The following is a 57,671-nucleotide window of genomic DNA, read 5'->3' as shown; positions in this document are numbered from 1 at the left end:
TTGTAATTAAAAATTGATTACTTGATCTGTCCCAACCTTAGATTTACTTATTACTTCGCCATTGCTGTAACGCACACTTACGTTATCTATTTCGTTGCACTGGCCTAAACCAAAATGAACCACGTTATCAAATGATTGTGTATAAGGTGCGGCATCAGGCGACACGCGTCTTGTAAGGGTTTTACCACAGCCTTTAAGTGTCGCTATAGCGCCTATGGGGCTAGCATTATGCTTAAGTGAATTACTTATACGCAGTAATGCATAGTGATTACTGTTATTGGTTTGGTTACTAAACAAGTGCCACTGACCTCTGTCGTTATTCATAATAATATCGACCTGGCCGTCTAAGTTGTAATCAAGTACATTTGCGCCTGAGCCAATGGTACCTAAGGTGTTTGTTATTAATCCCGAGTGAGTCGCTTGGTTAAATGTGTTATCGCCATTATTTAAATACAGTATTTGCGATGTAGGCGTTACCAAGTTGCCTTGTTTAACAACAAACAAATCTTGGTAGCCGTTGTTGTTGAAATCTCCCACACTTACGCCGGTCGTATTTAAGTTTGTTTTAATGCCAGCTTTAGCACTCACATCTACAAATTTTCCACTTTCATTTTTAAGCAGTAAATCCGATGGTGCCACTGGTTTTTTATTTACCGTATAGTGCTTAACACCGGTTACAACACCCGTTGTAGGTGAAAAAGTATTACCCGCCATACGCCATTTATCATTGCCTATATAACCAACATACAAACCTTTATTAGGTTGGGTATCGGCCCAGCCTAGGCCATTACTGCTAACAATATTGACGTTTTGACCACTGTGCCTTTCACCTTCAAATTTATATTTATAAGTGCCTTCGCCTACAAATACATCTTGGTTTGGATAAGGTGATTGGTAGTTAACTAAATTAAGCGTATCGCCAATAAGTAAGTCATCATATTTAAATGGTCCACGCTTGGTGTAAAAACCAAATGTGTGGCTTTTAGCATCAAAAAACGTATCGCCTGCTTGTAATGGGTTAGCACGACTTATATATAAATCAAAGTCACCATCATTATCAAAATCGATTTCGCTAACACCCGTCGCATCCATTATTTTATTAGGTAAAGCATTGGCGGTTACGTCACTAAAGGTAAAGTCGCCATTGCCTTTTAAAACACGTAAAGCACCGTCGCCGTAAATTACTAAATCGTCAATTTTATCGTTATTAAAATCTGTAATAAGGACTTTTTGACCATCTCGATTAGTTTTTGGTAAATCACTTGCGTGAGTTATATTGCCGCTACCATCGTTTTTATAAATAAAATTACTGGTTTGTTTACCGCTATTAGCCTGCGGGAATCCCATTAGTAATAAATCTAAATGACCGTTGTTATTGGCATCAAAAAACTTACTAGTGCGCCCACGCAACGTTGGTAGTTTGGGTGAAAACTCACCGCCTTCAACAATTTCTCTTTTGTTAAAGTGAAATAACTTAGCATTACGCGCATTATCGCCAGAGCCACCACCACGTGAAAGCAAAATATCCATTTTGCCATCTTTGTCGTAATCGCCTACGCCAATACCGTGCATATCACCCACAATAAGGTCGCGCCCTTTGTCGTAAACGCCTTTATTGTTCCAATACAAACGAATGGTATAACCATGGTCGGTAAGTAATAGATCTGGGTAACCGTCTTGGTCTAAATCGCTTATTAATGCGTTATCCCATTTACGGCGATTTTTGTTTTCTAATTTAATTGCTTGGTGCTGCTCAGTAAATAATGTTTTGCCCGGTGTTAGCTGAGCACCCGCTAGGGCACTCGCTTGTTGACAACCGAGTAAGCTTACGCCCATGCATAACAAAGAAACATGCCATACAATTGTTTTTACTTTCATAAAGCCTCCATGAATTTGATAAAACTTACTTAGTTGTTTTAAACGTTTTATCGAATCGTGGCATGGCATCTAATCGCCAGTTCGCACCTTCAGCCGTTTCGTGAAACCATTTTGGCTGCTGGTTATCCCAGCTCCATTTTTCCATTTCGCGAACCATGTCGGTTAACAGTGCTTTATTAGATTTACTTACATCGTGTTTTTCAGAAATATCGTTTTCGATATTAAATAACTGCCACGGTTGCTGGTTAACTTTCAGAGCTTTCCATTGATTTAAGCGTATCGCTGCATCACTGTAACCTTTACGATGACGAAGAGCATAAATAGGCTCATCTTTATGTGGGTTTTCATTTTTAATAAATGCAGGCCACATATCTGTACCATCTAAATGTTGGTTTTCTTCTACCTTAGCGCCCGCTAAAGCTGCAAATGTTGGGTATAAATCAAGTGCCGATACAGGGTGTGAAAAACGCTTGCCCGCAGGTACATGTTTAGGCCAATGAAACAACATAGGTACTCTAAAGCCGCCTTCTTGTGTACTTCCCTTACCGGCTTTAAGTGGGAAGTTATTAGCGCCTTTACTTAATTTGCCACCGTTATCACTCATAAATACAATAAGCGTATTATCATACTGATTATTTTTTTTCAGGGTTTCTACTAGTTTACCCACGCCACGGTCAACCGCGTAAACCATACCTGCGTATGTTTTACGGTCTTTATTTTTTATATCAGGAAACATTGCCATATCTTCGTCTTTAGCTTGCAATGGCACATGCGGTGCGTTGTAAGCTAAATATAAAAAGAATGGATTTTTTTTATATTTAGCTTTGTCTACAAAATTAACGGCTTCGCGCGAAAGTGCATCAGTAATGTACTGCGTTTCTTTTACTTCTTCGCCGTTGTGCTCAAGCGGAGTAATGTACTCAAAAATATTTTTTAAGCCTTGTGCCTTTTGCTTTTTATACTGAAGTTGATATTGGTCAGGGAAATAGTTATGCCCACCGCCTAAAAATCCATAGTACTCATCAAAACCACGTTTATTTGGATGATACTGCGGCGCATCGCCCATATGCCATTTACCTAATGCACCGGTAAAATAATTATTTTCGTTTAGTAATTTACTAATAAACTTAGCGTCAGTAGGTACGCCTACGTTTGAGCCGCGTGTTGGTAAATTAAATTGTGATCCAATCTTATGTGGGTAACGACCTGTCATTAACGCAGCTCTGCTTGGGCCGCAGAACGGGTGCGCTACGTAAGCGTCTGAAAAGGAAGTACCCGATTTAGCAAGATCATCAATATTTGGGGTAATAATATCCTTAGAGCCATTAAAACCTACATCTGCATAACCTAGGTCATCTGCAACAATAAGAATAATATTAGGTTTTTGTTCACTTGCGTGTATACCCGCAGAGCCAATTAATAAAGCAAGCGATGATAAAGCGCTCAATAATTTTGTGTGTGTTTTCATAGTGCCAATCTCAATTTTGATAATAAAAAATAGCAGGCCAATTAAGGCCCACCAAAGGGCATTACTCGGCTATAAAAAAGCTTTCATGTGGTGATTAAATTTAGTTAATGATGGGTCTTCAATACGCTTAAGCTCTCCCGCCATTTTATGCACTAAATCAGTAAGCTGTTTTTTGTATTTAGGATTATCTATTTGGTTTGTGATTTCGTACGGATCATTTTTTAAGTCGTATAATTCATCGCGGCTGTCGCCTGGATTCCATACAAACTTCATTTCAGGGGTACGTATAGCTCTAATACCAAACCATCCGCCGTTGTACCATTCGTAGGCATAAAGAGCTAAGTCATCCTTGCCAGTATCAGCACTATCGCCTTGCTTCATCAATGGTAAAAGTGAACGCCCATCTTCGTCGCCATCAAGGGGGAGTGTCATCCACTGGCGAAGTGTTGGGGCTATGTCGAGCATAGACACTTGGCGGTTAATTATTTTAGGCTCAAGGCTCGGATCACGAATAATAAGTGGCATACGCATTAATTCGTCATACGCATATGGGCCTTTGTCATAAAGGTTATGCTCGCCTAGCATACTGCCTTGGTCGCCTACTAAAATAATGTGTAGGTCGTCGTATAAACCTTCTTCTTTGGCGGTATTAATAAGCTCACCAACTGCGTGGTCAATCATGGCAATGGCACCATAGTAAAAACTATGCGCTTTGCGCCAATCGGTTTCAGTCATGTGGCTTACATCGTGCCAAGGCCACCAAATATCATCTTGCGCCATTGGTTTATTTTTGCGTTCTATACCAAAGTTTTTAGGAAGTTTTATATCTTTGTAGTCGTACATGCTGGCGTAAGGTTCTGGTACGCGGTACGGCGGATGAGGTTGCTCAAAACTAACAATACCAAAAAATGGTTTGTCTGATTTGGCCGCATTTTTCAGCATTAATTTGCCTTCGTTTACTTCTTTAGCCGTTACTGTATCTGCGTATGTACCCGGAAGTGTTTTATAGTAATCGTGCTTTTCGCCGTTTTCATCGCGCTCACCTGCATCCATACGGGCAACATTTTTTTGTGTACCATAAGGCGTAAAAGGACGGCCATTACGCTCTTCATCTTTGTCGTGCCCCCACATAAAGTTAGCACCGCGCAGTGCTGGCCCTTGTGCGCCTAAGTGCCATTTACCTACATAACTAACATCGTAACCTACACTAGTTGCACGTTTAATTACGCTGCCTTCACTAAGTGATAACTCCGAAAGACGTGAATGATAAAGCCCCACGTTATCGTCAAGCCCCGTTTTATGTCCCCAGCGCCCAGTAAACATAGCTGCGCGCGAAGGAGAACATAAGCCAGTAGATGTCATCGCTTGATCAAAACGTGTACCTTCGTTTGCTAATGCGTCAATGTTTGGCGTTGAAACTGGGCCATTACGATAAGAAAACGTATCAAAGCGCATATCATCAAACAGTAAAATAAGCACATTTGGCTTTTTGGCTTCAGAGTTTTTCAGCTCTGCATCTTTTGCATATAAATTGGAAGCAAATAATGTGCAGCACCCTAACAGCATCACCATTTTTATTTTAAATAAGTTCATGTGTGTCCTTTTAAACAACTAAAAATTGCTACGTCAGTATTTTAGCAATCAGCCTATACTTTATTATAAAAGTGCAAAATTGATTTTAACAATATAAACATATGATGTTTTCATTGGCAACAAGTAAATTTTAATTTGGCTAATATTTACACTTTATTAGAATGGGCTTTAAGCTTTTTATTGCTTTAACCACGTTCTCACGTAATCAATTTCCATTGATGTTGGAAAACCTTGTGCAGACTGATTATCTGAAGGATAAAATTGATTACATTTCCATTGTGTATGCGGTGCGCGTAAGCCCTGCGACAATGTTAAGTTCATCTCGCGGTGCCAGTACAGATTCTTTTTATAGCCAACTTGAACGTTATCTACATACCATGTAATGTCGTTTTTGGTTACATTAACCCCATAAGTATGAAAGTCTTCACTGGGATCAAATGGTAAGTGATAGCCATTATGATTTGTTTCTGGCGAGCTACCAGGTCGCATCCACTTTGGGGCGCCATCTTTTATAACAATATTATGTAGGTCATGGTCCGACTCCTGAACCGTCTGTTTTTGAGTTAACTCAACTACATCTATTTCACTATATTGCACATCGCCTTCATTCGTTAAAGTACGATCTATTTTGCTGTACATCCAAAATGCAGGTGACACTCCCGGAAATTTATCCGCACCCTTTATACGTGCCTCATAATATCCGTAATTCCCTGTTGCCCTAGATTTAGCAACTCCCGAAGTGTAAAACAACCTATATTTAGGCACTTTTGTTTTATTACAGCCATCCCAAAACGTTCTTAAATGCGTTTCTCGTTTAGTGGTTAGTTTTAATATGCCGTCAGAAACACTGGCATTTTCATCTTTCCAAGACCAAACACCATAGTTTTCTGTTTGGAAATTCCATTTTTCAGCATCTTTAATATCAAACTCATCTGAGCGTTCAGTTTGTAAAACCCAATTTTCGCCTGGTTGCGCAATATGAGGCATCGGCTGAGCATTACCCCCTGCACTACCAAGGATTAAGCTCAGCGATATTGCTATTAGTTTAACCTTATTATTTGTTTTCATTTGCTATCCACAACTTAATGTATCGTGTTAATTGAAAAGCGAGCACATAGGTATGTACCCGCTAAAAAACTATTTATTGAGCTGTAACTTCAACAAGCAAGATACCCTCAGAAGGAATGTCAAAGCTGGCGTTCATTTTATTACTCGTCATTAAGTTTTTAACTTGAATAGATTCACCATTTTTAAGCGACAGATCAACGGTTGCTGTTGTGTGGCCTAAATTTAAAATATTAACCAGGTAACTACCATTGTCTTGCTTAACGGTACGCCATGTTGTGGTTTTAAATGACTCACCATTATCTACTTTTACAACAACATCAGGCGTACTACCCGAAACCTCTGCAAGTGCAGTTTGCTTAATAGCTTCAACGTCTGCTCCTTTTGGCATAACAATAAGCTTACCTTTACTGGCAACTAACTTAGCCTTACGCGGATGCCCGTACTCGTCTAAAGACAAGCTTTGCGCTGAGTCTAAAATAACGGTACCGCCTTTGTTTAAATACCCTTGAAGCGCTTTAAACTCTTCATCTGTAACAAAGTTATTGCGATAAACCAGTATGGCATCCCAGTTGTTATTGTCTTGCTTTTCGATTACATCTTTAGTTGCAAAGCCAAGCGGGAAACCTTCAAAAAATAAATTTTCATAAAGCTCGTATCCTTTGGTCATATAATCGTTTGTATTAATTGCTGTTGTTTCAGAGTAAAACAAACGAAGTGGACGACGCTGCTCTCTAAGCTCAACAATTTCCTCAGAAAAACTATTAAGGTCAAACATAACTTGGGTAACTTCGTTAGTTACATGTGGCTGCATATTGTTAGAACCCGCAAATGCACCGCCAAGACCTGGGTCAAAAAAGTCCAGATCGCCTTCTAAACGGTCCTCTGGTGAACCATCTGGATCACGTGCCCAAAACCAGCCCATATTGGCATCCATTCCAAGTAAGGTTGCAAGCCAATAAACACTACGTACATAGCTTGTACGTGTGTCTAAATCTCTCCATTGACCCGATGATAAAAAATGAGACTCTGAATTTACATTAATTTTATTAGGCGCAACTGACTCCATAAAGTCATGAAACATAGTAACTATGCCCCAGTTATATGCGTACTTTTCAATCCACTTAGATGACTTACCTGGGCGAATATTTTCACTACCAAATGATTTAGCATCGTGCCCTACCATGGTTGTTAACTCGGCTAATGCTTCGGTATCAATACCGCCAGAGCGTGAATCGTCCATAAACATGCGTGGCATAATTTTTATATGGGTATCGGCGTCTTCATTTACAGAATGCAGTTCGTTTTGAACGTAAGTAAACCAGTCGGTGCTTCTGTCCATATTATAACGCGTCCAGTCGTACCACTTAGGCTCGCCTTTAATCGCAGGATCAATCGGTATCTCAATAGCTACATCTGCAAACTGGCTAAAATGCGTTCCCCAGTTTTCATTTAGCTCGTTAATATCACCTTGGTACTTTTTATCTAACCAGCTTCTAAACTTGTTTAAAGTGTATGAAGAAATACTGGTCATTTCTTGGAATTTTTGTGTCCAGTGGCCTTTTTCGGCGTACCAGTGTGGTTCATTGGCTAACACAAACCCTACTTCAGTAACTTTTTTGCCTTTAGTAAGCTCACCCGTTTTACGAATTATTTTACCCCAAATATCTCGCGCTAATGGGTTATCAATATCGAATCCTGTAAATAACGAACGGCCTTTTCTAACTTCTGGCTCTTGCTCTTCAACCCACTTTGGAATACCCATTAACCAGTAAACTAAAAAGCCAATGTTGGTATCAGGTATACGCGTTAGCTCTTTCATTAACTCTTCATCAAAAGTGCCATCTTCACGCACTAAAAATGAATTAATGGCACGGTCGTGATCTACCGGGTATAAATCTTCACCGCCATGATAGAGCGCGCCTAAATGGTCGTTATAAACATCTTTATTTGTAAGTGGCTGCCCTACCGTTTTTGAAAAATAGTCATATAAAAATATTGGCTTACCATTGCTTACAAACATATTGTCTTTTGCTTTAGTATTTTGCCAATCAACTTTATTTACAGGGCGGCGTTTAATTTCACCTGCAAGCTCTTTAGATAAATCGTGTATACCTTTATCTAAAATTTGAATTACTTTTTTACGTTCAAAATCAGGAAGATCTTTTGCTAACTGCTCTTTTGTGTCTGCGTAGTAACGTTCATAGCTAAATAACTTAACAACAGCGTCGTAATTATTTTCATCCCAGTTAGCAAATTTTAAAAACTGCTCTGCAAACCAAACTACGCTTTCTTCACGAGTCACATCAATCTGTTTTGCTTGAGCTTGTTCCATCAGCTTTTTAAGTTTACTGATTTTTAAGAGAGCAGATTGCTCGTAACTATTTTGAGAAGCGCTTAGTGTTTCTGTACTATCAAGTTTAGCTACGCTTTCTTGCTGCGAGCATGCTGTTGTAAATAGAAATAAGGGGGCTAGTGTGAAGCCTAATAGATGTTGTCTCATATTTATCTCCCGTTGAGGTCGTTATGTGTTAACAGGTTTTTGCACTGCTGTTATTATTTGATACCGACAACATACATCATATGTTTGCATTTGTAAGCTGTTTTAGCTCTTTGTAACAAATTTATTTGCTGAATAATAAAATTGTGCTGTATCCGTTGAAGCATAACTAGATAAATAGTTAGAAATAAAAAATTTCACTACTACAACTTATCGTAAATAACACAAAGTATCCTATAAATTGGTTTATCTATAAATTTTATGCTGATTTCGCGGCGTAAAGTATCTATATATAATTTATACAAATCAGTAAAAGGATTATGTTTCTTGAAACTTACGCCACCCTAAGTTAATGCCCCCTTTCATTTATTTGCACATTTTATGCAATCAAATATCGCTGTCTGCGCGAGAATCACTGTTATTTAAATAAAATATTCCTCTATACTTTTGGAAACTAACTAATTAGGTTATTTACATGTTTGATCACGTAAAAAGAGATTGGCTCTCTATTATTTTTAGGGGGGGATTACCGATTACCATGTGCTTGCTGGTATTGTTGTAACGTTAGCCACTTTGACATCTAAGTGGATTCAGTTATGCAGCTAAAGTTATTGCTAATTTTAGGTGGGTTTTGCTCTTACATAATGTTGGTTATTTACAATATTGTTCACTCACTCTTTGAATACTTTTATCGTTAGCTTGAGATGATGAACTAATTAGGCCACAAATCATTTTGTCTTTGTTGTAATCCTTAGCAAGTTCTAATTGCTGTCTTAATCGATATTCTTTTAAATAACTGTCATTAATAATTTGAAGATAATTACGCATATCCTCATTACTTAAGTAATCCCAATTATCTAAATAGATTTGGCTTACAGTATACATAACATGCTCTGTAAAATGTCCTGTAGCACGTGCTTTAGCTATGTATTCACGAGTTTCATCAGTTAAGCCATATAAATAAGCATTAAGAGCAGCTAAATCAGTCCATGTTTCAGACCAATTAGGCCTTGAAATCGTCGCCTCTAAGTAAATACTTTTTACATCTTGATAGTTTGAAACTGTTTCTACTCCAGCAATTACTCCCCAATGCATTATCCGTCCGTAGGTATGTACATAATGATTATGATCAGGATGATAATAAAGTGCTTTTTTTATTAGACCATTCGCTTTTTTATAGCTAGTTTGCGTAAGTGAATTACGTTCATAATTCCACTCATCAATAAATGAATTGGCTTGAAAATAGTAAACATTAGCAAGCCCCCACCGAAAAGCTATAACAATTAGGTATAAACATAGGAGTCCAATACTCATCTTTAAAACTGGAAAAACAATATTAGTTTTCATTAAATAGAGTCTGTGTTATTGCTTGAGGGTTATGTTTAAAGAGCTTTATTGCCTTATCTTCTCCATACTCATGAGCAACAAAATTATATGCCTCAGATAAAATTGGCGGTCTTCTTTTTATATTATGTGCATCGCTTGCAACGACTGTTACTTTATTTTGTTTTAATAGTTCAAATGAAAAAGCCTTAACTTCAGGGCCAAAATTACCCGTTATACTTCCTGCAGTAACCTGCGTTAAACATCCTAAGCGGAGAAAAGGAGCCAACAGTGAGGGAGATCTTAACAGATCTCTATTTCTCTCGGGGTGGGCTATTATAGGTCTATATCCGTTATTAAATAGCCACTTAATAAAATTATCAGATCCCGGAGGAATATGGCTATGCGGAAATTCTAATAATACCGTTTTTAACCCTTTTAAAACACCAAGCGCAGGTATGAGACCTGCTTTGAGCTTAATCATGAGCTCCACATCAATTCTGAGCTCGCACGCAGCCGCAACTTGAATCGTTAGGTTATTCTCATTTATAATTTTTTTTAAAAGAGCAAGTCCATCCATAATGCACGCTTGGTCATTATCAAAACGCCCTATATTTATATGTGGTGTGGCTACTATATGCGTAGTACCGTCATCTTGAGCCATACGCAAAAGAGACAAGGTCTCTGCCTCATCTCTTGCCCCATCATCAATGCCAGGAATAATATGGCTATGAATATCTATCATGTTAAGTGTTTTTCTTTCCATAAGAATAATAGTCATAGTAACCATTGTAGCCTTGTGTTTTAGCTACCTTATCAGTATCAACATGGTTTAATACAACTCCTGCTAACTTAGCTTTATCTTGTAGTAATCTACCAATTCCATTTTTTATTATTGATAAATGTGTATCGTCACTTTTAACAACATAAATTACACTATCTACACTTTTAGAAATCATTAAAGAGTCACTTACAGCTTGAATAGGTGCTGTATCTATTATGATCCGGTCAAATTTCTCTTTTAATTGTTCTATTACTTTACTAAATTTGTTACTAGATAAAAGCTCTAGGGGGTTAGGTGGTAATTGGCCACATGGCATTACTGTTATCCCGCTTTGCTCATCTTGATATAAACAATTTTCAAGTGTGTCTGTTCCAGCTATAAAGTTTGAAAGGCCTGGGTGGTAAGTTGGCATATCAAAGCGCTTACATATACTTGGTTTACGCATATCGGCATCAATTAGTAATACTTTCTCAATTTGGCCAAGAGAAAAAGCTAAATTGATAGAAGTGGTTGTTTTACCTTCCCCTGGTATTGAAGACGTAACTTCTATAACTTTATTATTTTCAGCATCCATTTGCGATAAGACAACCCCAGTCCTTAATGTTCTAACCGCTTCAGAAAACTGCTGTTGTTCTTTATCAAAAAAAGTACGAATATCGAGAGCTGTATTTTTTGAAAGCGGGATCATACCTAACATACGCATAGATAACTTACTTTCAATATCACTGGGGCTTTTTATTGTGTCATCAAGCATTTCAAATAAAATAACTAAACCAACAAAAAACATAAGGCTTAAGAAAAACGCTCCAGCTACTATCATTTTCTTATTGGGCTTAACAGGATAAAGGCTAGCAGCTGCTACGCCAGTAAAATGAGCTGGACTAGCTTTATAATCGCTAGTAGCTTCGGTTTCCCGAGAGCGTTCTAAAAATGTGTTATACAAATTACGATTTGTATCAAGTTCAATTTTAAGAGCCGTATATTTGGCATCTAAACCAGTAATATCACTATATTTACTACGGATATCAGAAAGCTCTTTTCTGTATCTTTTTACACGTTGGGCTGCCGTATAGGACTCTTTCTCAATCCCTGATATTAATGATTGAATTTGTGCATTTACCTGCTCAACTCTCATATCTAGCTCTTCAGATGCTGCTATTAATTTAGGGTGTTTTGGACCATATATTTTAGATAATTCAGCAAATTTTAGTTCTGCCGTTTCTAAAAGCACCCGCCCTTCTGAAATAGAGCTATGACTGATAATTTCAGGAAGTGATTTAAGGTTTTCAAAATCAGATTTACCAAACCTATTTATTAATTCAAGAATACTATCAACTTTACTTTTATCACTTTCAGCAATCGCCAGTGTAGCTTGAGTTTTTTCAAGCTCACTATCAATTCTCAAAACAGCACTATCAATATCTACAATATTATTTTTTTGGCGAAAACTTTCAAATGCCGTTTCTGAACGCTCTAGCTGCTTTGTAAGTCCAGCCATTTTTTCACTCATCCAAGCACTTGCTCTTCGAGTTACACCTAATTTAGCTTCTAAATGAGTTTCTATATAGACTTCACCAATAGCATTAGCAATTTTTGCAGCAAGGTTTCTATCAGAGGCCTGATAAGTAATATGTACTAATTGGGTACCTTGGATTGGCTTTACAGATAACTTCTGCCTAAAGTCATTAATTAAATGTGCCATTTTATATTCTAAATCCAACTCATCGTCTGTACCACCCTCACCAAAAAAAGATGAAAAAAGAGCCTTCAAACCAAATAGGTTATTTTCTTCATCGTTAAATTCAGGATGCTCTATTAAATTCAGCTTTTCTATAACGGCTTCAGCAATATATTTCGATTGTAGTATTTCAAATTGCGTGCTGTAAAATTCTCGTTTAGCGGTGTTAAAACCATACATTTCATCTATCGAAACAACATTTTTTTGTTCTGGCTCTATTAATAATGTTGCTGTTGATTCGTAAGTTGGTTTAATCTGCATTACAACAAAAGCAGCTATCACTGATATTAATGAAGAAATAAATATTAACCGCCACTTATACTCCATACATGCATGAAGGTAACGTTTTAAATCAAGTGTATTATTTGTTTCTAAGAATGTGTTACTACTTGTATTCATTAAAAAAACCTCTGTTCAACAGTTACTGTATCACCTGCTTGTACTATTGAATCTAATGTTGCATTAATTTGTTTTGACTTGTTTTTTTCTTTAAAAATAAATATTTTTTCTTTTGAAGCCCTTTCAGTAAACCCGCCAGCTATAGCAACTGCTTGATTTACTGTCATACCGGGTTGATAAGAATAGCTACCTGGCAGGCGAACCTCACCATGAATAAAAAATGGACGATATTGAACAACAGTCACATACACTGTTGGCTCTATTAAGTAATCACCTTTAAGCCCTTTATATATTTTTTGTTGTAGGGCTTTTTCTGTTAATCCACTTATTTTTATTTCACCCAAAAAAGGATAGTTTAGTTTACCTGAACGCCCTATTTTAGTTTCTAATGATAGTGCTTCTTCTCCATAAACCTTGATTTGAATAGTATCGCCTGTATCTAATAAGTAATTTATTTCATTAGCTAAAATGGTATTAGTGAAAAAAAATACTATTAAAAAACAAAAATGTTTCATGTTTTTCCTTACATTGAGACTTTAAAATTAATACCAACAATCGACTTATCAAACTTAAAGAGCTCTAGATTTGAGTCTTTATCCTGATAAGTATAATACATGCTCGTTTCCAACCAACGAGCGGTATTATGAATAACTGACAATACAAGTTCTTGAGAGTCGTCTTCACGTTCGACACCTGAAAAATCGTCGTTTGTGTAGCTATATATAGCACTAGTACTTACTAAAGGACTCCAAGTGTGTTCCCACCCCAAGGAAACACCTTTCTGATCTATATAATCACCAAATGTATCAGGGTCAACAGCACCTGCTTGAGATGTAAACCTAAAAGTTGAATAGCTTAAAGGAGCCCACTGTGCTTCAACTAACCAGCTTACCCCATTAAAATCACCTCGTTCAAACGCTTTAAATGACTTATTTTGATAACCTATTTTTGCAACACCGGTCGTTAATGCCGTTGCTTCCCAGCGTACACCGACCAACAGCTCTTTAACATTTGAGTCTCTAGTTACTCCAGACTCGTCAATTAAGTCATACCTAATGCCGGTATATGAAGCATCTAGCGTTAAATCAGTTAAAGCACTTAATGCATATAGAAATTGCCCCCCGAAGAGTCTTTCATCGAAGTCTCTATACTGTGTTAGGTTACGATTATTGGTAAATCGAATATCTTGATAATTTGCTAGCAAAGCAAAACGTGAAGAAGTAATCCCTCCAAATTCATAGCGTAAGTCTGCATTTTGCTCTCTAAATTCACTAGGATCATCAAGTAAATTTAATAGCCCTTCAGATACACCCGTACCACGTTGTTCAGTTTTAAAATCATATTCGTATTTAAAATCAAAACGATCACGAGATGAAGGCTCTAAATGAGTCGCAGCCTCAAAACCACCATCTAAATAATTATCGTCCGAACTAGAAAAGTAAGTACCACTTTCAACATATGTACCTATTGAAAAAGTATTGAGTGCATCAATCATTTGGAAATTTACAGAAGGCTTAACTATTAGCTTAGTACTCGATTTTTCATTGCTAGAGCTATTAAATATATTATTATCGTATTCATACTTACTTTCTAATAGAGGTGTTATATCAACACCTGATTCCGTTTTGATTGAAGCAGGTTCTAAAGCAGAAACATTGCACGAAAAAAAGACAGCTAATAAAGTGATAGATGTACTATTTTTAAATTTCATTTTAATCCCTTAACCCTAATAAGCGTTTTTGCTTACAAAGCCCTTAAAAATAGTCATATAAACTATTTTAAGGTCAAATATAAGTGACCAGTTTTTAATATATTGCAAGTCATACTCAACTCGCTTTTCCATTTTTTCTAACGTATCTGTTTCTCCGCGCCAGCCATTTATCTGAGCCCAACCTGTAATTCCAGGTTTGACTTTATGACGAAGCATATAAAACTCCACTTTTTTTCTATACTCTTCATTATGTGCAACAGCATGAGGTCTTGGGCCAACAATTGACATTTCGCCGAATAGAACATTAAAGAACTGAGGTAGTTCATCCAAACTTGTGCGTCTCAAAAAACCACCAAATGCAGTAACCCTTGGATCAGATTTAGTTGCTTGAGTAACAACTGAATTATCCTCCATCACACGCATAGAGCGAAATTTCCATACTTTTATTTTTTGGCCCGCCAAACCATATCTATGCTGTTTAAAAAGTACCGGGCCTTCAGAGGTAAGCTTAATACCGAGCGAAATAAGAAGTAACAATGGTGATATTAACAAAAGGATAATAGAAGCAAGAATAATGTCTTCTGTTCGTTTAACCCATTGTCGTGCACCCAAGTAAGGAGACTCAAACACACTCAAGGTATCAATATTTCCGATATGCTCAATTCGAGCATGAACTAAATTAGATAGTAAAAAATCTGGAATAAAATGCACATCTACAGTCGTATCGCCTAGTTTAAGTAGAATATCCGCAATTCGTTTTTCTGCTTTTAAAGGTAAAGCAATAAACAAAACATCAATTTGACTATTCCTAGCATGCTGTACAGCACTATCAATCATGCCTTCAATATTAAAATCCATATCTTTAAATAGTCTTTCAGGCTTCCTATCTTCAAAAAAGCCAACAAACTCGTAACCTAGTTCATCATTTTCAGCTATTTGTTGATAAAGGTTTGCCCCAGCTTCTGTAGCTCCTACTATCGCAACCTTACTAACATTTAAACCTAATTTACGGCGGTTAACTTTATAAARCCTAACCAACTCTCGAGATACAAATAGCCAAACAAATGATAGTGCAAACCATAATGAAAGAGTTACTCTAGAAAGTTCTTCTGTAAATTTTAAAGCAAAAGCCACAATAAATAATAGAACAAAAGCACTTGCTAAACTAAGCCAAGCAGTCACTACCATACTACTCAATTTACCTGCTCTCCAAGAGCGATAGAGTCCAAGAGTTTCTGCGGTATATAAATAACTAAGAGTTACAACAAGCAATACTGTAATATAATTATTTGATATGCTAGTTCCATAAATAAAGCCAGCTACATATAAACTGCTTATAAGAGTAACAATATCTGAAAAGCGGTATAAATCAGCAGTAGAGTTTCCACCGATTTTAAACGTCTTAGATGTAATCATAAAGCCTCCTTGCCAAATTAAATATGTAGTTAGAATAACCTTATATAATAGATAATAGAAGACTAAAAAAAGACAAGAAAAGCTCCATTTAAACTCGCCTTGATGAAACAAAAATCACACCATTAAAAACCTAGACAAATAACATTAGAAACTCATAAAAAACTCAACCAATACGCTGAGATAACCAGAGGAAAAGCCTAAAAAAAATAAACATTTACATACAAAAAAAATACAAACTAAACAAAATTAAACGAGTTTAATTTTGTTTAGTTTGTATTTTTTCCTTGTTATTTTCATATTGAAATTAATCTACTCACGAACTTGAAATTTCATAAATATAGGCATAGTAATAATTTAAATAATCTGCAAAAAACCAAGAAATACAGTAATGCTGAAATTCTTTTAATAAAACATAAAGATAGAACGAGCTGACGAGCTATATCTTGACTTAAAAGTATGACTTTATACTTCTTTTTTAAGAAGTATCTCTATGTCTGATATTCAGCTATTTAAAATCAATCAATGACCCTCACCAACAATGTGAAAAGGTTCATAAACTATTTGATATCTTATTCTTAGCCGTCAGCACGTTTTTGTCTGGATGCCCAGAATTTAGATCATGATAATCCACTAGAGTGAAAGCATGCACCAAATTAATATGAAGCTGGAGTGCCTGTATTTGCTACACTGAGGCACGTCGTATTTAATCAACTAAAGGCTAAACAAATATATGTGATTCGTAGTACAGGCTACTTTGAGGGAGTATTAAATTTTTAGTATTTTATATACTATTTCTTTGGGAAAATATCGAGCCTAAAAATAATATTGAGATGATTTTATAATCTCTGGAATTAATAAAACAAAGGTATATTAACTTGATTAAATTAGGGAGCGTCAGTTACATAAACCTATTAAGGAGATTTCTGCGCTGGCAACCCCCCATCTTAAAACGAATAAATACGGCTTTTAATATAGTCAGTTATTTCAACTGGAGCCCTACTATTAAATGCGTGGCTTTTTGAGTTACTCTTAAGCGCATCATTAATCGCGTTATTGAGCATTAACTCATCATCTGCAGGAAATAAACCATCTAAATATTTTAATTTAGAATATGTTGCCAACTGATGGTCATTTCGATGTTCATTTAATGTATAAAGTCTAGGCATAACAACTAAAGGCTTTCCTTCACTTAAACAAGATAAAATAGTTCCCATACCTGCATGGCCAATAACAACCGATGCCTCATTAAAATAATCATCAGCTTCTTTTCCTGATATAAATTCAAACGACCTACCTGTAAGAGGTTTATAGCCTTGGCTACCCACTTGAAAAACTATATCTGTATAGTTATTTTCAATCGCCCAATTTTCGGCTTGTTTAACAAGTCGATCAAATGAAAGCTGTGTACCTACAGTTACAAAAATCAAAATACTCTCCCTTTGTATAAAGGACCATCTTCTTTTGCTACTTCAGGCCATTGCGTAAGCCAAACATCTGCAATCTTTGATACTTTTTTTCCTGCTAAAGATAACTCATCCGCATTTGCTACAGAGTCGACCCAAACAGTTTTAGCGCCAATTAATTTCCCCCAAATTAAAGCAAAAAAACCAGGTGCAGCGCCTGTACTTATAATTACATCTGGTCGATGTTTCAAAACCTTAAAAAAAGTCTGGGCAGCTAAAAAAATTAATTTCAACTTTTTATCCATATTGGCATCAATAACAGTTTCAAATTTAGCATTACCAACATGACTTTCAAGCGATGGGTCATTAGTTATAAAAATAACATCTTGCTCTTCCCAAACCGCTGATAATCGATTTAGCTGAATCCAATGACCACCTCGAGAAGCTATTGCCATCACTAATTTTTTTTTCATTCCACATTCCTTGATGATTCATCTTTTTGCCATTGGTATGTTTCTAAAGATTTATATTTTTTATTCGCCAATTTCGTTGCTATTAAATTTACTAGACCATAAACCATAAATTCAAAAACGGTTGGCATTGAAACGAAGCGCTTTGATGGTAAATTTTTATTAATAACTAGAGACTTATTCTTAAGCTCAATATTACCAAGCTTACTCCGTGTTTTAATTTTAATTAAATCACCGATTTTTTTTGGTGCAGTAACTATAGATGTACAATTAGTATCAACCTGCTGTTTTGAAATAGGCACGACTTCTCTTATAAACCCATCATCAGCAATCACATCAGGAAATAATTTAAAATACGCTCTAGCTTGCTTATTTAAACCATATACACCGCTACCAAACCCTTGTGAAGTATAGAATTTAGTTTTAAACCAAGCCCGATAAAAAGCTTTTACAAATATACTAGAGCTACTAAATTCCATAACAGCCTTAGGAGCAACTAACAAAGGTGATACCGAAGATTCCAAAGTATTTATTAGAGACAGAAGCCCGTCATAATTAACTACAACGTCAGCATCCATATAAATACGAGGAAAACCAACATTGGATTTTTCGGCAATATTTATTGCGTTGGTCTTTGATCCTAATTCAATATCTAAACAACACACGGCAGGAAATTCATTACGAATAAAATCGACAGAACCATCGTTACTACCATTTACAGCAACTGTAATTGTATATTTCCCCTCTTTTACACCCTGATAAAGCGGTTTTAAAGTACGGGCTATTACACTGCGCTCGTTATAAGCAGGGATAATAATAGCTGGTAACATATTCATTTCACTCATTTAATAATCCTTAAAATGAGAACTTTGTATAGACTGGATAATGGTCTGAACCATACGAACTATCTATCACATAAGCACTTTCAACAAAAAACCCCTTATGGAAAATATAATCTATTCGTATTAATGGACCAAACATACCTATTCGGCGAGCCTTTCCAGGAAAAGTATGTGAAAAATTAAAGCCAACTTCTCTAAGCGAATCATTTAAGTGAGTAGTCATAACTTGGTAAGGATAATTGAACTCAGTAGAATTAAAATCACCAAGAACAATCAATTTATTATCAATTTTTTTAATCGCTTTTGCTAAACTATCAGCCTGCATTATCTGCATCTGAGAATTAAATATTCCTTTATCTAATCGAACATTTATCACAGTAATTATCTCTTTACCTATTGAAATATCAACTAGTTGATTGGCACCTAAATTACCTCTATCTTCAATGGTAAACTTAGAAAAAACTGCTTTTTTAACATTTTCATTATACACACTAAAGCAATTCCTTTTGTAATCTGTACTATTTATAAAAGTATCAAAATCAGGGATTTCTTGAACAACTATTAAATCAAACTCATTACAATCAATTATATTCGCTAATTCTTTGAAGTTATCATTCCTAGACATTTTACTAAAGCTTACTACTGATAAGGTATTTTTTTTTGATTGTGTAGAATTGATATTTGTTGGCTGCCCCGAAAAAATAAAGATATTTAAAAACAAAATACCAAATAAAGATAAATTTATAATAAGCAGTAGTTTATATTTTTTATAAAAGCATAATAAAGTAATAGCTGAAACAATCAGTAATACATATTGTGCAAAGTAATTTAAAAACCTGTAAATAATAAAATTATCGTTGGCTATCCCAACGGTTAGCCAAAATATTAAAATTACACTCAAAAAAAATGCCAGATAACGTATTGGATCAAAGAGTAATGCTTTCATTATTTTTCAATCATCCAATTCATCATAGTATGCGAAAACCCTTTAACTTTACTTTCCCATAAATAGTTTTTTTTGCAATATTCTAATGCGTTAAAGGCCATCTCTTCTCTGCGTTTGTCATCTAAGCTAAGAGAAGTAATTTGATTGGCAAGATCTTCGACAAGTGCTTGCGGTGTTGAAATATTTAATTTAATAGCGACTGAGTTATTTACTGTAGATTGAGGTCCTCCATGATCAAGAACAATCATCGGTAAACCAAAGCTAAGTGCTTCAATTACAACCCCTCCGGTGGGTTCTCTAAAGCTTGGAAAAACAAAAATATCCGCAGATTTATAAAAAGCATCAATATCATTTCGATCCATTTTGCCATGAAAAGTAACTTTATTATGTACCGATAATTTACGTGCTTCATCTATACATGCTTCTAAATCAGTGCCTGCACCAATAACATCCAGATGAAAATCCACATCATTTTGTATTAAAGGTAAGCACTTTATTAAATCTTTCACACCTTTAGTTCTGACTAAACGACCAACAAAAAGGAGCTTAATAGTTTTAGTGCTTACTTTAAATTTGCTGATTAAATCACTCTCAGTAACCATTACAGAGTCAACAGCTAACTCATTCAAAACCGAAATGGTACTTTCGTTAATACCAAGTTCTAAAATCAGTTTCTCTTTAATATAATCTGCTGCAGCAATAATCTTTGTCGCAGATTGATAAGAACCTCTTAATATCGGATCATACTTAAAGCGTAATTTATCAACGTCTCTAAATTTCATATACCAAGACATCGTATCTAGTTCACTTTTAAAACTGTCGACATCGGGAAGTGCACCAGCAACAGGACCTAAAGAAAACCTTCTACATCCAGATGCAAGAGGAGATGGGTAACGGGCGGCCATCGGTGTGATTTGATGATACCAATCAAACTTATCTCCGGTTTCATCATTTACATCAAGCCACTTTTTAACATCACGATAAAAACAAAAATACCAAGGTTTTGCTATAGCGTTAAATCGTTCAAAACGGTGTAACCCGCTTTTTTCCTCAAAGTGGATAAGTCTTACAGGAAGCTCACCATTTTCTATTGTTCGCTTACCTTTTAATCGTAAAGTTAAAACAGTAATATCAAAATATTTACTAAGTTCTTGTACCCATTTATAACCAACAAATACTTCGCCGACATCAAATTGAGATATTCCAGGGGCAACTATTAGGAGCTTTTTCTTCACAGTATTACCACCCTTTCTTATTTGTAGGCCAAGCTTTGTGGTACCTCAAAACACAATTTAAAAACAAAGATGCCCTTTGTTTAGAAAAAATCTTCCGATTAAATACGTATTTAATTGTCCAAACTAAAGCACGCGAAACATTAAAACAAAACATCACAACGTAGACTAAAACAGCTTCGGTTTTTGTTCTGTTTTTTAAAAAGAAACGAACAATTGCTCCCGATAACATTAAATCTCTTTTATAGCTCAGCTTTTGGGCGCTAAAGCTTCCGTAATGTACAATTTCGCCAATAGGACTAAACTGTATTTTCCACCCAGCTTTTTTAATTCTGTAGCACCAATCGGTTTCCTCACCGAAAAAGAAAAAATCTTCGTCTAAAACACCTACTTGCTGTATTACTATATTTCTAATTAATAAATAACAACCAGTAACAACATCAACTTCCCGTTCAGAATCTCGGTGCCAATTAGTCATTAATTCATCACTTTTATATTTACCACCAAAGAGTTTAGTGAACTGAAAAACTTGTTCTACTTTGCTACTAAGGGTCGGAAATTTTGAGCATGTATATTGTACTGATTTATCACTATTTAAAACTCGGCACCCCATCACACCAAAACTTTCATTACTTTTAATATAATCCAGTGATTTTTGAAGAACATCCCCAATTACATAGGTGTCAGAGTTAAGTAATAAATAAAAATCAGAGTCATCTCTTTTTAATATTTGATTATTAGCAGCAGCAAAACCAACATTATCGTTATTACGAACAACTTCAATATTCGGATATTCCTTTTCGAAAGTATCAGCAGAGTTATCATGGGAGTTGTTATCAACGACAACGACATTCCAATCATCACTTGTATAATTACTATAAATAGAACCTAAACAATCCAAAACTAATTGCCTAGTATTCCAATTTACAATAACGATAGTTAATTTAAAGTTTTTCATTCAACTCAGTCCTTTCTTTTGTAAAAAATGAAATTCCGATTCCTAAAAAGAAATAAAAATAAATAAGTAATTGGTTCCAAAAATGTACTGTGCAACCTGCAAATATCAAAGAGCATAAAACAATAAAATAAAGAAGGGAAAATTTATGACATTGATTTTTCAATACCTGAGAAGAAACAATAAATATAGCTGCAACAATTGATAATAATGAAGGTAAACCAAACCTCATAGCAGTTAATAGCCAAAAATTATCAACACTTGGAGGCATCCACAGTGGTCTAATCCAATCAGAAAAGCCTATCCCAAATATTGGGTTACGAACAACTTCTGCAGAGCCAAATTCAAATATTAACGTTCTAAAATATGCAGTTTGCTGGCTAAATGTAATTCTAGACAGAATCAATTTTAAAGGTGATTGAGAAACAAACGATAATAATAAATATCCAAAAGCTATTAATACAATAAGTTTTTTCCATTTACTATCTATTTTAAGAGTATTAAATACTTTATGCCATATAAGAAGAAAACCTTGAATTACAATAGCGAGTATTCCACCTGAAGATAATGAAGAAAATGTTAAAAACAGGGCTATTCCAGGTATTATATATTTACTATTAATACTTTTAGAAAAATAAAAAAATAAAAATAAGGTCGATCCAAAAACACCTAATAAAATCGGATGTTCAAAGTTTGCATACGCCCTTGTTAGACCCATTCTAGGTTCTATATTATTAAAAAAATATCCGCCAGTTAATAAAGCAGCTGACTCTCTAATAACATGAGTTCCTGTAACCATTTCGTAAAACGCAAAAGGAAATATAAATAAACAAGATATCATTGCTATTTTAATAAAATACTCAAAGTCTTTTAGGTTTTTTATTGTATATCTAGCGAGTAAGTAACTACCTAAAGTTTCAACAAAGAAAATCCCACCACTCTCAATTCCTTTACCTACACCTTCATTTATCATTAAACTAGCAATTGACCAAGAACAATGAAATAAAATCAAAAAATCAACAGCACTTTCCAGTTTAGATTTATTGGAGCTAAACAATACCTCATTTATCAACTTGAAGAAAAACAAAATCAATACAATGCGATATGGTGATAAGCGCATGCTACCTAAATTAAAACTCAACTCAGGAGGGAGTAAAAAGCATATAAAAAAAACTAACAACAAAATTTTTGGATTCATTTTAATAATCTCAGCATTAGTTTAAATCAAAAAAATTATTTTTTGAATCAATCAACTCTGCAACGTCTTTATTCCACCACTTCTCTTCTAGTAACTCATTAATTCGCTCTTGATTAAAGCGAAAACCTTTACTTTTAGCTGGAACACCTGCAACAATTTCATATGGCATGACATCTCGAGTTACTATTGCACCCGCGGCCACAACAGCTCCATGCCCTATAAAATTGCATTTACTTAATATTTTTGCCCCATTACCAATCCAGACATCACTTCCTATCTCTAGCTTCGTATGTTCAACTTTTTCCTTTTTCGTATAACCTAACGATTTATTATAAAAAAATGGATGAGTAGACACTCGATTTATTGGATGATCATGCGTGATAACTACAACCCCTCTTGCAATAGAACTATAATTACCAACCGTAACGCCTTCCGGAAATGAATTTAATTTCATGCACTCTCCATAGCTATATCTACCAACGACGACTCCATAATATTTGCTCTGTATTTCCCTTAATGAAAAACTGTAAAACTCACCTCCCTCTAATCTATATAAAATAAATTTAATAAATCTTTTTAAAAAGTTGAATCTATATAGACTAATAAAAAAACTAGAGAACTTGACTTTTATTATAGACATATAAAGCGCTCCTTTTTCTAAGTGATAACAAATACAACAAAGCAAACATTTCACCTAGAATACCTGAATAAACTATACTACTTAATTCATTTTCAATTAATACAAATACAAATGATATTGGTACAAAAGAAAGACGAATTAATGTTGCATACAAAGGAGTCCTAGTATTTCCAATTGAGATCTCTTTTATAACTATCTTTGCTTGTAATAATCTAAAAAACCACATGCAACCTAATAAGATAAAAATATAATCTTGCTTTAAATATTTCGGACCAAAAACCAAGTCAATTAAAAAATCACCAAATAAAACTATATATATAATGTATAAAAAAGATAAAAAATACGGAATATTTGAGGTTATCAAGTTATTTTTATGATTTTTATTTGAGTATATAGGTAGGAGCGTGCTCATGAGTACTTTTGTAATAATAACAGCAGGCATTAAAGCTAACATAGTAAGAGCAGCAAAGTACCCTAAGATATCCATACTAAAAAACTTCGATACAATAAATTTATCTCCTTGTAAAATAAGGAATAGGCCAAGTCCATTTATCAATAATGGCCAACCAAACTTTATTGTTTTAATTAATATGGGTTTGTTCAACTTAGCACTATATCCTTGCTTACACTGCCAGTGTGAATATAATGTATATGATAATGCTTGAGCTAAAATAGCAAATAAAGACACTCTATAGTCGACTATAAACTCTAAAGTTATATATGCAATGAAAAGTGCAGTTAATTGACAGAAAAAATCTAACTTCACTAGATATATAAATTCAAGTTCACGTTGCTTTCTAATAAAATCAAAATTAACAAAACCCTTTATAAAAGGAACCACAGCAACTAAATATAAACCCCAAGATGCCTCTTCCATTTCAAAAAAGTATAAAAAAACAGGATGTAGAAGAATAATCAGTATTGAACATAAGGTACCCTTACAGATATTTAAAAAATGAATACCTGAAATGACCTTTTTATTACCCCCATACTTATATTGCAATATTAACTTGTCTGCTGAGATCTCACTGATTGATTCCACCAAAGAAACTACAAGTGCAAAAACCGCTGCACGTCCAAAGTCCTCCGGACTCACTGCATGGCCAATCAATGAATTTCTAATTAAGCCTGTTAGCTGTGAAAAAATCTGACCAAGAGAAAGTATAGATGAGCCTTTCAAAAAAGCACGTAAACTCAAAATACATCCTTATAAATTAATTTATATAATTTTACCAAGAAAAACAAAATAATTCACCTATTGATAAAAAGTATACTAAGCGATAATAGATGTGAATCTTATGAAAATTAATTAGATGATTTACCAACCACTATACGTAAAGTAAATTCGAAATAAACCAAAGTAATAAAATCAATAAACAGTTTTAATTATTATTTTAAAAACGTGATGATGGTTTTTTAAATTATTCTAGATATAAAACGATTCATAAAAAAATTAAAATGGTCGGGAAATTAAATTACCAAAGCTAATACATTCTTAAATTTAAAGTGTATTGGCATTATTTTTAATCTAATCTATTTCTCTAAATGCGTTATAATTAAGTTCTGTTAATGGTGAAAGTAAATAATCCATTGGCGTTCTATCTTCAAGCAAAATCATTACTTCCGCTGGCATACCTGGGTATAAGTCTATATCTGTTCTATTATTTTCTATTTTAACTTTAACTTTATAAGCCGATATATCTTTTTCTTCGTCATAAATTCTATCTGCAGAAACGTTTTCAACTACACCATCAATAGGCGCCACGCGGCGCATATTATAAGATGATAATCTTATTTTTGCTTTCATTCCCTCGTGAACAGACTCTATATCTTTAGGGTTTAATAAAACTTCTACTAATAAATCATCTGTATCTGGGACAATCTCTAATAATACTTGCCTAGGACTAATTACACCTTGAAGTGTATTTACTGATAAATTCACAACGTATCCTGATATAGGGCTAATAATAGTCGTTCTATCTAAAACATCTTTAACCCGCATGTATTCTGAATGTCTAATTCTTAATAGCTCTTGTTGTTTTTCAAAAATTTCTCGCAATTGCTTTTGATGTTCAATTTTAATACTTGCAAGCGATAGTTCTGACTCATTAATCGATGCTTTAGCGCGTTGAATTAATCCTATATATTCGCTTAATCGGCCTCGGATAGATTCTTGGTTACTTTTGGCACTTAAAAATTGCGCTCTAGAAGAGTAACCTTTTTTTTCAAGCTCTTGATACATAGTAACTTGCTCATCTGCAATTTTTAGTTGCTTTTTATCCGATGCTTGTCTTGCTAAGAGTGTTTGTAACTCTTGCGTACTCTGCTCTTTTATTTCTTCTTGTAGCGATATTAAACTATTTTGTTTATGTTTATTAGCGTTAAACTGTTCAATTTGGTAATCAATCATTTGTTTTATTTCGATATTATTTTGATCGAAATCAGTAAATACAAGTGTATCAATTCCTGATAGTTCAGCTTGAATACGTTGAAAAGCCGCTTTAGCATATTGATATTGGGTTTGGGTTTGTTCAAATAAATTTTGAGATTGGTCTTTTGCTAATTTAAATAATATATCGCCTTTATTAATATATTGACCTTCTTCAATATAAATCGCCTCTATTATCCCCCCCTCTAAATGCTGCACACTTTTTTTATGCCCTTTAACTACGACACTCCCTGCAGCCATAGATGCTGAACTTAAAGTAGAAAATACAGACCAAATAAAAAAAGTACCAAAACCAATGACAAATATAATAAAGCAGGTAATTAACCATTTTTTGCTTGTTAAGTTATCCATTACTAGCCTCTTTCATTTTATTACGAGTAGCAAAAAACTCAGTTGCTTTACCATTAAACTGAATACTACCTTCTTCAAGGTAAATAATGTTTTGTGCTTTGCTTATCAAATTCATTTTTTTCGCTGAGTAAATTGTTATTTTACCTTCCTCTGTTCTTTTAGCTAAAATTTTAGCTAAAGCAATTTCGGCTCTAGTATCTAAATGGTCATCAATATTATCTGCTATTAATATATGTGGCTTATTAGACAGCGCTTTTATTAATATAATTAATTGAATTTCAGAACTACTAAGCTGAGCCTCAATATTTACAAGCTCAGTATCGTAACCGTTAGTATGTTGCATTATATTTTTATGTAGCCCCAACTCTTGTGCCAACTCCATTGCATATACCTGACTTTCACCCACTGCCATATTAGAAATAATAGTTGTTTTTGTTAAAGGTATATCTGAGCGATATATCCCGATTACTTTTTGCTTGCTTATAGAGTCCCAGCTACTTAAAAGACTTCCTTCAATCCGTATATCGCCTGAAAAAGGCTGATATTCATCCGCTAATATTTTTAAAAGAGTCGTTTTTCCTGAACCATTAGCACCCAAAATAACGTGGGAAGAAGTAAAGTTTGCACTGAAAGCTTTTATAAATACTTTATTTAAATTGCTATACTTATAAATAACTTTATTCGCAATGAGTGAACCATTAGGGATTGCAGGTTCGGTTTTAATTTCGTTATCTATATTATATGAAGTGACTCTTTTCCATGCTTTGTAACACGTAACCCAATGTTGTAATTGCAAAACAGATTGCTCAAACGGAGCTAGTGCACGTCCAATAATTAAGCTGGCAGCAATCATGCCACCAACTGATAACGCTTGGTTCAAAACATAAGAAACACCTACACATGTAACTGCTATTTGTACAAGCAGCCTATATGTTTTCGATAGACTACTAATATTTAAAGTTTTTATTTTATAGTTTATTTGCGTGCTTGAAGATTGTTGAGTGTATTTTTTCCAAATAGAAACCATTGAAGAAATAAAGCCAGAAGCAACTAAATAATTTTTATTGACTAAAATACTTGTTTGCATATCACTTGCTAACACTTGACTACTTACTCTTTGGCTATATAAATAATTTATCCAGGCAAAAATCATGAGTATAAAAATACTCGATATAGCTATATAGAAAAATGTTGGGTGAATGATTAATAAAACGAATAAGAAAATACTTGTCCAAGGAATGTCGGCAACTGTTGCTAAATGGTTTTGTAAACCAGTCTCTGCTAGTTTTATATCATTAATTAATTTACCATTTTCACTTTTTGTGAAGCCAGTTTCTGCATATAAATTAATTGCTTGCTCACGCCATTCATTTGCTGTTGCATGTAATAGCCTCTGTTTTGCCCATTCTAAGCAGCCGTAAACGAGTACAAGCCATCCAGCGATAATAGTTAGTAAATATAGAGTGTCTAAACTAAAGGAGCTTAATACACGGTCAAATACTTGTAAGGAGTAAATCGGTACAACTAGCATTAATACACTAGTTACAAAACTAAAAAAAAATGTCCACCGTACACGATTGCGTATATGCTTCTTTAGTGATTTCACACTAATTCCTTTTAAAGTATAGAACAGCAACTTATAGCTGCTGTTCTAAATCAGTAACAATTAAGCTATATACATGCTCTCTTGGCCCATAAAATCTTGCGAGCCTATGCCACCAATATCCATATCTGAATCAATTATTACATCTTGGATAACTGTAACGAAATTTCCGCCCTCAGTTTCATAGGTTGTTGACTGTAATTGAGTCGATTCGTCTAAGCCAAGAAGTGCAATTAACTCTGCCTCATAATTGCCATCTAAGTCTTGAGTCAATGAAGCAATTCCAACGCTGTCACTAAACGTAAGAGTATCAATACCAATAGCAAAAAACATATCATCGTAAGTGCCTTCAGTATCAGACGCGATTTGGTCAAGCGATACATTAATATTGTGTACTTGTTGTTGTAAGTCGCTACCTATAACAATAGCTTCGAGGCCTGAGTAATTTTGGCTTGCAAGGTTAATATTTACTTCATTATCGCCATTAACATCCTCAAACGAAACAATATCAAAACCAGTTCCACCATTAATAAACGAATCTGCTTCATCAGCGAAAATCATATCATTACCACTACCAGCTACAATATGATCAACTCCTAAGCCACCAATCAGTACATCATCACCATGACCACCGGAAAGATAGTCATTTCCTTCACGTCCATCGATTACATTATTATTATTATCTCCACCTAATGAATCAGAATGAATACTACCAATAACATTTTCAATACTTCCAAGCTTATCGTGGTCTAATATATTATTATTAATTCCGTCAACTATCTGTTGCCAAGTCATGTTGTAATTGTCTTCAGAACTCCAAGCCCAGCCTAGATTTAAACGAACAAATACACCAGCTCCATCTTCAGTGTTTCCTTCATAACTAGCAGTGTCATTACCGCGACCACCACCAATCCAATCGTTACCACCCACACCACCATGGAGAATATTATCACCATCGTCACCATTTATTGAGTCGCTATATTGCGAACCAATTGCATTTTCAATAGAAATTAAATTATCATGCTGCAACGTATTATTGTTGATGCCGTCTATCATATCGAGCCACGAATGAGAGTCTTTGATCTCTAAAGTGGTAACAAAATTCTGATCTAAACGTATATAAACGCCTTTTCCATCAAGAGTATCGCCAGTATAATCGATTATATCTAGCCCTTCTCCACCATCGAGTGTTTCTCCCCACTCAGCACCGCCATTAAGAAGATCGTTACCCTTTCCACCAATTAACCAGTCCTTTCCTAGACCGCCAAAGATAATATCGTTACCTTTACCGCCATCAATATAATCAGCTCCATCACCACCATCAAGATAGTTATTTTGCTCATTTCCAATTATTACGTCAGAGTGGGAAGAACCAATAAGTGAATTGCTAAAAATTGAATTATTAGAGATTGTTCCAGTATCAATTCCATCAATTAAATCATTCCAGCTGTAGCTTCTTGCTACGGCTTTATCAATAACCCATCCTAGGTCAAGTCTGGCAAAGACAGGCTCATCACTTTCACTGTAATCATCAATTAAGCCTGGTTGGATGGAATCATAGTAACCTGTGATTCCTGAGGTGATTATTTCTAAATTTGAAGTGTTCATTTTGTGCCTCACATTTATAATTATAAATAATAATGTTCAGCAACCCGGCTATCATCCTGATACTAATTCCTTGAGGAGACCCGTGGCTTTCCGTCCTTGATTCGCATCAAGTTTGGCTTTCTTAAACTAAAGATTGAAAATATACAAATCTTTTATGTGAATGAAGACTACACATTGAAGAGCACGGCGTATATTTTGTGAAATATTAACGCTTAGAAATAAACAAAACAAGTTAAAACTCACATAATTTTTAACATCCTGTTAAATAAGGCTAATGATTAATACCTTAGACATAAGCATTAATTTATGTCACTCTCCCCACAATGACTATAAATAAAAAAGATGCAAATTATTTTATTAAATATATACTTTGGTTAATTAACAAATTGATACTAGATTGTTTATAATAAGTTTGAATTAACATAAGGATGTAAATAAATGAAAAAGGTAAGTTTTTTAATCATAATTCTCGCTTTCCCTCTAATGGTATCAGCGCAACAAGACTCAGATGAGAAAGCTAATATTGCTTCAGAACAACTTTCTGAGTGTTTAGCCCTAGCCGATACTGTAAAAAAAGATTGTTTGAGTACATTATTTGCCAATCTATCCCTTACTGAAAGTCAACAAGAGTCATTTTTTGCTTTTGCTAAAGCGAATGGCATGTCAGAAGATGATTTAATTGTTTTAGCAAGTTCTAACCCTAATTTAAATTTAGAACTTATTAGCTCTGGTACTGCTGCAGGTGGTCCAGGTTTAACCTCTGGAGTAGGCACGCCTTTAACAGGTTCTACTGGTTCTGGTGGCGGTGGCGGCGGAACAACAGCTTCAAGTAACTAATTTTAGTCTTCTATAAGGAACCCATTTTATGGGTTTTCTTTTTATGCTTAATAAATTTATTTTTTATAGCCTTTGTAGTTTAATTATTTGGCTTCCTATTCCTTTAGGTAGTAATAGACCGTGGGCTTGGGCAATTTCGGAACTTATTGTTTTTGCATTGTTTTTTTTACATTGTATAATCAATATATATAAAAAAAATGGCTTTTTCCCTCCTCTGCGTACTTGGCCAATTTTTACTTTAATTGGTACCTTATTACTTACTTTACTAATCCAGATTATTTTTTCTTATTCAACAGATCCTATACAAACAAAAATAGTGCTATTAAAAACAGCTAGTTTTTTTATGTTTGCTTGGCTTATTTGTGTATACACCATCGATAAAAAAAGAATCACGACCGTTATCTACGCCTTAATTATTGCAGGATTATTTCAAGCAATTTATGCTACATTTTTAAATTTATCACCTCCCTCCAACTCTCCTTTTTTTGGTTTCCAGTACTCACAAAGGGCTAATGGCTCTTTTGTATACCATAACCATTTAGCTAATTACCTTGCCATGATTTTGTCAATTGGGATTGGTTTTATAATTAATGAACTAGATATTAAAAAAAATTCTAATAGTAAGTTAACTCATTATTTCAGGGATTTTATAAAAGCGCTTTTATCCAAAAAATTAGTTATACGATTGTGCCTTATAATTATTGTTGTCGCATTACTTCTAACTCGCTCAAGAATGGGTAATATTGCATTTTTAGTATCTCTCGCCTCAGTAAGCTTATTTGCTCTTAAATTTTATAAATCAAAGCCGTGGTCTTTAAAATATCTTATTATTAGTTTTTTTGTACTTGATACTATTATTGTGGGTAGCCTTTTTGGTGCCGATAAATTACAAGAAAGATTAGCTGAAACTAGCTTTATTGAAGAAACAAGAGATGAAGTTATCCAAGACTCAATTCCATTAGTTAAGCAATACTACTTATCTGGATCTGGAGGTGGCTCTTATTACGGACTATTTCCTACCAAACAATCAATACCTTACTCCGGCTTTTACGATCATGCACATAACGAGTATGTGCAATTTGCAATTGAGTTTGGTGTTCTAAGCTGCTTTTTAAGCTTTTTGTCATTACTTTATATTTTATACATTTGCTTTAGGAATATGACTCAACGAGCATCGCCTTTATACCAAGGAGTCAGTTTTGGAGTGGCTACTGCGATTACATTTATGATTCTCCACATTATTGTAGATTTCCCACTGCAGGCGACAGCTAATGCAATGACTTTTATTGTTATAATATGTTTAGGTCTACTTAGTAGTAAAAAAAGATTGGCAAAAAATTGAATTTTAAATATTTTTAGGTAATAAAAGCATTTGAAAAAAAAAATAATATTTATCTGTATGTGTGTTTTTTCCTTATTTGTTTTTTCTCAAAAAATAGAGGATAAACTCAATAATAAAAAATTATTACAGTTAATTGAAAATAAATACAATAAAAATGGTGTCAATCGTTATGGCAGTTGGTTAAAGCTATTAGAGAATAGTCAATCTGCTAGCAAATGGTCACAATTAAATACTGTAAATATGTTTTTTAACGAAGAGATTAAATATTATGAGGATATCGATTTTTGGAACAAAAAAGATTATTGGGCGTCCCCCATTGAAACTATAGGCCGTGGAGGTGGCGATTGCGAAGATTATGCTATTGCTAAATATTTTTCCCTTCTTACCCTAGGCTTTCCTGAAGATAAGCTTAGGTTAATGTATGTACGTCAGCTAACTGTTGACGTACCCCATATGGTATTAATTTATTTAGAAAACGATGATTCACCTCCACTTATACTTGATAACTATGAACATAAGATTTTACCCGCGACAAAACGTCCAGACCTAAAACCGATATACAGCTTTAATGGTCATGGCCTCTGGCTTTCAAAGGCAAGAGGTATAGGAAAGAAAGTTCGTAATCAGCATGGCTTAAAATCTTGGCAGGATATGATTGAGCGTATAGAGGTGGATATAAATGTTAGTAATGGAGAAATTAAAATTGAAGAATAAAGTTAATATTGGTATGAGTCTCAGGACGCAAATATATGGTTTGATCTTTTTACTTGTTTCAATTTCTTTTTTTGCACGTTTAATTATTGACATTAATACAACTAAAACCTACTTTACAGAGCAAATGAGCGTACATGCTAATGACGCAGCTATTAATTTAGGTTTATCTATTTCTCCTTATACTGATGAAGAAAATTTAGTTATAGCCGAGACCATGATCTCCGCTATATTTGACTCTGGCTACTATCACAGCATCAGATTTGTTGATAAAAAAGGTAATACTTTAATTGAAAGGGTTAATCCACTAACGTCACAAGATATTCCGCCTTGGTTTATATCTATGTTTGAACTTCCAAGTGTACCTGAGTCAAGTGAAGTTAATAATGGATGGAATATAGCCGGTACCTTAATAGTCGAGAGCCACCCAGGCCTTTCCTATGAAAAGTTGTGGAAGCATGCGATAGACACCTGTATTACCTCTTTAGCTCTTTTGATCATTAGCCTAATACTAGGTTACTTTATACTTAGTGCTATATTTAGACCCCTAAAAAAACTTGAGAAGCAAGCTCAATCAGTAACATATAAAAAATTTATTATTAATAATGATGTCCCCTTTTCAATAGAGTTGAGAACGGTTACCAAAGCAATGAACAATATGGTAAGAAACTTAAACTCGACTTTCCAGTCTTTATCAGAGCATAGTGAAAGTTTATCTAAAAAGGTTTTTCAAGACGAACTTACTAAGTTAGGCAACCGACGAGCATTTGAGAATCAATTTAGTGCAACTCAAACAGGCATGAACAAAGATGATGTTTCATGCCTAATACTTATCTCCCTAGATTCTTTAATGTCTATTAATAAAAATTTTGGATTTGCTGCTGGAGACAACTACGTATTTGAAGTTAAAAACATTATTCAAAAGAACTTTAACTTTTCTCAAGAAAGTGAAATATTTAGAATATCGGGAGGCACGTTTATCTTAATGCTGAGTGTTAGCATAGAGTATAGGCAAGAAATGCTAGAACATTTGAGCCGCGACTTTTCTCAAAAGAAGGTCACAGAATTAGACTCTCCTTATGCTCGAGTTTCTGCCATTGATTACCATAAAACATGTACTTTAAGTGATTTACTGTCGCAACTAGACACATCACCTCATGAAGTCGATATAATTTCTAACTCAAACCTATCTGCAATATCTTTTACTCAGTGGCGCAGTGTTATCAACCATGTAATTAAAAATAAAGAAATTAATTTTAGCGTTCAGCCAATAAAAAATAATTTAAAGGAAGTTGAATACTATGAATTATTTTCTAATGTCTTATACAATAATAAGCCCCTTAATAACAATCAGTTGTTCACTATGGCAGAGCGGCTTGAGCTAACTGTTGGGCTAGATAAAGCAATAATAACAGGGTTATTAGCACAAGATTTAACTCGATACGATAAACCAATTGCAATTAACTTAGCTAAGCAGTCTCTTTACAGCAATGAGTTTATATCTTGGCTTGAATCTATAAGTAAAATAGCTAAAGAAAAATCTTTAAAACTTATTTTCGAAATAAAAGAAACTGTAATAATTGATAGTCAGCAAAAAGCTGCTCAAGTAATAGCAGCGCTAAAAAAACTTGGTTTCAGGGTTTGTATAGAACACTTTGCTATAAATTTAACTTCTATAAAATATCTGCAAGGCTTAAATATTGATTACGTTAAGCTAGATGGAAGCTTTATTAGCAACCTTAAATGTGAAGAAAATCAATACTTCCTAAGAACATTGATTACGCTCTCGCACGGCTTAGGTATAAAGTTTATTACATGCCTAATTGAAGATAATGAAACCTATGATATCCTTATTGAAAATAAGTGTGAATATTTTCAAGGTAGATATATAGCTCTACCCTATCGTATAGGCTCTGAGGCATAGTGCCTAAAGCAGTTAATAACCCATGCTTAAATATAGCTATAAGACTAAATAGCCAAAAAATTAAATATTTCAGTTACTTATTACTTTACGAATTTAACTAATCAAAAGGAGCTTTTTTCTTGAAACTTACGCCGCCCTAGGCAACCACTCCCCTTTTCATCAGCACGTTACGTGCAACCTTAATCGCCGTCTGCGCGAGAATCACTGTTATTTAAATAAAATATTCCCCTGTACTTTGGGAAACTAACTAATTAGGTTATTTACATGTTTGATCACGTAAAAAGAGATTGGCTCTCTAATATTCGTGGCGATGTGCTTGCTGGTATTGTTGTGGCGCTTGCCCTAATACCTGAAGCGATTGCTTTTTCTATTATTGCCGGTGTTGATCCAAAAGTAGGCTTATACGCCTCTTTTTGTATTGCGGTTATTATTGCCTTTGTAGGCGGACGCCCTGGTATGATATCGGCGGCCACCGGTGCAATGGCGCTATTAATGGTGACGCTGGTTAAAGATCATGGTTTGGAATACTTACTGGTTGCTACCTTACTCACTGGTGTACTACAAATATTTGCAGGCTTTTTAAAGCTCGGTGAATTAATGCGGTTTGTATCGCGCTCTGTTGTAACAGGGTTTGTAAACGCGCTGGCGATTTTAATATTTATGGCGCAGTTACCTGAGCTGACTAATGTTACTTGGCATGTTTACGCCATGACCGCAGCGGGCTTAGGTATTATTTACTTATTCCCGTATATTCCAACAATTGGCAAAATACTTCCCTCTCCTTTAGTGTGTATTGTTGTTATTACACTGGTTTCAATATTTTTGGGTCTTGATATAAGAACCGTTGGTGACATGGGCGAACTACCAGACACTCTACCTATATTTTTATGGCCCGATGTACCGCTAACACTCGAAACGCTGCAAATTGTTTTACCGTATTCAATTGGTCTTGCTGTTGTCGGCTTACTTGAGTMAATGATGACCGCCACTATTGTTGATGACTTAACTGATACAACGAGCGATCGTAATAAAGAATGTAAGGGCCAAGGTATTGCCAATATTGGTGCAGGCTTATTTGGTGGTATGGCGGGTTGCGCCATGATTGGGCAATCAATTATTAATGTTAAATCAGGTGGTCGCGGCAGACTTTCTACCTTTATTGCAGGCTCATTTTTAATCATTATGGTGGTGTTTTTAGATGAGTGGCTGCGTTTAATTCCTATGGCAGCCTTAGTTGCGGTAATGATTATGGTATCGATTGGTACGTTTTCATGGACATCTGTTAAGGATTTAAAAAAGAACCCACTTTCGTCAAACGTAGTGATGATTTCCACCGTTATTGTAGTGGTTGCCACGCATAACCTAGCCATTGGCGTTTTAGTTGGTGTGTTGTTAGCTACGCTGTTTTTTGCCAATAAAATTGGTCGCTTTATGGTGGTTAAAACCAAGCATGATGAAGGCAACGATAAAATAATCTATGAAGTAGTTGGCCAAGTGTTTTTTGCCTCAGCTGAGCAATTTATTGCATCGTTCGATTTTAAAAATGCAATTTCTAACGTCGTAATTGATTTAACCCATGCACATTTTTGGGATATAACTGGTGTATCGTCACTCGACAAGGTGGTTATTAAATTTAGACGTGAAGGCGCAACGGTTAATATTATTGGTATGAATAGCGCAACCGAAACTGTAATTGATAAATTTGGTGTGCATAACAACCCTGAAGAAGTCGAAAAACTACTTGGCGGACATTAAGGAGAATGCAATGACTAAAATAATTACCTATGTAGATGGCTCAGCCATTACTAAAAATGTAACCGACGCTGCTATTTGGGCTTCAAAAAAGCTAAATAAACCAATTAGCTTTGTGCATACGCTTGAAAAACCACAGCAAACTAACATTGGCGACTACTCAGGCAGTATTGGGCTTGGTGCACAGTCAACATTACTTGATGAAATGACTAAGCTTGACGAACAACGCTGCAAAGTAAGTTTAAAAATGGCTGACGAATTATTAAACTCAGTAAGTGAGCATGCTAAATCGGCAGGTATTACTAATTTTGAATTAATTAAACGCCACGGTGATTTGCTCGATACCGTTATAGACTTTAAAAACGACACACGCCTTATTGTTATTGGCCAAAATGGTGCGGGACATAGTAATAGCTTTGCGGTGCTGGGCTCACATATAGAAACCTTAGTGCGCAATGCAACACAACCTATTTTGCTTATTCCAGAAACATTTAAACAACCTAAATCATTTATGATTGCGTACGACGGCCGCGAAACAGCCGACAAAGCGCTACAACAAGTGATTGATGGCGGCTTGTTACATGGTCTGCATTGCCATTTAGTGAGTATTAAAAATAACGAAAAAGACCTTGAAGAAAAATTTGTTAATGCACAGCACAAGCTTATCAGTATGGACTTTGAAGTGTCGGCAAGCTTTTTAGAGGGCAATATTTTTGACTCGTTAATGCAATATAAAGAGCAAAATAATGTAGAACTAATTGTAATGGGTGCATTTGGGCACTCTAAATTAAGGCAGTTTTTTGTGGGCAGTAACACCATTAAAATGCTCGAAAACAGCGATGTGCCTGTGGTTATTTTAAAATAAGTAGCTATTTTAAATAAGTAGCTATTTTAAATAAGTTTAAAATCAATCTTAAAAGCCTAAAATCACTTAACTGATTTTAGGTTTTTGTTTTTGGCTTAGCTTCAAACTTTTCAAATAAAAACTGAATAAACGACGTGACTTTTTGAGCCACAAACTTTCTATGCGGATAAATAGCAAATAAGCCAAACTCAAAGGTTTTATAGCCTTGCATAACCTGCACAAGCTTGCCCGATGCAATATCGTCTCTCACCACTATTTCAGGGATTAAGCCAATACCGCCACCCGCTACAACCACCTCTTTTACTGCTTGCGGATTATTAACCGAAACACGCGAGTTTACGTTTGCCGTTAATGCATCACCAGTAGGTGAAACAAGTGGCCAATGGCGACCTATTTTAAAGTTGCTATCAATCACTGTGGCGTGTTGTTCAAGCTCATCAATGCTCCTTGGTGCGCCAAAACGCTGAATGTATCCGGCTGATGCACATAAAATTAAAGGGTAACTGGTAATTTGCCTCGCGATTAAATTAGAATCAGACACACTGCCAATTCTTATTGCTAAATCAACCCCCTCTTCTAGCAAATCAATTGTTTTATCTGAAAGCACTAAATCAATACTTAAATCGGGGTATCGGCTCAGTAACTCAGGCATTAACGGCGCAAGGTTTGATTCACCAAACGACACCGGCGCACTCACTCTAAGTTTGCCGCTAGCAAGCGCTGTTTGACCCGATAAGTTATCGAGCATTTCACTGTAGCTTTCAATTACAGGTACTACGCTTGTGTAATAACTTTGCCCCGCTTCGGTAATCGAAATTCTGCGCGTGGAGCGGTTAAATAATCTAACCCCTAAGTCTTGCTCTACAATGCCCACGTACTTACTAACCAGCGCCTTTGAAAGCCCTAGTCTGTCGCCTGCGGCTGTAAAAGAGCCTGTTTCAACAACCGCTATGATTGTTTTAATGCCAATAATAGTATCCATGATTGTCAATATAGCATTGACATTTATTCCTTACTAGCTCGGTTTTTCAAAACTGATAATAGTGAAAGAATAGCATTATTAAAAATCACTATTCAAAATTAAAAACAGGACAACCCATGAGCAATCTAACGCTATACCGTTTTACTTTATCTGGTCATTCACATCGTGCAGAGTTATTTACATCGCTTTTAAAGCTTGATGTAAATATGGTTGATGTTGCATTGCAAAACGGCGCACAAAAACAAACTGACTTTTTAAAAATGAATATTTTTGGGCAAGTACCGGTACTAAAACATAACGACGACATTATTAACGATTCAAACGCTATTTTACTGTACTTGGCACAAAAGTTTGATGCTAACAGAACCTGGTACCCAGAAGATATTACTGTTCAAGCGCACATTCAGCGCTGGTTGAGCGTTGCTGCAGGGCTTGTGGCGTCAGGTCCGTGTTCGGCGCGTTTAGTTACTGTATTTGGCGCAGAGCTTGATCATCAAAATGCGATAAACATCGCCCACACATTATTTAAAACACTGGATGCGTACTTACAAAACCGCGAATACTTAGTAGGCACTCAGCCAACTATTGCCGACATTGCCAACTTTTCATATATAGCACACGCACCGGAGGGCGGCGTGTCACTTGAGCAATACCCAAATATTTTAAGATGGTTAAGCAACGTTCGTAAACTTGATGGCTTTATAGCAATGCCTGAAACAAAAGCGGGTTTGTTGGCTTAGTTTTTTAAGTTTTAAATACTGTTTGGAAAGAGGCTATTTAGCCTCTTTTTTTGTTTATTTAAATTGAATCTAAAAGCTAGTGCATAATATTTATAATTGGCAATAGGTTACGAGTTTGCTATTGATATAAATTAACAATATAGAGCATCTTCATGTAAATAATGAATGCCCTCTGTTAAGCTATTATGAGAATAAGCTGTCGGTAAATTAGATTAACCTAAAACCTACTCCGTTACCCAGTTTTGTTGAATTGCATATAACTTTGTCTTGTCAGTTAGTTCAAAACCACGCATGTATTGAGCACCAGTAAATATTTCGGCTCCAACTATGAAACCGTCTGACTTTAATTCATTAACATAAACCTCACTAAATATTCTTGAACATCCTAATAGATTCTGTACATCATCGAATGTGTAAAAACCAGCACCTTTATTATAACCTTCAACCCAGATCTTTAATAATTCAATCTTTTTGTCCGTAACACTTTCAACTGGCTTTTCGGAAACCGATTCAAATGGGTTATTACCGACAGGTGGTTCTTTAAATAGTGGTGCTTCATGAATTTCACGGAGAAGGTTATCAAACTGCAACTCGAATTCATCTTCGCGAGAAAAGTTGATATGTAAACGACTTTTTAAAAACGTGGGAACAGTATGAGTACCATCTTGACGAATTAGAGGGATAACTTTTTTTGTATCTATCTGATTCATATATTCAGAAGTAATAATCATTTTCTCATAACCAACACCACCTAAACCATCATTAGCTTTATTAACATATACGTCAGTACAAACCATAATAATGCGATCTGATTCCGCCACACTTGCTTCCATGAATCTTCCTAAATCATCACCTAAACCAAGTCGGAATTGGTCTAAAACGGCATCAATACCTGAGTTTCGTAATCGTTGTGCTAGCTCTAGCACCCACTTTTTATGAGCTTGGCTATCATGAGAATATGAGATAAACACTTTAGGTACAGTAGTGGTCACAAAAATTTCCTTATTAATCAGCTTTTTTATTAAATAATCATAATATAGTATAACCATCAGATATACTTGATAAAAATAGAATAATCAATATGAGAATTAGCTAGTAATGACTTAAACAAAAATTGAATTAGCATGCTAATTCGGCAAAACATTGAGCAATAGCAGTTTCACTTATAATACATCTACTGAATTAAGTGGAATACCAACTGTATATTTTTTCTTTTCAAGCTTTACAACTCTATATCAAGTACCTCAACACCTTTAGCAGGTACGGCGCAGCAAATTAGCGCCTGCCCTGGCTCTACTGGGTAGCTTACGTTATTGCGATACACTACGGCGCCTGCGTTTATTTTTACGGCGCAACTGCCGCAGCTGCCGTTTCGGCAGCCAAATTCAGGTTCTAAACCATGGGATTCGGCTACATTAAGTATAGTGTTATCGCCTTTATTCCAGCGTTGTTCAAAGCCCGATTTACTGAATTTAATTACGGTGTTGTCGGCTTCCTCAGTGCTAATCTCTTTGCTTTTATTAGGTGCTTCGTTTGTATTAAGTACTTTGCGCTTAATAATGGAGGGCCCAAATGCTTCCGAAAATATGTTTTTGTCCTGCACACCGAGCAATAACAGTTCGTTATATACGTGCTGCATAAACGCTTCTGGTCCGCATAAAAAGAACTCGTAATCATCAAGTGGTAAATAGTATCTAAACACATCCGCATTTATGCGCCCTTTTAAATCAAAGCTTTCGTCTTTTAAATTGAAGCTCTCATCTTTTACGTTAAAGCCATCGCCTTGCTTTTTATTAAACTCAGGCTGAGATAAAAGTGAGTAATAATCAATTGCGCCGCTACTCGTATCTGCAAGTATTTTTAGCTCGTTATAAAACGCACGCTGTTGGGCATTTTTAGCACTGTGAAAAATATGCAAAGGGCGTGTATAGCGGGTTCTCAACCCTTCATTGGCAATGTGTTTAGCCATTGAGATCATAGGTGTAATGCCTATTCCACCACCAATTAATACTGCAGGCTTGGTACTAGTTGAGTCAATAAAAAATTGCCCTTGTGGGTATTTAGCTAAAATAACGCTCCCTACTTTTACGTTATTATGAAAGTAGTTAGACACCTCGCCATTTAGCTCTTTTTTAATCGATAACCGATAAAAGAGTTCATGAGGGCTTGATGAAACGGTGTAGGTTCTAATAACAGGTTTGCTATTACTGTTATTGCTATTACTTTTACTTGGTATTTGTACGGTTAAATGCTGCCCTGCTTTAAACGGTAACAAGGTTGTATTGTTATGCCCTTCTAAATAAAAGGAGGTAATTACATTACTTTCTTTAATTATTTTAGTTACTTTTAAAGGCTGCCAAGTATGTTTTAGTTTTTCGGCTTGTTTGTTTTTATCAGCCTCAAGCCATGTGCCCGTCATTTTAGTATTAGGGGAATAAGCATCAAATTTAGCACTAAACGGGAGTAAGTTTTTAAGCCACATTCCTTTAGTGAGGGTAAATTTCCAGCCTCGGTCTGCGCCAATAAAGCCTTCAAGCTCTGGGTGCCCGTCCCATAGAATTTCAACGCTGCCGGTAAGCATTAATACATTGCCGGTGTCAAAATCAGGAAATAATAAACCTGCTTTTGGGTTTAATAAAAAGTTACCCAAGGTATTAAAAAAATTGTTACCTGCGTAATCAGGAATCGTTAATGTGTTGCCTTCTCGCTTTACAAAGCCCGGCAACCCACCACGGTGAGAAACATCAACACCCTCAATTTTTGGATTGTTTTTAGCGGTTATAAAACTCGATACAAAAAATGTATCGGTGGTGTCAATTAACGCAACTGCTGCGTTATCAAGTGTATTAAATTCAACTTTTTGTACTGCACTACTTTTAACTAAAGGATCTCTATTAAACGTTAAGTCGCGCGTTTGAATATACTGCGGGCAATTTCCGAAGGATTGATCAACATTAAAACTCACCTGATTATCGTCAATTGCCTCACCTACGCGCACATTTAAACGGTTACGCCTACGCGTGCTTAGCTCAATGCCTAACAAACCAATTGGCGAGCCGGCAATATTTAACGTGCCATGTAAGGGGTCGTTTTTATCAACCGCGTGGGTCATTAATAACGACGTGGAAGTTGGGGCGCTTAAAAAGCCTGACTGTCCTGAAACAATAGATACCCACACATCGGCGTTTTCATCAACACTGCCTGCAACCACAAATGGTAACTGCTCAAAAAAGGCTTGATGCTGCTCTGGCATAAATGAGCGCACAGCACGTTTGCCAAATGTTGCCATTATTTCTCGTTTACCGAGTTTGTCTTGTATTGCCAGCTCGCCTTCGTGAAACGGTGAAGCATCTATTGAGTTTGTGTTTATCATTTTGCTCGTAATTCGTGTGCGTATTTTATGGGTTAAATTTAACGCAATACACACTCAATGATAATGAGTGTTTTATTGACTGATAATGCACAAAACAATGACAATACTTGCACCCTCTTAGTGCTAGGCGCGCACCAAAATATAACAAAACGGGTTTTATCCTCACTCTAAAAATACATTAAATACTATTTAAACAATAACTTAAAAAACTGGCTGTATTTTTGCAAACATTCTATTAACAAGCCCGTTTTACTTACGGCAAAAATTTAGGTTGTGAGCACAATAGCTATTAGCAACCACCGGCAAAGAAGCCCGCACACAGTTATGCATAATGCGTATTTGTGGCGGGCTTTTTTGTTAATTGTATTTAAACCGTCACTTTAAGGAATGCCCTATGCAAACCTCGCAAAAAATACTCATTATTGGTAATGGTATGGTCGGACACCACTTTGTTGAGCAAATGCGCCAAAGCGATGCCAACGCAGACATTACTGTACTTTGCGGAGAAGCAAATCTTGCATACGATCGCGTGTACTTATCAAGTGTATTTGATGGCAAAACAGCTGCCGATTTAGCACTTACCACTCACGACAACTACAAACAGCTTAATATTAATGTGCATACCAGCCAGTGGGTTGAAGGCATTGATAGAACAGCAAAAATAGTGACCACATTAACCGGTGAGCAATACCCATACGACAAACTGATACTCGCGACAGGTTCATTTCCGTTTGTGCCGCCTATAAAAGGTAACGACCAACCCCATTGTTTGGTGTATCGCACATTAGAAGATTTAGAACAAATAAAAGCCAGTGCCGCTGTAAGTAAAAGCGGTGTTGTTATTGGTGGTGGTTTGTTGGGGCTTGAAGCCGCAAACGCCATTAAGCAACTAGGACTTGATACCCACGTAGTTGAATTTGCGCCACAACTTATGGCTGTTCAGCTTGATGGACAAGGCGGTACGCTACTAAAAAATAAAATAGAAAAACTTGGCGTAACAGTACATACATCAAAAGCGACCAGCGAAATAGTAAAAGGCGAAACCAGTCGCTTTAGATTAAATTTTTCGGATGAGTCATTTTTAGAAACAGATCTGATTTTGTTCTCTGCCGGTATTCGCCCGTATGATCAGCTCGGTAAAATTGCTGATTTAGAACTGGGTGAGCGCGGCGGTATTATTATTAATAACCAATGCCAAACGTCAGATCCTGATATTTTAGCCATTGGTGAATGTGCCCTGTGGGACAAAAAACTATTTGGCTTAGTAGCACCGGGTTACAACATGGCACGCGTTGCAGCGAGTCAATTAAGTGGTGGCGAGCTTGAGTTTTTAGGTGCCGATATGAGCACTAAACTTAAGTTATTAGGTGTAGAAGTAGGCTCAATTGGCGACGCTCATGTAAAAACGCTAGACTGTAAAGAACTTATATACCAAGACGCTATTCGCGGCTGTTATAAAAAAATAATACTAAGTGAAAAAGGCGATAAATTACTGGGCGCTGTACTTGTTGGCGATACCAGCGATTACGATACTTTATTGCAGTACATGCTTAACGACATGGACTTACCAGAAAACCCTGAGTGTTTAATTTTACCAGACAGCGGCGGCGCGCCGTCGTTATCGGGCAGTGCCCTACCCGATACCGCCACTATTTGTTCGTGTCACAATGTGAGTAAAGGCGACATTGTAGGTGCAATTGATGGCGGCTCATGCGATTTAGCCTCAGTAAAATCATGCACTAAAGCAGCAAGTGGCTGTGGTGGTTGTGCAGCGTTATTAAAATCTGTTGTTGATAACGAATTAGCAAGTCGCGGTGTTGAAGTAAACAACCATGTATGTGAGCACTTTGCATATTCACGCCAAGAACTACTGCACATGGTAAAAGTAGAAAGCATTAAAAACTTTGATGACTTACTAACTAAACACGGCAGTGGTCATGGCTGTGAAATATGTAAACCTGCCATTGGCTCTATTTTAGCCTCAACATGGAACGACTTTATTTTAGAACCCGCTCATGTTGGCTTGCAAGACACTAACGATACGTACCTAGCAAATATGCAAAAAGATGGTTCGTACTCTGTAGTACCGCGTATAGCTGGCGGCGAAATAACGCCCGACAAACTCATTGTAATTGGACAAGTAGCCAAAGACTTTAACCTGTACTGCAAAGTCACTGGCGGTCAACGTATTGATTTATTTGGTGCGCGCTTAGAAGAGCTTCCTGTTATTTGGGAGCGACTTATCGAAGCAGGATTTGAGACAGGTCATGCTTATGGTAAGTCTCTTAGAACCGTTAAATCGTGTGTGGGTAGTACGTGGTGTCGTTATGGTGTGCAAGACAGCGTTGGACACGCAATAGAAATAGAAAACCGCTATAAAGGACTGCGTGCGCCGCATAAATTTAAAATGGCGGTATCGGGTTGTACTCGTGAATGCGCCGAAGCACAAAGTAAAGATATTGGCATTATAGCTACCGAAAACGGCTGGAACTTATACGTGTGTGGTAATGGCGGTATGCGCCCTCGCCATGCTGATTTATTTGCGACCGATTTAGACACGCCAACACTTATTAAATACATTGACCGCGTAATTATGTTTTACATTAAAACGGCTGACAAATTACAGCGTACGTCAGTATGGATGGAAAACCTTGAAGGCGGTTTAGACTACCTTAAAAGCGTAGTCATTGACGACAGCTTAGGCATTTGCGACGAGCTAGAAGCGCAAATGGAGTTAATTACACAAACCTATGCGTGTGAGTGGAAAAAAGCCATTGAAAGCCCAGATGCAGCCAAACGATTCCGCCAGTTTGTTAATAGCCCCGAAACCGACGATAACATTTTATTTGTACAAGAGCGTAACCAAATCCGCCCTGCTACAGAAGCCGAAAAGCGTGAGCAACGTAATACACAAAACCGTATTCCAGTAATGGAAGTTGAAGAGGAGCAAGCTGATGTCTTGGCATAATATTGGAACAATCGACAACCTAGTGGCTAATAGCGGCGTATGCGCATTAGTTAATAATCAGCAAGTGGCTATTTTTTATATTCCACAAAACCCAACGGCTGTGTTTGCCATTAGCAACTACGACCCTATTGGTAAAGCCAATGTATTATCGCGTGGCATTATTGGCTCTATCGACAATAAATTAGTTGTTGCATCGCCTTTATATAAGCAACACTTTTGCCTAGAAACAGGTGAATGTTTAGAAGCAGAAGCAATACACTTACCGGTTTTTAATGCAAAAATTGAAGACGGCAATGTATTTATAAGCTCTGTACCCAAAGTTATAACAGCTGTGGCTTAGGGGAATATTATGAGTGTACTGTCTTATTTTTCGGGTATTGAAAACGTGTGGCTAAATAAGCTTGTTACTAAGCTAACAAGCTCAAATACTCGCAGTGCTAAAAGCGGCAGCGTTTACATAATTGGTGCGGGCCCAGGAGACGCTGAGTTAATTACGGTAAAAGCGCAGCGTTTGATTAATACCGCCGATGTTGTTTTATACGATTGGTTAGTAAGCGATGATTTATTAAAAACGCTACCTAAAAAAGCGCAGCGTGTATTTGTAGGTAAACGTGCGGGTAAGCATTCGATGACCCAAGCTAACATTTGCGAACTACTGGTTAAATACGCGCAACAAGGCTTAAACGTAGTGCGTTTAAAAGGCGGCGACCCGAGTATATTTGCACGTATTAACGAAGAAGCCGATGCGCTTACAAAGCATAATATTAATTTTGCTATTGTTCCGGGTGTAACAACGGCTTGCGCTACGTCTGCTTATACAGGTATTCCGCTTACAGCAAGAGACGTAGCCCGCAGTGTTACGTTTTTAACGGCGCAATTTGCCGATCCTAATAAGCAACCTCATTGGCAAAATTACGCGTTTATGCCTGCAAGTAACAACCCTACCTTAGTGGTTTATATGGGGCTATCGCGCTTAAAAATGCTAAGTAACGGTTTGCAATCAGTGGGTTGGCCAAGTAACACACCCATTGCACTAATAGAGAACGCTACTACCACTAAACAAAAGGTAATTACCAGTACGCTTGAACTGATAGTAAATGAGCATGCTAAACACGACCTTCAAGGCCCTACCCTAATTATGATTGGTGAAGTAATAAATCATAAAATGGCAATTAGTCCTGAATTACTAAATAGTGTAAATATTAACGCATGATGCAAAATGAATAATGCACTTTTCGCGCTTACTACCTCCCCAGGAGTAGGCGCTTTTTTTGTTTTTAATTTAGGTTCAAGTTGTGTGCAATAACATGCTTAAATGCACCAAATAAGTTAAAAGTAATGGTAAGTTAAATTATAGAAACACAGTGATAAACAAAAATAACACTTTAAGCAATTGTATTAGCTTGATTTTAAATTCAATGATGAAATTTATTAATGATTGGAACAGTGGTTGCACTTTAAAAACAAAAAAGTGTGGAATAATACCAATGGCGACAAGTAATCCTCTCACAAAACAGTTTTTATTAGCGGCTAAGTATCAAGAAATACACGCGCTAAAGCAATTACAAAACAGTTGTGCCTCGCTTACTAAATTAGGCGATTTTGTACATCAGTTACAAAAAGAACGTGCAATGAGTAATATATTTTTGGCTTCAAACCGCGAACGATTTAAAACCCAATTACAAGAGCAAGTTCCTTTAAGTAACAGTGCACAAACTGCATTTAATGATTCACTTAAACAAACATTTATAAAAGACAACGCCGATACTGGCCATACTCGGTTATTTAATTTAATTACCTATAGCCTGCAAACACTTGACGCATTGCCCGACCTACGCAATCAAATAGCACAGCAAAACATTAGTGCAGTGCATGCTACGCAGTCATTTACGCAGTTAATTGCTGGTTTACTCAATATTATTTTAGAGGCAGCAGATGGCGCAAGCGATCCTAAAATAACGCGTTTGTTAGTTGCCTTTTTTAACTTTATGCAAGGTAAAGAATACGCAGGACAAGAACGCGCCTGTGGTGCACAAGCATTTGCAGCGAGTAAATTTACCACTGAGCAAAAACAGCAACTCGCGCATTTTGTACAAGAGCAAAACCACAGCTTTGACTTTTTTAATGAGTACGCCGATGCGCACCTTTTAAAATGCTTTGCCACATTAACAACACATCAGGTTAATAATCAGGTAGAGCAACTTAGAAGTTTACTGCAAAAACTCGATGACGAGAACGCTCAACCGCTCTCGCAACTAAGCGAAGTATGGTACGAAGTAACCACTACGCGCATAGATATAATGCATAAGATTGAGCAAAACATAGCAGATCAATTAATTGATACCGCAGCAATGCAAATAGCCTGTGCTCAACGTAGTTTAAATACAAATAAGCAAGTACTTAACAATATGACAGAGCAGCACATAGCCCCGACTTTTGGGCAATTAGCCATTAAGCAACGAGAGCCAGAAGTAAGCCAAAATATAGCGGCCGATAAGCTCAATAGTAATAAAAGTATGTATGATTTAATTATCGAGCAAAGCCAGCATATAAAACAAATAAACCAAGCATTACTTGACGCTAAAAAAGTTATTAGTGAGCAAAAGGTAATTCACCAAGCCAAGTACATACTTATTGAGCAGCTAAAGCTCACCGAAGAGCAAGCCCATAAACAGCTACAAAAACAAGCAATGGATACGCATAAAACCTTATTTAGCGTAGCGCAAACAATTGTACAACTGAGCGATTAAAATAACTTTATTGTTTTTTAGTAATACCACTACCCTAAATAATAGTTATTTATTAAGTTACAAATTTCACACCCAGATTGAGTTTTGCCTTATTTTAAAATTGATTCATAACTTGCTGACTATAATAAGGTAAAACTCTAATTTGAAGTCTATTTATAATGCAAATTATTCAACGCATTCAAAATAATCAACTACAATAAGTTAATCATTTGTTGCATCTCATTTTAATGAGGCATATTTAATACTGTTGTAGGAGTTTGAATGCCCAATGTAGAGAGTTATATAGAAGGTGTATCATTAATAGATGAGCAACAGTTAACGACTTCTCTTGATAATGACATTCAAAAAAACATAGAAAACATTGCTGAGCTAATTTTACACATTTTTGATGCGAGCTCATTTTCTATTGTTGCTAATTTACCTGCAGGTGTCGTTGAGCTATATAAATCAGGTCCAGAAATAACAGTAGCTAAAGAACAACTATCTGATGATATTTTTAATGAATCGATTATTGAGCATCATCCTAAAATATTTAGAGTTATATCGCCTATTATTTTGCCCTCAGGCCTTAAGTTTGGATGGTTTATATTCGAGCGAATAAGTGATTCACCACTTACAGAAAAAGAAAAATCAATTTTAAATAGTTTACAAAAAAACTATGTAAATCAGTTAGTCCAACGTAAAAACTTATTAGATAAAACAAACAGTTCTAAGTTTAACTCAACAATTTGCGAGCAAAACAAAGAAGACGAAACTGAAAAAGTTCGCTTAATTAAAAAATTACAAAAAATGAGCGATGAACTTGATGAATTTACCAGTATTGCTTCACACGATCTCAAGTCGCCATTAAATGCTATAAAACGTTTATTAGAATGGGTTTATGATGATTGCAAAGATTTACTCCCTCAGGAGCACCTAGAAAACTTTCAGCTTGTGCTCAGCCGAGCTAATAGAATGCAAGTACTGCTAGAGGATTTACTAAGCTACTCGAGAATAAATAGCTGTGATTCAACTCGTGCAAACATATCTTTAGAAAGTCTTTACCAAGATTTAGAACAAATTTTAGAAGTTCCTCAAACTGTCACTGTAGATATACACACCAATAACGAAGTACTCGATATACCGCTGATCCCTTTCAAAATTGTTTTTCAAAATATTATTAGTAATGCAATAAAGCATAACAATAAAGAGCACTCGGTTATCGATATTTCACTTATCCCCTCTAATCAATATTACATCATTGAAATAAAAGATAATGGCCCAGGAATTGACCCTAAATATTTTTCACTCATATTTAAGTTATTTCAAACATTACAATCTCGAGATGATGTTGAAGGGAGCGGCATCGGACTCTGTATTGCCAATAAGCTCATTATTAATAATGGGGGCAAAATTGAAGTAGCCTCCGATGGGAAGCTCGGCAGTACATTTACTATTTTTTGGCCCAAAGTTTAACTATGAAATTATCAATTATAAACGAGCATAATTTAGCTGCTCTTAGAAGGAACGTATGAATATTTTAATTGTTGATGATGACTTGGTTGATCGCAAATTAATTAAAAAGATGCTTATTTCTGATGGCTCTCACCATCATGATATAGCCGAGGTAACATGTGTATGTGAAGGCTTAAACGCCATTGAAAACACGCACTTTGATATAATACTACTCGACTATAATATGCCTAAAGAAGATGGCATTGAAATGCTTATTGAGATGCGTGCAAAGCCTAAACTCGGTAACACCGCAATTATCATGATTAGTTCCTCAGAGAACTCAGCTTTGGCTATTGAGTGTATAGAAGCCGGCGCTCAAGACTTTTTACCAAAAGGTGATATAACGAGGGATAGTTTAAATAAAGCGCTTATATATGCCAAAAAACGCTTCGAAGCAGAACAACGTATGCACAACAGTTACCTTGCTGTAAAGCATATGGCAGAAAGGGATCAGCTTACTGGTTTGTCTAATCGATATCATTTTGAAGAAATACTAAAAGTAATGATAGCTAACAATAAACGTGCTAAAAACTGCGTGGCGTTACTTGCTTTAGATTTAGATAACTTCAAAAATATTAATGATACGCTTGGGCATAGTGTCGGCGACCAAATTTTAATACAAACCGTTGAAAGAATTAATAGTTGTCTAAGACAAAATGAAGGCTTTGCACGCTTAGGAGGCGATGAATTTGCAGTTATAATAGGTGGAATTTGCAACATTAATCAAATAGGTATGATAGCAAATAGAATACTAGCTGAAGTGTCTAAGCCCTTTTTACATGAAGGTAGAACTTTAAATTGCAGTGTTAGCATAGGAAGTGCTTTATACCCCAATGATGCGACTGAATCGCATGAACTGCTAAAATGTGCTGACATTGCAATGTATCGCTCAAAGCAAAGTGGTAAAAGTAGAATTAGCTTTTACAAAGAGCAGTATCAGTACGAATTTAGCCGACGAGTAGATATTCAAAATAGTATAAAAGAGCACATAGAGGAAAAAAACTTTAGGTTATTTTATCAACCCGTTTACTGTTCTAAAACACAAATAATGACAGGTGTCGAAGCACTGATCCGTTGGCCAGATACGACCATTCATTATACCCCTGATGAGTTTATTCCTATTGCTGAAGAGTGTCGTTTAATTGATCCGCTTGGAAAATGGATAATTGCGAGCGCTTTAAAGCAATTATCTTTATGGCAGCAAAGCTATGAAACACCGTTAACACTATCTATTAATATTTCACCTATTCAGCTACAAAAAGAGATTTTAGAGAACTATTTATTAAATACAGTCAAAACATACAACTTAAAAACTAACAGTATTATTCTTGAAATAACAGAAACAGCTTTTATGGAAAATAGTGAAGAAGTGATTGAAATATTAACTTCTTTGTCTAACAAGGGATTTAGAATTGCCTTGGACGACTTTGGTATGGGGTACTCATCCATATCTCATCTGATATCTTACCCTATTGATATAGTAAAATTAGACAAAAGCATGCAGTCGTTAGATGGAGAAAATACTAAGCGATTAAAAATAATCGAGAGCTTATCTTTAATGTTAAAAAAATTAGACTTTTCTTTGGTAGCTGAAGGAATCGAAACGAAAGCCCAACATCAGCTATGTAAAAAACTAAACATAGACTACTTGCAAGGCTTTTTATTTTCAAAGCCTATGCCTGCAAACGAGATTAACTTGATACTCGATGACTATTGTAAAAAAATCATCCTTAAATAAATAGGTTATTTTGAGCCTCTGTAAAATTGAAGCTTAAATCAGACACCTATATAACTTTAAGCTAAAAACCTTTGGTTTGAGCCACATACTCAAACTAAAGGCTCTTCAATTGGCACAGCCTAATGGGTTAAAACTTAAAATACATGCAAATCAGCTGTATTTATCTAAATGCTGACCAATAACAGCCATCACTTTTTCTTTTAACTCTGCTGCCTGAAAACTTCCCTTTACAAGGTAACCTTTAACAAAATCGTCTGACATTATAACCTTTTTTTCTTCTTCTCTTTCTGATGAGCTAAACATCATAACTACACATGAGCTTATCTCTATCATTTTTCTGAGTTTAGAGAACTCTTCTAAAAATTGAATCCCATTAACTTTTGGCATATTAATGTCTAAAAATATAAGAATTGGAGGAAATCCATCAGGGTACTTTATTCTATTAGATTCATAATTTTCGAGAAATTCTAACGCTTCTTGACCATCTTTTTTTTCATAAATTGTAAGCTCTAACTTGGCTTCTTTTATTAGCCTTTTTAGAATATACCGGTCAACTTCGTTGTCATCGACAATTAATATAGGGGGTTTAATTTTTGTCATATTAGCTTATCCAATGGTAATATTATTTTAAACGTTGTACCTTCATCAGAGCTTTGCAGTGATATTTCACCGTTTAAGTACTCAATGTGTTTTTTAACCAACGCCATACCTAAACCAGAGCCCGTACTCATCTGTGCATGAAATCGCTTAAACATATCAAACACTTCACCTTGATGCTTTTGTGGTATTCCCAATCCATTATCTGTAACAGTAATAAAAAATGCCTCTTGCTCATTGAAAATATCACAGCGGACATAAGGCGAGTCTTTATCTCTGTCGTAATACTTCAACCCGTTTGAAATTAAGTTTTCAATAATTTGAGCAAAACGCGCTTTTTCAGACTTAATAGGTACTGATAAATTAACTGTTGTTTCAAGCTTACAAGGATTATCTTTCATAAGCCAAGTAAGTCGCTCTTTCATATCAATAATTAACTGATTAAAGTCAATTACATCTCTATCTTCACTGCCAATTTCAGCTTTAGCTAATAGTAAAATATCAACAACAAGTGTCTCTAACTTTTCCATTTGTTGATAGATAACCAATGCATTTCGACTTGCCTCTTCAGTATCTCCCGCTTTTATATCTTCAATAACAAAATGTGCTAGGGATTTAGCCCCTGACAGCGGTGATTTCAGGTCATGTGAAGCTCGATAAGCAAACTGGGCAAGTTCGTCATTTGCTTGCTGCAAGGAAGCAGTTTGGCTGTTTATAATTTCTTTGAGTTCGATACTGTTTTCAATATTTAAAAGATCATTTTTAATTCGCTGCCTGGCCGCGATAACGAGTGCTTTTAATTCACCCGACGTTTTTATATCAAGTTCATCGTCTAGATTAATATTGCTTTCGGGCTTACTTGATAGGAGAAGAGTAAGATTTCGAATAGAGCTGGATATTGTGCGAGAAAGATAACTTATAAAAAGAATATTAAAAAAAGATATGATTATAACAAGTGGAATTAACGTCATTAGTATAAACGATACTGTTTTTCTAATTGGTTCCTCAAACAGCTCCGTGTTTTTATTAAAGCCACTTAGCGAAGTATTAAGATTTAGTAAAAAAGCGTCTCTATTAAGCTCCCCCTTTTTATACTTATTAACTGATAATAAGGCTTTATCAGCAATTTCAATGTCGTTTTCACAGATTGTTAATGTATGATCTGTGTTAATAACTTTCATAACAGCATAATTTAACGGGTTTATTTGTTCAACACACTCAATTGGCTGCTGCCTAATTAACAATATATCCGACTCAATAGTATTTATATCAATGGGGATATTGTTTTCTATTTTTTTAACTGATTTGGTAAGTTGATGAACATATTTTAAATGAAGAAAGTTAAGTTGATGAAACTTAGCGCCTTTAGCAATTTCAAAAGCTGAGTAGACAGTAATGCTTATCTCTGCTGCAGTTAATATTACAATAAGCATCAGTTTTCTTGAGATATTCATATACGACACCTATTTTAGCTACTAACCAAACATTATTTTTTAATAACACTATAATAATTATAGTATTTATAACATTAGGTATAGCAGGTTTTATCTTTTTTACTAGGTCCTCTATAAATAACAATTTACATTTAACTTTACTGGCCTTTTATACAGAGCTTCTTTGTTATTTTTTTGCCACTATAAAGCAAACTTGGGTAATATTACTCCTCTTAAAGTGCTGGTGCATTGGCAAATACACCAGCAGCTAAATACGAAACTTTGTTAAGTCATGCCATATTTAAAAAGTGCATTAACATGCAGCATTTTTTGAATGAAAAATATAAGCTCGTGTGTGGTCGTACACTAGGTTAAAAGTAAAAGCGTAAAGGGTTATAAAAAAAGTTACGCCAATATCCATTATTAATGCTTCCCATAAGCCTACTTTTAAAATGATTGCCATCACGGGAATAGTAAAAACAAGTAACCCGCCTTGAAATAAAAGCACGTGAAAAATACGGAATAATACAGAACGTTGCTCTTTTGCACCGGTAGCTACTTTGTCAAAACACCAGTTGAAAATAAAGTTCCAACACATAGCAATTGTCGCAACAATTACCATAGTGCCCGATAAAGCCCCAATTGCATGATCTGTAAATAGTGCTAAACCTAAAATTGATAACAACACGGCTAAAATCTCAAACAAAACCGCCTGAAATACTCGCTCTGTTGCCCCCATTTTCCCTGTCATAATATCCCCTTTTATCTATTAATATTTAAGTGTAGTGATAATGACAGATTTATTTAATTACAAAAGTTAGCAACTATCACCTATAGTGATAAGATGAGTATATAGTTCTAGGGCGTGTTGATCATTGGTGGGTGAATTTGCAGCAGGATGTTTGGTTTTTAGGCAAGGCAGAGCCTATATAATATAGTGTGGTTATTCCCCATAAATAGGTGATAACGCAGCATAAAGACCAAACATGCGCTGCCCTTTGGGTTCTTTCTAGGGGCGATTAACTCTTTGTTGCTCGGCTTTTACTTAGCCCACTAGGTTACAAACCTCGCGCCGTGATTTAATCGCCCCTAGATTGAACAAATTTCAATCCACAAAGATCAATACGCCCTAGATAAAGTAGAATAAAATGTACAGCTTAGAGCAACTAAAAATATTTGTAACCGTAGTAGAAACAGGCTCTTTTTCAGCAACCGGCCGTAAATTAAAGCGTGCGCAGTCGGGTATTAGCCAAGCTATTTCTAACCTTGAAATTGCAATAGACCAAACATTGTTTGACCGTAATAAAAACACTCCCACTTTAACAAAAAGTGGAAAAACCTTACTACCTGTGGCTTATTCAATACTGCAACACCAAACTTATTTCGATCAAAAAGTTGAGTCTCTTGCTAAAAACAACGAGCAAGACGTAGTAATTGCGATTGACGAGAGTATAAGTAATCATGGAATTTTAAAAATAATAGCCCCACTTGCACAGCAGTACCCTATTACGAACTTTGAGCTAATATCAGCTACCACATTTGATGTAGAAGAACTTATAAAAACAGGTAAAGCGCAAGTAGGCATCATATATAGTGATGGTGAATTAAAGGTAGATATGGACTTTTTTTTGCTAGGCCAAGCTCGATTTTTAACAATTGCGTCGCCACAACATGCGCTTGCTAAACTTAATAAAGTAAATAGCAGTGACTTAAAAGCACATAGGCAATGTGCTCACCGTAGCCTTAATCAATCAGAGTTACGGTTTAGCTATGCTATAAGCGCAAAGGTTTGGTACGCCAATACTCATCAAACACTTATAGATTTGGTAACACAAAATGTGGGCTGGGCGTTGGTGCCTGAGTTGGCAATAAAACAACAACTTAAACAAGGTGACCTTGTTGCTCTTCCTGTAGTGCATGAGCAAGGTGGTTGGCTAACGCCTTTAGGCTGTGTGGTATCAAGAAGTAAACCTACAGGCCCAGTAACTGAAAGTTTACTAACCCTTTTACAGCAACATTTTTTAAAAGAAGGTGATTGGAAAGCTAAAGTTTAACAGCACTCACACGGCGTTATATTGCGAGCTTCTTTTTAATCTTAATCTGCCACTCAAGCGCAAGCTCGGGTAGTTCAAGTGCTGCTAATAATACACTTTCATAATCTGGATATTTTTTATCAAAAAATGCCCGAAACAGTTTTTTAACTGATATGTCGTGCGAGGCTTTCTTCTCGATAACAACACTATCACCCGTTTTTGCAACGCCCTGCTCTAGTACCCTAAAGTACACGCCAGTGCAGTAATGCTGCGTAAACAGTTTAAGGCTGTTTTTATTATTAAGGGCGATAGCGAGTTTAAAACAAGGAACACGAGGCTGGCTTACTTCAAGCAGTGCAGTACCAATACGAATATGATCGCCTATGTGTATAGTCGCTTCATCAAGGTCAGAAATAGTGAAGTTTTCGCCAAATATACCTATTGCTAAATCATCATTCTCGAGGGTTTGTTTCCAATAATCATAATGATTATGAGAAAACGCGTAAACCGCTTTATCAACCCCGCCGTGATTAACTAAATCCGCTTGCTCATCCCCTATTATATTTAGTTTTTCAATAACAACAGGTTCGTTAGTTGGCGTTTTAAAAATCCCGGTTTTAACCTCTTTGCCGTTATGTACAACCGTTTTTATTTTAGAGATATTAGTAGAGATTATTTTCATTTAAGATTCCCACTTGCCCAGCGCTTGCTTGTCACTTTGTTTAAACTCAACCCAATTCGATGAGTTTTTAAAGTGCTCTTTCTTCCAAAACGTGGCGTGGTTTTTTAAATAATCCATTATAAATTGTGCACCTTCGAACGCGGCTTGGCGGTGTCGGGAAGTTACGCCAACAAACACAATTTGCTCACCAAGTGCTAAATAACCAACGCGGTGAATAATACATATTCGCGCCAGTTGCCAGCGCTTTTGTGCTTGCTCTGCTATAGATTGCAGAAGTTGCTCGGTCATACCTGGGTAGTGCTCAAGCTCAAGTGCAATAACGTTATCGCCACTGCTGAACTCTCTTACCAAACCTGTGAAGGTGACAACAGCCCCATCGCTTTTGTTATTACTACAAAGCGTATTGTGCTCGTCACCTACATTAAAATCATCGGTTTGTACTTGAATATGTATGCTCATTAGCCACCTGTAACCGGCGGAAAAAAGGCAAGCTCATCCCCTGCTTTCACTATTACGTCGCTTGATGACATAGTTTGGTTAAGCGCTGCAAGTAGCTCTCGCTCCTCAAGCCACGGTTGCCAGTGCGGGTATTGGCTTACTAATCTTAATTTAAGCTCTGAAATAGTAAGCGGCTGCGTAATTTCAAGGCTTAATTTACTGCACTTTAACCGCTCTTTTAGTTGCCCAAAAAACAATAACTCTACCTTCCCGGCGCTAGATACTGCATCGTTTTGATTAATCTCGTTGCCAACTGCCATTTTTGCCCCCAGCTTTTTGAGTAACGCGCATGCCGCTAATTTCCATAAGTGGGTCGGCTGCTTTACACATATCAAACAAAGTAAGGCTAGCCACAGATACCGCCGTTAGCGCTTCCATTTCAACGCCAGTTTTACCAGCAAGTTTGCAGTAGCTGGTTATTTTAATTTGGCTGTTTGCTTCATCAAGTTCAAAATCAACTGCTACTTTACTAAGTGCAAGGGGATGACAAAGCGGAATTAAATCGGCGCACTTTTTAGCGCCTTGAATACCCGCAATACGTGCCACGCCTAACACATCGCCCTTTTTGTTTTGATTAAGCATTACTTGTTCAAAGGCAAGCTTGCTCATGCTAATAAATGCTTCAGCTGAGGCATCGCGCAAGGTTACGTCTTTGAGCGATACATCAACCATATTCGCTTGGCCGTTTTCGTCTACATGGCTTAACATACTATTGCTCACGCGATTCACACTTTTTACCAATAGTAACGTGCGGTACAAAGTTACACGGTTTATGCATTGAGTTAAGTTGATCTTTTATAATGCCTGTCCACGCTGTTTTACATGCGCCTGTAGAGCCAGGCATACAAAAAATAACCGTGTTGTTAGCAAGCCCTGCCAGTGCACGAGATTGAATAGTTGAGTTACCAATTTCACCGTACGATATATGCCTAAATAGCTCACCAAAGCCGTCTACGCTTTTATCAAACAGCGGCGCAAATGCCTCAGGTGTTGAATCACGTTCGGTAAATCCTGTACCACCAGTCACTAAAATAGCGTGAATGGTGTCGTCGGCTATCCACTGCGATGCAATAGCGCGCATTTGGTAAACATCATCTTTTACAATTTCTTTATCCGCTAAGTGATGACCCGCCTCAGTTAGCGCTTTAATTAAGTAATGACCAGAAGTATCAGTAATCGAATCGCGCGTGTCGCTTACTGTAAGTACGGCAATGTTTAAAGGTATTTGTGTATCGCTTGTGTGGCTCATAATGTTTTTCTCAATTGGTTAATGCTTTGGTCAAAATGCTCATTTACAGCTTTAAATTGCGCCGGTGTATTGGTGTTTATTAATGCATGCGCTTTATTACATAAAAGCGTTTGCACACCAATACTTTGGGT

The 57,671-nt window shown here is 35.9% G+C and carries 49 protein-coding genes and 1 riboswitch (1 of these 50 cut by a window edge); of the genes, 14 read left to right on the top strand and 35 right to left on the bottom strand.

Translation table 11 applies throughout. From position 1 onward, the window contains the following. Positions 1–6: 6 nt before the first annotated feature. From EU510_RS02875 to EU510_RS02765, 23 genes are all read right to left on the bottom strand, one after another. Positions 7–1,878 carry a CRTAC1 family protein gene (locus tag EU510_RS02875; RefSeq protein WP_149592178.1) on the bottom strand — a complete coding sequence of 624 codons (1,872 nt, stop codon included), beginning with the start codon at positions 1,876–1,878 and terminating at the stop codon, positions 7–9. 25 nt (positions 1,879–1,903) lie between these two features. Continuing rightward, positions 1,904–3,346: a sulfatase-like hydrolase/transferase gene (locus EU510_RS02870; protein ID WP_149592177.1), complete on the bottom strand. Its 1,443-nt coding sequence runs from the start codon at positions 3,344–3,346 to the stop codon at positions 1,904–1,906. Positions 3,347–3,415: 69 nt separating this feature from the next. Next, positions 3,416–4,939, bottom strand: coding sequence for a sulfatase-like hydrolase/transferase (locus EU510_RS02865; protein ID WP_149592176.1), 1,524 nt, complete (start codon positions 4,937–4,939; stop codon positions 3,416–3,418). Positions 4,940–5,116: 177 nt separating this feature from the next. Then, positions 5,117–6,007 (bottom strand): family 16 glycosylhydrolase, encoded by an 891-nt coding sequence (locus EU510_RS02860; protein ID WP_149592175.1) that lies wholly within the window; start codon positions 6,005–6,007, stop codon positions 5,117–5,119. A gap of 73 nt (positions 6,008–6,080) precedes the next feature. Then, entirely contained in the window at positions 6,081–8,507 is a 2,427-nt protein-coding gene (locus EU510_RS02855; protein WP_149592174.1) for a glycoside hydrolase family 42, read from the bottom strand. Positions 8,508–9,155: 648 nt separating this feature from the next. Continuing rightward, complete coding sequence (locus EU510_RS02850; RefSeq protein WP_149592173.1) at positions 9,156–9,851, bottom strand: VpsP family polysaccharide biosynthesis protein; 696 nt, start codon at positions 9,849–9,851, stop codon at positions 9,156–9,158. Beyond that, positions 9,841–10,608 carry a tyrosine-protein phosphatase gene (locus tag EU510_RS02845; protein ID WP_262501184.1) on the bottom strand — a complete coding sequence of 256 codons (768 nt, stop codon included), beginning with the start codon at positions 10,606–10,608 and terminating at the stop codon, positions 9,841–9,843. Before EU510_RS02845 ends, EU510_RS02850 begins: the two co-directional genes overlap by 11 nt. Further along, positions 10,574–12,748, bottom strand: a complete 2,175-nt coding sequence (locus tag EU510_RS02840) for a GumC family protein (RefSeq protein ID WP_149592172.1) — start codon at positions 12,746–12,748, stop codon at positions 10,574–10,576. Before EU510_RS02840 ends, EU510_RS02845 begins: the two co-directional genes overlap by 35 nt. Further along, positions 12,748–13,263 carry a polysaccharide biosynthesis/export family protein gene (locus EU510_RS02835; RefSeq protein ID WP_149592171.1) on the bottom strand — a complete coding sequence of 172 codons (516 nt, stop codon included), beginning with the start codon at positions 13,261–13,263 and terminating at the stop codon, positions 12,748–12,750. Before EU510_RS02835 ends, EU510_RS02840 begins: the two co-directional genes overlap by 1 nt. A gap of 8 nt (positions 13,264–13,271) precedes the next feature. Beyond that, positions 13,272–14,459, bottom strand: a complete 1,188-nt coding sequence (locus tag EU510_RS02830; protein ID WP_149592170.1) for an outer membrane beta-barrel protein — start codon at positions 14,457–14,459, stop codon at positions 13,272–13,274. Between the two features lie 15 nt (positions 14,460–14,474). Then, the gene (locus EU510_RS02825) at positions 14,475–15,875 is read right to left on the bottom strand and encodes an undecaprenyl-phosphate glucose phosphotransferase (protein WP_149592169.1); all 1,401 of its coding nucleotides are present in this window, start codon (positions 15,873–15,875) and stop codon (positions 14,475–14,477) included. 944 nt (positions 15,876–16,819) lie between these two features. Next, on the bottom strand, positions 16,820–17,302 hold the full coding sequence (locus EU510_RS02820) for a glycosyltransferase (RefSeq protein ID WP_188085391.1): 483 nt from the start codon (positions 17,300–17,302) through the stop codon (positions 16,820–16,822). Beyond that, complete coding sequence (locus tag EU510_RS02815; RefSeq protein ID WP_149592167.1) at positions 17,299–17,751, bottom strand: UDP-N-acetylglucosamine--LPS N-acetylglucosamine transferase; 453 nt, start codon at positions 17,749–17,751, stop codon at positions 17,299–17,301. Before EU510_RS02815 ends, EU510_RS02820 begins: the two co-directional genes overlap by 4 nt. Then, positions 17,748–18,593 carry a glycosyltransferase gene (locus EU510_RS02810; RefSeq protein WP_149592166.1) on the bottom strand — a complete coding sequence of 282 codons (846 nt, stop codon included), beginning with the start codon at positions 18,591–18,593 and terminating at the stop codon, positions 17,748–17,750. The genes EU510_RS02815 and EU510_RS02810 overlap by 4 nt, the downstream gene beginning before the upstream one ends. A 10-nt stretch (positions 18,594–18,603) precedes the next feature. Further along, positions 18,604–19,536 (bottom strand): endonuclease/exonuclease/phosphatase family protein, encoded by a 933-nt coding sequence (locus EU510_RS02805; protein WP_149592165.1) that lies wholly within the window; start codon positions 19,534–19,536, stop codon positions 18,604–18,606. Next, complete coding sequence (locus EU510_RS02800; protein ID WP_149592164.1) at positions 19,536–20,771, bottom strand: glycosyltransferase family 4 protein; 1,236 nt, start codon at positions 20,769–20,771, stop codon at positions 19,536–19,538. Before EU510_RS02800 ends, EU510_RS02805 begins: the two co-directional genes overlap by 1 nt. Before the next feature lie 4 nt (positions 20,772–20,775). Beyond that, positions 20,776–21,726: a glycosyltransferase family 2 protein gene (locus tag EU510_RS02795; protein WP_149592163.1), complete on the bottom strand. Its 951-nt coding sequence runs from the start codon at positions 21,724–21,726 to the stop codon at positions 20,776–20,778. Continuing rightward, the gene (locus EU510_RS02790) at positions 21,713–22,921 is read right to left on the bottom strand and encodes an O-antigen ligase family protein (RefSeq protein WP_149592162.1); all 1,209 of its coding nucleotides are present in this window, start codon (positions 22,919–22,921) and stop codon (positions 21,713–21,715) included. The genes EU510_RS02795 and EU510_RS02790 overlap by 14 nt, the downstream gene beginning before the upstream one ends. 16 nt (positions 22,922–22,937) lie before the next feature. Next, positions 22,938–23,375 (bottom strand): CatB-related O-acetyltransferase, encoded by a 438-nt coding sequence (locus EU510_RS02785; protein WP_188085390.1) that lies wholly within the window; start codon positions 23,373–23,375, stop codon positions 22,938–22,940. A 157-nt stretch (positions 23,376–23,532) separates the two neighbouring features. Beyond that, positions 23,533–24,759, bottom strand: coding sequence for an oligosaccharide flippase family protein (locus tag EU510_RS02780; RefSeq protein ID WP_188085389.1), 1,227 nt, complete (start codon positions 24,757–24,759; stop codon positions 23,533–23,535). A gap of 330 nt (positions 24,760–25,089) precedes the next feature. Continuing rightward, entirely contained in the window at positions 25,090–26,361 is a 1,272-nt protein-coding gene (locus tag EU510_RS02775; protein ID WP_149592159.1) for an HlyD family type I secretion periplasmic adaptor subunit, read from the bottom strand. Beyond that, positions 26,354–27,967 (bottom strand): ATP-binding cassette domain-containing protein, encoded by a 1,614-nt coding sequence (locus tag EU510_RS02770; protein ID WP_149592158.1) that lies wholly within the window; start codon positions 27,965–27,967, stop codon positions 26,354–26,356. Before EU510_RS02770 ends, EU510_RS02775 begins: the two co-directional genes overlap by 8 nt. 60 nt (positions 27,968–28,027) lie before the next feature. Continuing rightward, positions 28,028–29,572 (bottom strand): calcium-binding protein, encoded by a 1,545-nt coding sequence (locus tag EU510_RS02765; RefSeq protein WP_149592157.1) that lies wholly within the window; start codon positions 29,570–29,572, stop codon positions 28,028–28,030. A 35-nt stretch (positions 29,573–29,607) separates the two neighbouring features. Continuing rightward, a riboswitch (cyclic di-GMP riboswitch) is annotated at positions 29,608–29,699 on the bottom strand. Between the two features lie 311 nt (positions 29,700–30,010). On the opposite strand from EU510_RS02765, the gene EU510_RS02760 reads away from it, so the two are divergent. The 6 genes from EU510_RS02760 (at position 30,011) to EU510_RS02735 (ending at position 37,003) form a co-directional block, all read left to right on the top strand. Beyond that, the gene (locus EU510_RS02760) at positions 30,011–30,409 is read left to right on the top strand and encodes a hypothetical protein (protein ID WP_149592156.1); all 399 of its coding nucleotides are present in this window, start codon (positions 30,011–30,013) and stop codon (positions 30,407–30,409) included. A 28-nt stretch (positions 30,410–30,437) separates the two neighbouring features. Continuing rightward, the gene (locus tag EU510_RS02755) at positions 30,438–31,751 is read left to right on the top strand and encodes an O-antigen ligase family protein (RefSeq protein WP_149592155.1); all 1,314 of its coding nucleotides are present in this window, start codon (positions 30,438–30,440) and stop codon (positions 31,749–31,751) included. Between the two features lie 30 nt (positions 31,752–31,781). Next, positions 31,782–32,465: a transglutaminase-like cysteine peptidase gene (locus tag EU510_RS02750; RefSeq protein ID WP_262501183.1), complete on the top strand. Its 684-nt coding sequence runs from the start codon at positions 31,782–31,784 to the stop codon at positions 32,463–32,465. Beyond that, entirely contained in the window at positions 32,431–34,386 is a 1,956-nt protein-coding gene (locus EU510_RS02745) for an EAL domain-containing protein (RefSeq protein ID WP_149592154.1), read from the top strand. Before EU510_RS02750 ends, EU510_RS02745 begins: the two co-directional genes overlap by 35 nt. A gap of 264 nt (positions 34,387–34,650) precedes the next feature. Further along, on the top strand, positions 34,651–36,141 hold the full coding sequence (locus EU510_RS02740; RefSeq protein WP_149592153.1) for a SulP family inorganic anion transporter: 1,491 nt from the start codon (positions 34,651–34,653) through the stop codon (positions 36,139–36,141). A 10-nt stretch (positions 36,142–36,151) separates the two neighbouring features. After that, positions 36,152–37,003, top strand: coding sequence for a universal stress protein (locus tag EU510_RS02735; protein ID WP_149592152.1), 852 nt, complete (start codon positions 36,152–36,154; stop codon positions 37,001–37,003). Positions 37,004–37,079: 76 nt separating this feature from the next. On the opposite strand, the gene EU510_RS02730 is transcribed toward EU510_RS02735, so the two are convergent. Beyond that, a complete protein-coding gene (locus EU510_RS02730; protein WP_149592151.1) occupies positions 37,080–37,985 on the bottom strand; it encodes a LysR family transcriptional regulator in 906 nt (301 codons plus the stop codon). A 116-nt stretch (positions 37,986–38,101) separates the two neighbouring features. On the opposite strand from EU510_RS02730, the gene EU510_RS02725 reads away from it, so the two are divergent. Next, the gene (locus tag EU510_RS02725; RefSeq protein ID WP_149592150.1) at positions 38,102–38,725 is read left to right on the top strand and encodes a glutathione S-transferase; all 624 of its coding nucleotides are present in this window, start codon (positions 38,102–38,104) and stop codon (positions 38,723–38,725) included. 224 nt (positions 38,726–38,949) lie between these two features. On the opposite strand, the gene EU510_RS02720 is transcribed toward EU510_RS02725, so the two are convergent. Together EU510_RS02720 and EU510_RS02715 are read right to left on the bottom strand one after the other, a co-directional pair. Then, the gene (locus EU510_RS02720; RefSeq protein ID WP_262501182.1) at positions 38,950–39,717 is read right to left on the bottom strand and encodes a toll/interleukin-1 receptor domain-containing protein; all 768 of its coding nucleotides are present in this window, start codon (positions 39,715–39,717) and stop codon (positions 38,950–38,952) included. Between the two features lie 230 nt (positions 39,718–39,947). Beyond that, complete coding sequence (locus EU510_RS02715; RefSeq protein WP_149592148.1) at positions 39,948–42,098, bottom strand: pyridoxamine 5'-phosphate oxidase family protein; 2,151 nt, start codon at positions 42,096–42,098, stop codon at positions 39,948–39,950. A 394-nt stretch (positions 42,099–42,492) separates the two neighbouring features. Between EU510_RS02715 and nirB the strand changes: the two genes are divergently transcribed. The 6 genes from nirB (at position 42,493) to EU510_RS02685 (ending at position 51,048) form a co-directional block, all read left to right on the top strand. Beyond that, positions 42,493–45,066: a nitrite reductase large subunit NirB gene (nirB, locus tag EU510_RS02710; RefSeq protein WP_149592147.1), complete on the top strand. Its 2,574-nt coding sequence runs from the start codon at positions 42,493–42,495 to the stop codon at positions 45,064–45,066. Next, a complete protein-coding gene (nirD, locus tag EU510_RS02705) occupies positions 45,053–45,406 on the top strand; it encodes a nitrite reductase small subunit NirD (protein WP_149592146.1) in 354 nt (117 codons plus the stop codon). The genes nirB and nirD overlap by 14 nt, the downstream gene beginning before the upstream one ends. Before the next feature lie 9 nt (positions 45,407–45,415). Further along, positions 45,416–46,279 (top strand): uroporphyrinogen-III C-methyltransferase, encoded by an 864-nt coding sequence (gene cobA / locus EU510_RS02700; RefSeq protein WP_149592145.1) that lies wholly within the window; start codon positions 45,416–45,418, stop codon positions 46,277–46,279. A gap of 274 nt (positions 46,280–46,553) precedes the next feature. Then, positions 46,554–47,816 (top strand): nitrate- and nitrite sensing domain-containing protein, encoded by a 1,263-nt coding sequence (locus tag EU510_RS02695; protein ID WP_149592144.1) that lies wholly within the window; start codon positions 46,554–46,556, stop codon positions 47,814–47,816. 261 nt (positions 47,817–48,077) lie between these two features. Continuing rightward, positions 48,078–49,271 carry a sensor histidine kinase gene (locus EU510_RS02690; protein WP_149592143.1) on the top strand — a complete coding sequence of 398 codons (1,194 nt, stop codon included), beginning with the start codon at positions 48,078–48,080 and terminating at the stop codon, positions 49,269–49,271. 55 nt (positions 49,272–49,326) lie between these two features. Then, a complete protein-coding gene (locus EU510_RS02685; RefSeq protein WP_149592142.1) occupies positions 49,327–51,048 on the top strand; it encodes an EAL domain-containing protein in 1,722 nt (573 codons plus the stop codon). A gap of 150 nt (positions 51,049–51,198) precedes the next feature. Here the strand turns inward: EU510_RS02685 and EU510_RS02680 are convergent, their stop codons facing one another. From EU510_RS02680 to EU510_RS02670, 3 genes are all read right to left on the bottom strand, one after another. Then, on the bottom strand, positions 51,199–51,648 hold the full coding sequence (locus EU510_RS02680) for a response regulator (protein WP_149592141.1): 450 nt from the start codon (positions 51,646–51,648) through the stop codon (positions 51,199–51,201). Further along, a complete protein-coding gene (locus tag EU510_RS02675; protein ID WP_149592140.1) occupies positions 51,645–53,099 on the bottom strand; it encodes a sensor histidine kinase in 1,455 nt (484 codons plus the stop codon). The genes EU510_RS02680 and EU510_RS02675 overlap by 4 nt, the downstream gene beginning before the upstream one ends. Positions 53,100–53,391: 292 nt before the next feature. Then, positions 53,392–53,829: a PACE efflux transporter gene (locus tag EU510_RS02670; RefSeq protein WP_149592139.1), complete on the bottom strand. Its 438-nt coding sequence runs from the start codon at positions 53,827–53,829 to the stop codon at positions 53,392–53,394. A gap of 397 nt (positions 53,830–54,226) precedes the next feature. Here EU510_RS02670 and EU510_RS02665 point away from each other — a divergent pair, with 397 nt between their 5' ends. After that, entirely contained in the window at positions 54,227–55,132 is a 906-nt protein-coding gene (locus EU510_RS02665; protein ID WP_149592138.1) for a LysR family transcriptional regulator, read from the top strand. A 16-nt stretch (positions 55,133–55,148) separates the two neighbouring features. Here EU510_RS02665 and EU510_RS02660 read toward each other — a convergent pair whose 3' ends face one another. The 6 genes in view from EU510_RS02660 to EU510_RS02635 are tightly spaced (at most 1 nt apart) and all read right to left on the bottom strand, a layout consistent with a single transcriptional unit that may run on beyond the window. Continuing rightward, positions 55,149–55,793: an MOSC domain-containing protein gene (locus EU510_RS02660; protein WP_149592137.1), complete on the bottom strand. Its 645-nt coding sequence runs from the start codon at positions 55,791–55,793 to the stop codon at positions 55,149–55,151. Then, complete coding sequence (gene moaE / locus EU510_RS02655) at positions 55,794–56,252, bottom strand: molybdopterin synthase catalytic subunit MoaE (RefSeq protein WP_149592136.1); 459 nt, start codon at positions 56,250–56,252, stop codon at positions 55,794–55,796. Continuing rightward, positions 56,252–56,551 (bottom strand): MoaD/ThiS family protein, encoded by a 300-nt coding sequence (locus tag EU510_RS02650; protein ID WP_149592135.1) that lies wholly within the window; start codon positions 56,549–56,551, stop codon positions 56,252–56,254. The genes moaE and EU510_RS02650 overlap by 1 nt, the downstream gene beginning before the upstream one ends. Then, positions 56,529–56,999 (bottom strand): cyclic pyranopterin monophosphate synthase MoaC, encoded by a 471-nt coding sequence (gene moaC / locus EU510_RS02645; RefSeq protein WP_007375236.1) that lies wholly within the window; start codon positions 56,997–56,999, stop codon positions 56,529–56,531. The genes EU510_RS02650 and moaC overlap by 23 nt, the downstream gene beginning before the upstream one ends. Before the next feature lies 1 nt (position 57,000). Beyond that, positions 57,001–57,540 (bottom strand): molybdenum cofactor biosynthesis protein B, encoded by a 540-nt coding sequence (gene moaB, locus EU510_RS02640; protein WP_149592134.1) that lies wholly within the window; start codon positions 57,538–57,540, stop codon positions 57,001–57,003. Beyond that, positions 57,537–57,671, bottom strand: partial view of a molybdenum cofactor guanylyltransferase gene (locus EU510_RS02635; protein ID WP_149592133.1) — the 3' end only. It continues 546 nt past the right edge of the window; 135 of the gene's 681 nt are visible here — the last part of the coding sequence; the start codon falls outside the window, past its right edge — the gene reads right to left on this strand; the stop codon is at positions 57,537–57,539. The genes moaB and EU510_RS02635 overlap by 4 nt, the downstream gene beginning before the upstream one ends.

Source organism: Pseudoalteromonas sp. FUC4 (genome assembly GCF_008370255.1).
In the GTDB taxonomy this organism is placed as follows: Bacteria; Pseudomonadota; Gammaproteobacteria; order Enterobacterales; family Alteromonadaceae; genus Pseudoalteromonas.
This window is presented reverse-complemented; position numbering and strand designations above follow the sequence as displayed.

Bases quoted from the DNA above. Each gene is read 5' to 3' on its own strand.
- EU510_RS02715 (WP_149592148.1), bottom strand. From the start codon at position 42,098: ATGATAAACACAAACTCAATAGATGCTTCACCGTTTCACGAAGGCGAG.
- EU510_RS02845 (WP_262501184.1), bottom strand. From the start codon at position 10,608: ATGACTATTATTCTTATGGAAAGAAAAACACTTAACATGATAGATATT.
- EU510_RS02860 (WP_149592175.1), bottom strand. From the start codon at position 6,007: ATGAAAACAAATAATAAGGTTAAACTAATAGCAATATCGCTGAGCTTA.
- moaB (WP_149592134.1), bottom strand. From the start codon at position 57,540: ATGAGCCACACAAGCGATACACAAATACCTTTAAACATTGCCGTACTT.
- EU510_RS02690 (WP_149592143.1), top strand. From the start codon at position 48,078: ATGCCCAATGTAGAGAGTTATATAGAAGGTGTATCATTAATAGATGAG.
- EU510_RS02680 (WP_149592141.1), bottom strand. From the start codon at position 51,648: ATGACAAAAATTAAACCCCCTATATTAATTGTCGATGACAACGAAGTT.
- EU510_RS02660 (WP_149592137.1), bottom strand. From the start codon at position 55,793: ATGAAAATAATCTCTACTAATATCTCTAAAATAAAAACGGTTGTACAT.
- EU510_RS02735 (WP_149592152.1), top strand. From the start codon at position 36,152: ATGACTAAAATAATTACCTATGTAGATGGCTCAGCCATTACTAAAAAT.
- EU510_RS02790 (WP_149592162.1), bottom strand. From the start codon at position 22,921: ATGAATCCAAAAATTTTGTTGTTAGTTTTTTTTATATGCTTTTTACTC.
- EU510_RS02805 (WP_149592165.1), bottom strand. From the start codon at position 19,536: ATGAAAGCATTACTCTTTGATCCAATACGTTATCTGGCATTTTTTTTG.
- EU510_RS02760 (WP_149592156.1), top strand. From the start codon at position 30,011: ATGAAAAAGGTAAGTTTTTTAATCATAATTCTCGCTTTCCCTCTAATG.
- EU510_RS02685 (WP_149592142.1), top strand. From the start codon at position 49,327: ATGAATATTTTAATTGTTGATGATGACTTGGTTGATCGCAAATTAATT.
- EU510_RS02745 (WP_149592154.1), top strand. From the start codon at position 32,431: ATGTTAGTAATGGAGAAATTAAAATTGAAGAATAAAGTTAATATTGGT.
- EU510_RS02835 (WP_149592171.1), bottom strand. From the start codon at position 13,263: ATGAAACATTTTTGTTTTTTAATAGTATTTTTTTTCACTAATACCATT.
- EU510_RS02830 (WP_149592170.1), bottom strand. From the start codon at position 14,459: ATGAAATTTAAAAATAGTACATCTATCACTTTATTAGCTGTCTTTTTT.
- EU510_RS02670 (WP_149592139.1), bottom strand. From the start codon at position 53,829: ATGACAGGGAAAATGGGGGCAACAGAGCGAGTATTTCAGGCGGTTTTG.
- EU510_RS02850 (WP_149592173.1), bottom strand. From the start codon at position 9,851: ATGAAAACTAATATTGTTTTTCCAGTTTTAAAGATGAGTATTGGACTC.
- EU510_RS02870 (WP_149592177.1), bottom strand. From the start codon at position 3,346: ATGAAAACACACACAAAATTATTGAGCGCTTTATCATCGCTTGCTTTA.
- EU510_RS02810 (WP_149592166.1), bottom strand. From the start codon at position 18,593: ATGAGTGAAATGAATATGTTACCAGCTATTATTATCCCTGCTTATAAC.
- EU510_RS02865 (WP_149592176.1), bottom strand. From the start codon at position 4,939: ATGAACTTATTTAAAATAAAAATGGTGATGCTGTTAGGGTGCTGCACA.
- EU510_RS02730 (WP_149592151.1), bottom strand. From the start codon at position 37,985: ATGGATACTATTATTGGCATTAAAACAATCATAGCGGTTGTTGAAACA.
- EU510_RS02815 (WP_149592167.1), bottom strand. From the start codon at position 17,751: ATGAAAAAAAAATTAGTGATGGCAATAGCTTCTCGAGGTGGTCATTGG.
- moaE (WP_149592136.1), bottom strand. From the start codon at position 56,252: ATGAGCATACATATTCAAGTACAAACCGATGATTTTAATGTAGGTGAC.
- EU510_RS02765 (WP_149592157.1), bottom strand. From the start codon at position 29,572: ATGAACACTTCAAATTTAGAAATAATCACCTCAGGAATCACAGGTTAC.
- nirD (WP_149592146.1), top strand. From the start codon at position 45,053: ATGTCTTGGCATAATATTGGAACAATCGACAACCTAGTGGCTAATAGC.
- EU510_RS02675 (WP_149592140.1), bottom strand. From the start codon at position 53,099: ATGAATATCTCAAGAAAACTGATGCTTATTGTAATATTAACTGCAGCA.
- EU510_RS02725 (WP_149592150.1), top strand. From the start codon at position 38,102: ATGAGCAATCTAACGCTATACCGTTTTACTTTATCTGGTCATTCACAT.
- moaC (WP_007375236.1), bottom strand. From the start codon at position 56,999: ATGTTAAGCCATGTAGACGAAAACGGCCAAGCGAATATGGTTGATGTA.
- EU510_RS02775 (WP_149592159.1), bottom strand. From the start codon at position 26,361: ATGGATAACTTAACAAGCAAAAAATGGTTAATTACCTGCTTTATTATA.
- EU510_RS02695 (WP_149592144.1), top strand. From the start codon at position 46,554: ATGGCGACAAGTAATCCTCTCACAAAACAGTTTTTATTAGCGGCTAAG.
- EU510_RS02840 (WP_149592172.1), bottom strand. From the start codon at position 12,748: ATGAATACAAGTAGTAACACATTCTTAGAAACAAATAATACACTTGAT.
- EU510_RS02795 (WP_149592163.1), bottom strand. From the start codon at position 21,726: ATGAAAAACTTTAAATTAACTATCGTTATTGTAAATTGGAATACTAGG.
- cobA (WP_149592145.1), top strand. From the start codon at position 45,416: ATGAGTGTACTGTCTTATTTTTCGGGTATTGAAAACGTGTGGCTAAAT.
- EU510_RS02665 (WP_149592138.1), top strand. From the start codon at position 54,227: ATGTACAGCTTAGAGCAACTAAAAATATTTGTAACCGTAGTAGAAACA.
- nirB (WP_149592147.1), top strand. From the start codon at position 42,493: ATGCAAACCTCGCAAAAAATACTCATTATTGGTAATGGTATGGTCGGA.
- EU510_RS02785 (WP_188085390.1), bottom strand. From the start codon at position 23,375: ATGAAATTAAATTCATTTCCGGAAGGCGTTACGGTTGGTAATTATAGT.
- EU510_RS02855 (WP_149592174.1), bottom strand. From the start codon at position 8,507: ATGAGACAACATCTATTAGGCTTCACACTAGCCCCCTTATTTCTATTT.
- EU510_RS02755 (WP_149592155.1), top strand. From the start codon at position 30,438: ATGGGTTTTCTTTTTATGCTTAATAAATTTATTTTTTATAGCCTTTGT.
- EU510_RS02875 (WP_149592178.1), bottom strand. From the start codon at position 1,878: ATGAAAGTAAAAACAATTGTATGGCATGTTTCTTTGTTATGCATGGGC.
- EU510_RS02650 (WP_149592135.1), bottom strand. From the start codon at position 56,551: ATGGCAGTTGGCAACGAGATTAATCAAAACGATGCAGTATCTAGCGCC.